This is a genomic window from Vibrio sp. 1F253 (genome assembly GCF_041439295.1).
GTDB lineage: Bacteria > Pseudomonadota > Gammaproteobacteria > Enterobacterales > Vibrionaceae > Vibrio > Vibrio tasmaniensis_A.
This window is the reverse complement of sequence record NZ_JBGONU010000040.1, coordinates 1-44,082: the sequence shown is the minus strand read 5'-3', so window position 1 is coordinate 44,082 and position 44,082 is coordinate 1. Positions and strand designations below refer to the sequence as shown.

General features: G+C 42.3%; 44 protein-coding genes and 5 pseudogenes. 34 read left to right on the top strand and 15 right to left on the bottom strand.

Annotated features, from left to right (window positions below):
• Nucleotides 1-659: 659 nt before the first annotated feature.
• Nucleotides 660-1,031 (bottom strand): hypothetical protein, encoded by a 372-nt coding sequence (locus ACED28_RS17525; protein ID WP_017097360.1) that lies wholly within the window; start codon nucleotides 1,029-1,031, stop codon nucleotides 660-662.
• Between the two features lie 174 nt (nucleotides 1,032-1,205).
• On the opposite strand from ACED28_RS17525, the pseudogene ACED28_RS17520 reads away from it, so the two are divergent.
• Nucleotides 1,206-1,697: pseudogene (locus tag ACED28_RS17520) on the top strand (winged helix-turn-helix domain-containing protein); the annotation flags it as partial.
• 12 nt (nucleotides 1,698-1,709) lie between these two features.
• Here the strand turns inward: ACED28_RS17520 and ACED28_RS17515 are convergent.
• Nucleotides 1,710-2,948, bottom strand: a complete 1,239-nt coding sequence (locus ACED28_RS17515) for an ISL3-like element ISVa7 family transposase (protein WP_032498467.1) — start codon at nucleotides 2,946-2,948, stop codon at nucleotides 1,710-1,712.
• Nucleotides 2,949-3,037: 89 nt separating this feature from the next.
• Between ACED28_RS17515 and ACED28_RS17510 the strand changes: the two are divergent.
• Nucleotides 3,038-3,603: pseudogene (locus ACED28_RS17510) on the top strand (IS630 family transposase); the annotation flags it as partial.
• Between the two features lie 198 nt (nucleotides 3,604-3,801).
• Here ACED28_RS17510 and ACED28_RS17505 read toward each other — a convergent pair.
• The 9 genes and pseudogenes from ACED28_RS17505 to sctN form a co-directional block, all read right to left on the bottom strand.
• Nucleotides 3,802-4,201, bottom strand: a pseudogene (locus ACED28_RS17505) (IS3 family transposase); the annotation flags it as partial.
• A 114-nt stretch (nucleotides 4,202-4,315) separates the two neighbouring features.
• Entirely contained in the window at nucleotides 4,316-5,368 is a 1,053-nt protein-coding gene (gene sctU, locus ACED28_RS17500; RefSeq protein ID WP_017096437.1) for a type III secretion system export apparatus subunit SctU, read from the bottom strand.
• 287 nt (nucleotides 5,369-5,655) lie between these two features.
• Nucleotides 5,656-6,438, bottom strand: coding sequence for a type III secretion system export apparatus subunit SctT (gene sctT, locus ACED28_RS17495; protein ID WP_029222875.1), 783 nt, complete (start codon nucleotides 6,436-6,438; stop codon nucleotides 5,656-5,658).
• Nucleotides 6,435-6,701 carry a type III secretion system export apparatus subunit SctS gene (gene sctS / locus ACED28_RS17490; protein ID WP_017096439.1) on the bottom strand — a complete coding sequence of 89 codons (267 nt, stop codon included), beginning with the start codon at nucleotides 6,699-6,701 and terminating at the stop codon, nucleotides 6,435-6,437. Before sctS ends, sctT begins: the two co-directional genes overlap by 4 nt.
• 13 nt (nucleotides 6,702-6,714) lie before the next feature.
• Nucleotides 6,715-7,365, bottom strand: coding sequence for a SctR family type III secretion system export apparatus subunit VscR (gene vscR, locus ACED28_RS17485; protein ID WP_017096440.1), 651 nt, complete (start codon nucleotides 7,363-7,365; stop codon nucleotides 6,715-6,717).
• Complete coding sequence (gene sctQ, locus ACED28_RS17480; protein WP_029223742.1) at nucleotides 7,362-8,327, bottom strand: type III secretion system cytoplasmic ring protein SctQ; 966 nt, start codon at nucleotides 8,325-8,327, stop codon at nucleotides 7,362-7,364. Before sctQ ends, vscR begins: the two co-directional genes overlap by 4 nt.
• A complete protein-coding gene (locus ACED28_RS17475; RefSeq protein WP_371710353.1) occupies nucleotides 8,327-9,292 on the bottom strand; it encodes a type III secretion system needle length determinant in 966 nt (321 codons plus the stop codon). The genes sctQ and ACED28_RS17475 overlap by 1 nt, the downstream gene beginning before the upstream one ends.
• 9 nt (nucleotides 9,293-9,301) lie before the next feature.
• Entirely contained in the window at nucleotides 9,302-9,763 is a 462-nt protein-coding gene (locus ACED28_RS17470) for a YscO family type III secretion system apparatus protein (protein WP_017096443.1), read from the bottom strand.
• Nucleotides 9,760-11,082, bottom strand: a complete 1,323-nt coding sequence (sctN, locus tag ACED28_RS17465; RefSeq protein WP_017100265.1) for a type III secretion system ATPase SctN — start codon at nucleotides 11,080-11,082, stop codon at nucleotides 9,760-9,762. Before sctN ends, ACED28_RS17470 begins: the two co-directional genes overlap by 4 nt.
• 186 nt (nucleotides 11,083-11,268) lie before the next feature.
• On the opposite strand from sctN, the gene sctW reads away from it, so the two are divergent.
• From sctW to vopD, 12 genes are read left to right on the top strand one after another with little or no spacing between them, the layout of a single operon-like run.
• Complete coding sequence (sctW, locus tag ACED28_RS17460; protein ID WP_017096445.1) at nucleotides 11,269-12,162, top strand: type III secretion system gatekeeper subunit SctW; 894 nt, start codon at nucleotides 11,269-11,271, stop codon at nucleotides 12,160-12,162.
• Nucleotides 12,143-12,427: a TyeA family type III secretion system gatekeeper subunit gene (locus ACED28_RS17455; RefSeq protein ID WP_017096446.1), complete on the top strand. Its 285-nt coding sequence runs from the start codon at nucleotides 12,143-12,145 to the stop codon at nucleotides 12,425-12,427. Before sctW ends, ACED28_RS17455 begins: the two co-directional genes overlap by 20 nt.
• Complete coding sequence (gene sycN, locus ACED28_RS17450; protein WP_017096447.1) at nucleotides 12,414-12,788, top strand: type III secretion chaperone SycN; 375 nt, start codon at nucleotides 12,414-12,416, stop codon at nucleotides 12,786-12,788. Before ACED28_RS17455 ends, sycN begins: the two co-directional genes overlap by 14 nt.
• Nucleotides 12,785-13,162 carry a type III secretion system protein VscX gene (gene vscX, locus ACED28_RS17445; protein ID WP_017096448.1) on the top strand — a complete coding sequence of 126 codons (378 nt, stop codon included), beginning with the start codon at nucleotides 12,785-12,787 and terminating at the stop codon, nucleotides 13,160-13,162. The genes sycN and vscX overlap by 4 nt, the downstream gene beginning before the upstream one ends.
• A 5-nt stretch (nucleotides 13,163-13,167) precedes the next feature.
• The gene (gene vscY / locus ACED28_RS17440; protein WP_017096449.1) at nucleotides 13,168-13,506 is read left to right on the top strand and encodes a type III secretion system chaperone VscY; all 339 of its coding nucleotides are present in this window, start codon (nucleotides 13,168-13,170) and stop codon (nucleotides 13,504-13,506) included.
• Entirely contained in the window at nucleotides 13,490-15,616 is a 2,127-nt protein-coding gene (gene sctV, locus ACED28_RS17435) for a type III secretion system export apparatus subunit SctV (protein WP_102249940.1), read from the top strand. Before vscY ends, sctV begins: the two co-directional genes overlap by 17 nt.
• Entirely contained in the window at nucleotides 15,616-16,050 is a 435-nt protein-coding gene (locus ACED28_RS17430; protein ID WP_017096451.1) for an LcrR family type III secretion system chaperone, read from the top strand. The genes sctV and ACED28_RS17430 overlap by 1 nt, the downstream gene beginning before the upstream one ends.
• A 40-nt stretch (nucleotides 16,051-16,090) precedes the next feature.
• The gene (locus ACED28_RS17425; protein ID WP_017096452.1) at nucleotides 16,091-16,381 is read left to right on the top strand and encodes an LcrG family type III secretion system chaperone; all 291 of its coding nucleotides are present in this window, start codon (nucleotides 16,091-16,093) and stop codon (nucleotides 16,379-16,381) included.
• A 10-nt stretch (nucleotides 16,382-16,391) separates the two neighbouring features.
• On the top strand, nucleotides 16,392-18,278 hold the full coding sequence (locus ACED28_RS17420; RefSeq protein WP_017096453.1) for a virulence-associated V antigen: 1,887 nt from the start codon (nucleotides 16,392-16,394) through the stop codon (nucleotides 18,276-18,278).
• A 12-nt stretch (nucleotides 18,279-18,290) separates the two neighbouring features.
• Nucleotides 18,291-18,782, top strand: a complete 492-nt coding sequence (locus tag ACED28_RS17415) for a SycD/LcrH family type III secretion system chaperone (RefSeq protein WP_017096454.1) — start codon at nucleotides 18,291-18,293, stop codon at nucleotides 18,780-18,782.
• A 3-nt stretch (nucleotides 18,783-18,785) separates the two neighbouring features.
• Nucleotides 18,786-19,985 (top strand): type III secretion system translocon subunit SctE, encoded by a 1,200-nt coding sequence (gene sctE, locus ACED28_RS17410; RefSeq protein ID WP_017096455.1) that lies wholly within the window; start codon nucleotides 18,786-18,788, stop codon nucleotides 19,983-19,985.
• A 9-nt stretch (nucleotides 19,986-19,994) separates the two neighbouring features.
• The gene (vopD, locus tag ACED28_RS17405; protein WP_017096456.1) at nucleotides 19,995-20,996 is read left to right on the top strand and encodes a type III secretion system translocon subunit VopD; all 1,002 of its coding nucleotides are present in this window, start codon (nucleotides 19,995-19,997) and stop codon (nucleotides 20,994-20,996) included.
• A 381-nt stretch (nucleotides 20,997-21,377) separates the two neighbouring features.
• Here the strand turns inward: vopD and ACED28_RS17400 are convergent.
• A pseudogene (locus tag ACED28_RS17400) lies at nucleotides 21,378-21,692 on the bottom strand (transposase); the annotation flags it as partial.
• 377 nt (nucleotides 21,693-22,069) lie between these two features.
• Here ACED28_RS17400 and ati1 point away from each other — a divergent pair.
• The 18 genes from ati1 to ACED28_RS17310 all read left to right on the top strand — a co-directional run bounded on the left by ati1 (nucleotide 22,070) and on the right by ACED28_RS17310 (nucleotide 37,097).
• Nucleotides 22,070-22,519, top strand: a complete 450-nt coding sequence (ati1, locus tag ACED28_RS17395; RefSeq protein ID WP_017096458.1) for an Ati1 family type III secretion system chaperone — start codon at nucleotides 22,070-22,072, stop codon at nucleotides 22,517-22,519.
• 30 nt (nucleotides 22,520-22,549) lie between these two features.
• Nucleotides 22,550-24,037: a VPA0450 family T3SS effector inositol phosphatase gene (locus tag ACED28_RS17390; RefSeq protein WP_017096459.1), complete on the top strand. Its 1,488-nt coding sequence runs from the start codon at nucleotides 22,550-22,552 to the stop codon at nucleotides 24,035-24,037.
• Nucleotides 24,038-24,846: 809 nt separating this feature from the next.
• Entirely contained in the window at nucleotides 24,847-25,341 is a 495-nt protein-coding gene (locus ACED28_RS17385) for a YscW family type III secretion system pilotin (RefSeq protein ID WP_017096461.1), read from the top strand.
• A 480-nt stretch (nucleotides 25,342-25,821) separates the two neighbouring features.
• Nucleotides 25,822-26,691: a helix-turn-helix transcriptional regulator gene (locus tag ACED28_RS17380; RefSeq protein ID WP_017100158.1), complete on the top strand. Its 870-nt coding sequence runs from the start codon at nucleotides 25,822-25,824 to the stop codon at nucleotides 26,689-26,691.
• 133 nt (nucleotides 26,692-26,824) lie between these two features.
• Nucleotides 26,825-27,805, top strand: coding sequence for a T3SS regulon anti-activator ExsD domain-containing protein (locus ACED28_RS17375; protein ID WP_371710352.1), 981 nt, complete (start codon nucleotides 26,825-26,827; stop codon nucleotides 27,803-27,805).
• 12 nt (nucleotides 27,806-27,817) lie between these two features.
• Complete coding sequence (locus ACED28_RS17370) at nucleotides 27,818-28,246, top strand: YscB family type III secretion system chaperone (RefSeq protein WP_017096464.1); 429 nt, start codon at nucleotides 27,818-27,820, stop codon at nucleotides 28,244-28,246.
• Complete coding sequence (gene sctC, locus ACED28_RS17365; protein WP_017100156.1) at nucleotides 28,246-30,117, top strand: type III secretion system outer membrane ring subunit SctC; 1,872 nt, start codon at nucleotides 28,246-28,248, stop codon at nucleotides 30,115-30,117. The genes ACED28_RS17370 and sctC overlap by 1 nt, the downstream gene beginning before the upstream one ends.
• A gap of 5 nt (nucleotides 30,118-30,122) precedes the next feature.
• Nucleotides 30,123-31,418: a type III secretion system inner membrane ring subunit SctD gene (sctD, locus tag ACED28_RS17360; RefSeq protein ID WP_017096466.1), complete on the top strand. Its 1,296-nt coding sequence runs from the start codon at nucleotides 30,123-30,125 to the stop codon at nucleotides 31,416-31,418.
• A complete protein-coding gene (locus ACED28_RS17355; RefSeq protein ID WP_017100155.1) occupies nucleotides 31,411-31,617 on the top strand; it encodes an EscE/YscE/SsaE family type III secretion system needle protein co-chaperone in 207 nt (68 codons plus the stop codon). Before sctD ends, ACED28_RS17355 begins: the two co-directional genes overlap by 8 nt.
• Before the next feature lie 15 nt (nucleotides 31,618-31,632).
• The gene (sctF, locus tag ACED28_RS17350; protein WP_017096468.1) at nucleotides 31,633-31,881 is read left to right on the top strand and encodes a type III secretion system needle filament subunit SctF; all 249 of its coding nucleotides are present in this window, start codon (nucleotides 31,633-31,635) and stop codon (nucleotides 31,879-31,881) included.
• A 3-nt stretch (nucleotides 31,882-31,884) separates the two neighbouring features.
• Nucleotides 31,885-32,241: a YscG family type III secretion system chaperone gene (locus ACED28_RS17345; protein WP_017096469.1), complete on the top strand. Its 357-nt coding sequence runs from the start codon at nucleotides 31,885-31,887 to the stop codon at nucleotides 32,239-32,241.
• A complete protein-coding gene (locus ACED28_RS17340; protein WP_017100154.1) occupies nucleotides 32,241-32,873 on the top strand; it encodes a YopR family T3SS polymerization control protein in 633 nt (210 codons plus the stop codon). Before ACED28_RS17345 ends, ACED28_RS17340 begins: the two co-directional genes overlap by 1 nt.
• 8 nt (nucleotides 32,874-32,881) lie before the next feature.
• Entirely contained in the window at nucleotides 32,882-33,226 is a 345-nt protein-coding gene (sctI, locus tag ACED28_RS17335; RefSeq protein WP_017096471.1) for a type III secretion system inner rod subunit SctI, read from the top strand.
• A 2-nt stretch (nucleotides 33,227-33,228) separates the two neighbouring features.
• Nucleotides 33,229-33,972 carry a type III secretion system inner membrane ring lipoprotein SctJ gene (gene sctJ / locus ACED28_RS17330; protein ID WP_029223148.1) on the top strand — a complete coding sequence of 248 codons (744 nt, stop codon included), beginning with the start codon at nucleotides 33,229-33,231 and terminating at the stop codon, nucleotides 33,970-33,972.
• The gene (gene vscK / locus ACED28_RS17325; protein ID WP_017096473.1) at nucleotides 33,956-34,630 is read left to right on the top strand and encodes a SctK family type III secretion system sorting platform protein VscK; all 675 of its coding nucleotides are present in this window, start codon (nucleotides 33,956-33,958) and stop codon (nucleotides 34,628-34,630) included. The genes sctJ and vscK overlap by 17 nt, the downstream gene beginning before the upstream one ends.
• Nucleotides 34,609-35,244: an HrpE/YscL family type III secretion apparatus protein gene (locus ACED28_RS17320; RefSeq protein WP_017096474.1), complete on the top strand. Its 636-nt coding sequence runs from the start codon at nucleotides 34,609-34,611 to the stop codon at nucleotides 35,242-35,244. Before vscK ends, ACED28_RS17320 begins: the two co-directional genes overlap by 22 nt.
• A 422-nt stretch (nucleotides 35,245-35,666) precedes the next feature.
• Nucleotides 35,667-36,107: a type III secretion system chaperone gene (locus ACED28_RS17315; protein ID WP_017096475.1), complete on the top strand. Its 441-nt coding sequence runs from the start codon at nucleotides 35,667-35,669 to the stop codon at nucleotides 36,105-36,107.
• Between the two features lie 12 nt (nucleotides 36,108-36,119).
• A complete protein-coding gene (locus ACED28_RS17310) occupies nucleotides 36,120-37,097 on the top strand; it encodes a hypothetical protein (protein ID WP_017096476.1) in 978 nt (325 codons plus the stop codon).
• 97 nt (nucleotides 37,098-37,194) lie between these two features.
• Here the strand turns inward: ACED28_RS17310 and ACED28_RS17305 are convergent.
• The 3 genes and pseudogenes from ACED28_RS17305 to ACED28_RS17295 all read right to left on the bottom strand — a co-directional run bounded on the left by ACED28_RS17305 (nucleotide 37,195) and on the right by ACED28_RS17295 (nucleotide 40,802).
• Nucleotides 37,195-38,224: pseudogene (locus ACED28_RS17305) on the bottom strand (IS630 family transposase).
• 638 nt (nucleotides 38,225-38,862) lie between these two features.
• Nucleotides 38,863-40,332: a hypothetical protein gene (locus tag ACED28_RS17300; protein ID WP_017096479.1), complete on the bottom strand. Its 1,470-nt coding sequence runs from the start codon at nucleotides 40,330-40,332 to the stop codon at nucleotides 38,863-38,865.
• Nucleotides 40,333-40,343: 11 nt separating this feature from the next.
• The gene (locus ACED28_RS17295; protein WP_017096480.1) at nucleotides 40,344-40,802 is read right to left on the bottom strand and encodes a CesT family type III secretion system chaperone; all 459 of its coding nucleotides are present in this window, start codon (nucleotides 40,800-40,802) and stop codon (nucleotides 40,344-40,346) included.
• Nucleotides 40,803-41,379: 577 nt separating this feature from the next.
• Between ACED28_RS17295 and ACED28_RS17290 the strand changes: the two genes are divergently transcribed.
• On the top strand, nucleotides 41,380-43,410 hold the full coding sequence (locus ACED28_RS17290; protein ID WP_017100925.1) for a hypothetical protein: 2,031 nt from the start codon (nucleotides 41,380-41,382) through the stop codon (nucleotides 43,408-43,410).
• Nucleotides 43,411-43,471: 61 nt separating this feature from the next.
• A complete protein-coding gene (locus ACED28_RS17285; RefSeq protein WP_017096482.1) occupies nucleotides 43,472-43,891 on the top strand; it encodes a type III secretion system chaperone in 420 nt (139 codons plus the stop codon).
• Nucleotides 43,892-44,082: the final 191 nt, after the last annotated feature.

The window sequence follows — 44,082 nt, the reverse complement described above, 5'->3', positions numbered from 1 at the left end:
GGTGGGTGAAACTTACGCGATGATAAAAGCGTTGAACAAGCTTACTGGGTTAGGTGTGCCTGAAACTTGTCGTATTGACTAAGAAATACGCGAAACGGGGTAGCTCTATCTCTAAATTTAATTACGCAACAAAGCCGCAAGGAGGCTACCTAATACTTACAAATGCAGAAAGGCCGCTAAGCGACCTTTCTACGATAATGTTACGGACATTACTCCGTATTATCTGGTGTTCTATAAATCTGCAACCAATGTCGCGCTGCAGTACTTGTTGGAGGCGCTATTTCATGATCACGGATAGTACAATACCGACCATATTTTACTACAACCGTATGATTTGTTGTATTAATTTTACACTCTTGAAAAGAGCCCCATCTCGCCCGACTTTATTACCAGGCGCTACATAGATAGCCATACAAAACCTTTAAACTAGTTTAACAGCAATATTGTTCATATTTGATGTAGTGATGAATCTAAGAAAAACAAGGTTATCCGTAAAAAGACATACGTTTTAAAAAACTCACTAAAAAAAATTATTGGTGTTCATTATTCCTATGTTCAATTGCGTGACTCCGTAACGCAGAACAGCTCCTAATAGGGAGCTGTTCTTGTGTCTAAATTTGGGCCACACTAAGTGCCGTTACGTTAAATAAATGAAACAACTAGTCTACCGAGCTAAACGTGTATCCCTCACGAGGGATAAACGGAGCTCGGAAATCGCCTTTTAAAAAGTAATAGATATCTTGTGAGTTATCATGGACAACCTCGTAGCAGCTTTCCCCACTACCAAAGTTTGAACAATATTTATTATTTTTAATGCGCCATGTGCCTTCGCTGGGTTTTACATCACCACTACTCATCCACCACGTTGTGCCTGAATCGGAAAAATATTGAACTGTTTTTTTCCCGTAATGAACACCATGAATAGTATTATTGCTAAGCAACAAATCTACTTCTGGTGAATTAACCGGCACTTCTTTAGCTAAGACAGAACATGTTACTCCTAGAAGTATTACTGCAATGATTTTTTTCATTTATATCTCCATTATATTTATAATTACGTTAAATCGCATATATAGAAACCCAATTCAGATTTAATATCAATTTAAATTTAATATCAATTCAAAAAATGAATAATTAGAGCAAATTTGATTGGTATTTATACCCGTGATCATTGAAGATGCTTGATTTTCTTTAGAATCAGGATCATGCTACGAGCCATGAAAATTGCACTGACTCCTCAACAGAAACTACAACTCGGACAAATGCACGACAATGAACGTGACAGTCGAGTTTGCGACCGTATTAAGGCTGTTTTGCTAGCTTCTGAAGACTGGAGTCAGACTATGATTTCACAAGCCCTTCGTATTAATGAATCGACCGTTGCACGTCACCTCAGTGACTACGTTCTTTCTGAAAAACTTAAGCCTGAAAATGGCGGAAGCCAAAGTAAACTTTCTGCTACTCAAACCATGCACCTAATCGAGCATTTGACTGAGAAAACCTATTCTCATACTCATCAAATTGTCGCCTATGTTAAAGAGACATTTGGACTTGATTATACGGTTTCAGGTATGAACAAATGGCTTCACCACAATGGCTTTAGCTACAAGCAGCCGAAAGGCGTTCCACACAAGTTTGATGAAGCAAAACAACAAGCCTTCATAGATGGTTATAAATCACTAAAGGCAAGCTGTGGGGCTCTTCTCCGCTTAGATGAGCTTGATTTCCGGATAAATGGTAGAGTGAGTTTCTAGGATTGAGGTTTGTCTAATCTTCAATTTAAAGTAATCAGTATCCCTTACTCCTCGGGCTCTCCGTCTAAGAAGACCTATCGATACATTCCCTGCTTCCACTCGGGCATTCGTCAGCTTATATTTTGCATAGTTGCAGATCCCAACTCTTCTCTCCCAAAGCGCGTCTGCAAAGTTGATGAGAGATAAGATCCTCGTCTTTTTAGCAAGCTGGCACCACGCATCAAGCGCTGCGATCATCAAGTCAAAATTACGTTCATCCCATAAGGCTTGAAGCTGCTCTTTGAGCATATAAATCGTACAAAGAGTCTTATTGCTTTCCAGTAAATCATCTAGCCTATCTGACTGCTTATCGCTTAATTTCGGCGCATTTTTGAGGAGTAAAAATAGCGTCCCTTTAAGCATTTTCTTCTCGTCATGTGTTCCTTTCCTAAACGCTTTATTACGCTCTTTCCTTATCAGAAGAGAGTAGTTCTGCATAACGTGAAACCGGTCAAAAACGATGTCTGCATTCGGAAGAGCGTTTCTCACTGCTGATTGGTAAGATTGCCCCATATCCATTGATACCGCTTGGATGCCGTCTCTCGTTTGCGGTGATAATTGTTCAAAAAAGTTGATGAGTACGTTTGAAGTCCGCCCATGGTCAACCCAAATAAGTTGTCCTGAAACGAGATCATAAACGACGGTCATATAATCATGGCCTTTAGCCCTGGCGACTTCATCAACGCCAATATGAACAAGGTTGGTCAACTTCTTAGGCTCTAAAGCAGGCAAGGTAGAGAGAAGGAATGCTTTATCGATATTTTTCACGGTTTCCCAGCGTATGTCTAAATGCTTCGACACTGCGTGGATGCTCATATAGCGGCACAGTCCACTAATAAAGTGACAGAACCTCTTTGTATAACGACTCCCCTTATCAACAAAATCAGCCTCTTCAATCAACCTTCGGCCGAGCCTATCCCTTGTCTGAGCCAATTCAATTTCTATAACGCAAGGGCGACCACTGACAGGTAAATCCGACAGGCGACGGTGAACGTAGTGGTCGACGGTGCGCGGAGCTCCAGTCTCAGGATCAACAACTTTACAGCGTCTATCTCGCTTGCACTTGACGAGTACTGAATGAGAGCTTTCTTCAAGCGTTACAGACTGTACGGATTGGCCTTTAAAGTTAAATAGAGCGGAAGATAATAACGACAAACTACAACACTGATATATAAGGTGGGAAGCGATTGTAAATCAATGTGTTAGCGGTTTTATTGTTAGTTTATAGACTCATCTAAGCGGAGAAGAGCCGCTGTGGTAAGGGTGAAACGATAGTTTTTATCGACGCTGTTCACCCAACCTTATCAACCAAAATATCTCATGGCTGGATACGTACTGGTCAGGATAAAGTGATTGAAACAACGGGTAATCGCAGCAGATTGAACATTATTGGTGCACTGAACCTGTCGGATATTGGTGCCACCATTGTTCACGATTACGAAAGCATTAACAGTGAAAGTATTGTTCGCTTTTTCTGTAAGTTAAGAGAGAGCTATCTGTTAGCCCATAAGCTTCATATCATCTTAGATGGTGCAGGATATCACCGCAGTGACTTAGTCAAAGATGCGGCGTTTGTCCTAAATATCGAACTGCATTATCTTCCACCTTATAGCCCAAACCTAAACCCAATAGAGCGGCTATGGAAAGTAATGAATGAGAAGTCGAGGAACAATGTTTACTTCAAAAGCAAACGGGACTTCAAGGCGGCAATAGGTCAATTTTTTACTGTGACTCTTCCAGAGATCGCAGGCTCTTTGACATCTCGAATTAATGATAAATTCAAGTTCTCAAGCCTGCATCTTCAAGTTGATTGGGTATATAGCCACTATCATTATGTTCAATCGTGTGAATCTGTTCTTGTAGGCGTTGTTGATCAAATCAGCTTGAGGTTCAACGACGCCATATTTGACTAATAGTTAGCTTCTAACAGGCATACCTAGCCCTATGACTTTGTTTATAGCTTTGACATTCGCCCTAATGATCTGCTCCAGTTAGACTGGAGAAGGTATTAAGCGACATATTGTTTTTCAAAGTTAATTGGGCTTAGATACCCAAGAGCCCTGTGCCTTCTTGTTCGATTATAAACAACTTCGATGTATTCAAAGAGTGCTTGAAGCATCTCTTCTCGCATCATTATCGGCTCGTCTTGGACAGCTTCTACTTTCATTGAGTGGAAAAAGCTTTCAAAACAGGCGTTCCAACAATTACCACGACGGCTCATGCTTTGAGTTATACGATATCGACAAACTCTCCGCTTGCCATCTGTCTTGCGTTTTTGACTTTCCATTCACCTTCGCCATCAACCATTGGCCAGTCGCATCAATGGCTAGGTGCTGTATTGCTTTTCTCGTTTTTGGCTTAAATGAGACCTCTACTTTCTTTGCTCTACGATTGAGCCTGGTGTAATGCACAACCAATAGCTTACGGAGAAATGGATCATTTTCATGTCTTAAAAATTGTATCTTCAAGTTGAGTGAGTCGAGTACTAGCGATATTTACCTTGAACCACATAGTTTTCTCGCTTATTGCTCTTCAGATTGCTCCAGAGACGCAACCCAGCGCAGGATCTCTGCGGTGGCTTCAATAAGATCGCCAGGAATGTATTGGTCTAACTGCCCATCCGCATATAACGCACGTGCGAGCGGTACTTTCTGCATCACCGGAACCCCTTCTTCTTTGGCAATCGCAATCATACGCTTTGCCATCGCATCAGTCTCTTTTAGGGTAATCACAGGCAGAGGTGTTTCGCCCTTTTTATAGTACAAACCGATGGCAATGTGTGTTGGGTTTGTAACCAGCACATTCGAGCGTTTAACGTTATCTCTTTGGTTAGAAGTTTGCATTTCTTGGTGCAGTTGACGACGTTGACTTTTTATTTCAGGGCTGCCTTCCATCTCTTTGTATTCACGTTTCACTTCATCTTTGGTCATCTTTAACTGTTTAGTGTGGTCGAACTTTTGGTAAGAAAAATCGGCTGCGGCAATCACAATAAAGCCTACCGCAGAGATAATCATCAATTGTTTGATTAATACGCCAGTGATGATCGGTACACACTCTAACCCACAGGTAGGTATCTGCAGTAACGTGTTTAAGTTACCTTTCAGCGTTATCCAAATAATGCATGAAAGTAACGAAACTTTGAGAATGGACTTAATAAACTCAATGATACTCTTTAACGAAAAAATTCGCTTTGCCCCTTCGACTGGATTGATCTTCTTGATGTCCGGTTTGACAGACTCGCCACTAAATAGAAAGCCGAACTGTCCCATGTTAGCCATGATGGCGACTAAGGTTGCAATCAAGAGGATCGGCGCAAGCAGATAAACCATTTCTTTGGCGATGGCGATAGCTACGTCGAGTAGTGCATCTTGAAAGCCCTGATATGCCAATTTGCTTGGCAGTAAAATTAGGGCAGATATGTGCGACATATAGTAATCGGCGAATGCAAACAACACGACAATCAAAGACAGAATCAATGAAGATGAAATGATTTCCTGACTTTTTGCAACTTGCCCTTTTTGGCGGGCATCCCTGAGTTTTTTTGGGGTGGGGAGTTCAGTTTTTTCTCCGCTCATTATTAGGACCTGTTTATTTATTTTGGTTGAATTTTGTTCGAGATAAAGCGTTTTAATCAGGTGAGAGGCGGACGGCTAATTCCTTTTCGCCGAATCGTTCTAAGTAAATCCCTCTCAACAAAGAGTAAAACGTTTTAGCTGAACTCTTTGGACGGCGTTTGTGGTTTCTTTCCACTGCATTATAGGTTTATCGAATAGAGTTACCACATTTCAAAGCATCTATTTTTGCAAGAACAATCTACAAGTCGCTGCAAAAATAAGTTCGAGAGATAAGCAGACTCTAGCGATTACCAAATAGTGTTTAGCTGCTCTGAGAACAGTGCGATTTCAGAGAAAAGTGCTTGAAAGTGGTTCATCATCAGAGCCAGATACACAATCAATAACACACTGGCGATGGCACTTTTGATCGGCATTGCCAAGAAGAAAACGTTGAGTTGTGGTGCGAATCGGCTGATGAGCGCAAGCCCAAACTCGGCAAGGAACATCGCCAGTACTATAGGCGCAGACATCAAAACTCCAAGCCACATTAATTGCTCAAATTGGTCGTAGAAAAAGCGTGCCCACCCTTCTGTTATGGTTGGAAAAAAACCTATCACAGGCCATGACGAGTAACTGGAAAATAGCGCATAAAGAAAAGTGACAAAGCCACCGCCCGAGAAGAACAAAGTGATCAGAGTTTGAGTCAACAATACCGCCGTTGGCGTCGATTGCGAACCGAGGGTGGGGTTAAACATGCTCGCCATGGCTGCGCCTCGCTGGTTATCCACGAGAAAGCCTGCCGCCTCGATTGCCCAAAAGGGGATCGCCGCAATAAAGCCAATGAGCAGACCCAATAACACCTCTTTCCCCAAGATAACCATTAACCAGATTCCATCCGTTTCTGCAGGTAAATTTTGTTGATTAATTATAGGAAATATAAAAAGTGCAAGAGAACACAAGATTCCATTTCTCACCATGGTGCCACCCAGCATTTGCTTGTTTAAGATCGGCAGGAATATAAAACAAGCCATTAACCTAGGAAGCGTTAAGCTGTACAGGAACAGTGCGTGGTGCAAATCATCGTAACTCATCGTATTTGCGGGATTTTATCTAAGGTCAATGTTGCAAACGAATGCAGCTCGGCGCCCAACCACTGTGCGGTAACAAACAAGGTAATTATGACGGCAATCAGTTTAACGACAAATCCCAACGTTTGTTCTTGAACTTGAGTCAGTGCTTGGATGAGTGAGACTAAGGTGCCAACAAACGCCGCAACCAGAATCGGTGGCAGCGACAAGAATAGAACAAGCGTTAAAGCCTGAGTGGCAAAGTGGATTATTTCGGCCGGATTCATATTTCTCTCCTCACTATCCGTAGCTGAGTACTAAGCCATGAGTTAGCTTGGTCCAACCGTCAAGTAACACAAAAAGCAGTAGTTTGAATGGTAGCGAAATTGTCATCGGCGATACCATCATCATCCCCATTGCCAGTAGGATGTTGGACACGATTAGGTCGACAGCGATGAAGGGCAGATACAACAAGAAACCAATCTCAAATGCCCTAGTTAGTTCACTGACCGTGAAGGCGGGGAGTAACAACAATAAGCTGTCTGACTCTAAGCGGTCGAAGTACTTCTGTGGCCACAAGGTTCTCGCAGCATCGGTAAAAAACACCGTTTCAGTTTCACGGATGTGTTTTTTCAAAAACTCTCGATATGGCTGCAGTCCGCTTTCAATCAGCCCTTCAACACTGTCGGAATCTTCTAGGGATATTTCATGTTGTGTAACGTAGTCGTAGGTTTCAAATCCTACTGGTGCCATAATGAAGATCGACAAAATTATCGCCAATCCGTACAGCGCCATATTGGGTGGTATTTGTTGTACACCCAGTGCGTTTCTCAATAGAGAGAACACCACAGCAAGCTTTACGAAAGAGGTCGCCATCATTGCAATGAAAGGAACCAAAGCAAGTAGGGCGAGCGTGACGATTAGGTTCAGTTCATCAGGTAACTGGATCATGCTGGCTCCTGACTACCGCCAAACAATTCGAGAACGCGAACACCTAAGCGTTCATTGATGCTCACAAGTTCACACTCACCAATAATTCTTCCGTTTGCTCGCATAGTGACCGGGTTTGAAATTGGCTGGTTAAGCTCAAAGGTAAAGCCAGGTTGTAGCGCGTTAAGTTGTTCTAAAGTTATGGTTTGCTGACCAACATCAAAAGTGAGTTCAATTGGCAGTTGCTTGTGGTCGGTAAGTACTTCAGAGCTATTGATATCGTTCATATTGGTTTCTTTATCTAGGATGTGGAGTATGGTTTCGTCGAGTTGGCATCGCCAAAGGTTTTGATTGGATATCTGAAAGAGCACTTGATGTTGTGCGATGTGGCAATCATCGAAAAACACCACATCCCCCAATTCCAGTTGCTCGAATTGGCTGACTGCCAAACGTGTTTTGCCAAAACTCAACCAGAATGGTAGTGCAATATTTTGACTTAGGTAAGATGGTGCTTGTGGCAACGCGCCAAGTAGCACATCTCGACCTTCATGCACCCAGAGGCTAAGAGATGCGTCATCACGGTTGATGGTGAGCATCAATACATTCTCTTGCTGAGTTTGCTGTTCAAGAGGTTGTAACTTGCTTAAGACAGGAAGCTGCCCAAAAAGACGTTTAATCACATCGGTGTATGGTTCAATCTGGCTATTGAGTAACGCCAATTGCAATGAGTTTGGTAGTGATTCAAAAGCCGTTGAGTCAAGCATGTCATGTAACCACAACTGTAATTGCGCACCACAAAAATCTATTTTGATCGTTTGCCCTCCAATGAATAACGCCAAACGATAGCCAGTAAATTGAGGTTTTGGCCCTAGCGTAACCGACAGGCTGTTGCTCAGGCTATCTTGAAAGTGGCATTGTTTCGCACATAGTTGATTGCTTAGCGAGATGCTTGATGCGTCGACTTTAGGGAAATTAAGTATCATCATTCGTCCTCAGGCTTCCATTCATCATAAATACTGCGTTGTTGTCGAGAACGTTGTTGATCTTGTTGTTGGTTCATTTGCTCGCTGATTGAGATTCGAATCGGTTGTTCAATCCCCAAGCGTTGTAAGCGCTCAACCAATTCTTGTTTAGCGTTTGGGTTGATTAGCGAAAGGGCATGCTCTTGTTTAATTAAGACGCTGTAACCAGAACTGTCGTGCTTAATGGAGATCTCACCACCTTTCAATTGACCTTCATTGAGAAACAGTCGGACCTCCTTCTCGTTCGCTGTTGGGAGAGAAACATAGATCTTTTCGACCAACTTACTAATCAGATCGTTCACGTTTCTTGCCGAGCTGCGAGGTGTTTGCGCTTCCATACTCTTTAGGATCACATCACCTTGAGTAGTCGGTTGGTTTATATTCGCCGCCGAGTGCAGTTTGGTGCCCACTTCAGAGGTTGAATGATGTAAATCAATGCGCTTTAAGGGTTTTAGCTTCTCTTCAAATGCGGACAACGTAGCTTTCGCTTCTGTGTTAATCTGCGCGTTACTTAAGGTTACCGCTTCTTTTACTGTCGTATCGGGCTTTAGTCGCTGACCATTCAAGACGTTTTGCACAGAGGTAGCGGCTTTACCATCAAACTGGATTGGCGCTGGTTGAGTATTCAAGCCTTTTGGGAAACCGTCAATAATGTCTTTGGGATCGAGATACAAGCCATCAAGAGATGCGCTTGAATCCGTTGAAACCGTTGAATCCGTTGAATCCGTTGAATCCGTTGAAACCGTTGAATCCGTTGAATCAGCTTGGTCTTTGGCACTCTTTTGCTGAAGATTGGCTGGCTGAGTTTTAGGCTTCAGAGCATTGTTAAAGATAGACTCAAGTTCTTCCGAGACGTTAGTCGCGGGACTCTGTCGAACCTTTTTGGGAAATCCTGCTGTGTCTGGGTGATCGTGTTTGACTCGCATTTTTACCTTCTATGAAACAATGGCACTACGAAACTCTTCTTGTTCGAGCTCTTCTTGGTACTGCACTTGACGTATTTGTTCAGCGATTTCTTGTTCGTTTAGCTGAATGAATTTTTCTTTGGTTTTATGAGCGGCGATTGCTTCTTTTTTTCTCTCTTTGAGCCGTTGAGCTTCTTGCTCCAATACTTTTTTGGCTTCAGCGGCTCGCTGCTTTAAATCGGCTTCTCTTTCCCTCAATAGTGCGATTTCTTGTCGCAATATCTCGAGTTCTTTTAGCACCACCATTTTCTGCTTCGCTTTGGTAAATCGTCGCTCTTCTTCTTCTTTTCGCCATTGGTGATAATCGACTACGGACTGCTCGGATTTTCGCCTTATAGAGAGGGCGTTGTTGACTCGGTACTCTTGCTGCTGAACTGCACTGTCAGCTCGCTCGGCACGAATCGTTTTGATCTCTAGTAACTGCTCGATCATAAGCCCGCGAGTCCTTGTAACTGAGTCACGGTTTCGTCGAGCTCACTTGTTTCGTGTGTGCCTTGACGTAAAAACGCTCGGATATCATCACTTTGATCAATGGCCATATCCGCGCGGTTATCAGCACCATGTTGGTATTCGCCAATTTTAATCAGCAGTTCAACTTCTTCATATTTTGCCAGCATTTCACGCATATGAGCTGCCGATGCTTGATGAGTTTTATCCACGATTTGGTTCATTACACGGCTTGCTGAACGAAGCACGTCAATGGCTGGGTAGTGGTTCATTGCGGCCAGTTTCCGAGAAAGAATAATGTGACCATCAAGTATTGATCGGGTCTCGTCGGCAACTGGTTCTGTCATATCGTCACCTTCTACAAGTACGGTGTACAGAGCGGTGATGGAGCCTTTGTCTGATTGGCCAGCACGTTCCATCAGTCTTGGCAATGCAGCAAAAACAGAAGGCGGATAACCTCGTCGTGTTGGTGGTTCACCTGCTGCCAAGCCGATTTCACGTTGAGCTCGGGCAAAGCGAGTGACAGAATCCATAAGCAGTAGGACGCGTTTACCTTGGTCACGGAAGTACTCTGCGATGGAGGTGGCCACAAACGCAGCTTTGGCACGTTCCATTGCAGGTCTATCTGAGGTTGCTACGACTAACACCGCCCTTGTCATGCCTTCTTCACCAAGGTCGTGTTCGATAAATTCTTTAACCTCACGCCCCCTTTCGCCGATAAGGGCGAGAACTGTGACATCAACGTCAGCGGAGCGGATGAACTTGGCGAGTAGGGTACTTTTACCACCACCAGCCGCGGCAAAAATACCCATCCTTTGTCCTTCGCCGCAGGTGAGTAATCCGTCTATCGAACGAACCCCCATGGAGATGGGATTTTCGATCAATTTTCGTTGCATCGGTGGCGGTGCATCTTTGTAAACTGGATACCAAGCACTCGGTTCTTTATTTTGGGTGCCATCAAACGGGCGACCCAGTCCATCCAGTACCTTACCTAACAAGTGGTTGCCAACGCCTACTTCATGCATTTTTCCAAGTGGACTCACTTCGGTGTTGGAGGAAATACCAAGCATGTTTCCAAGTGGAGTAAGTAACGCGTGATGTTGCTGAAAACCAACCACTTCCGCGAGAAGCGACAAGGTTTGATCAGGGTTGCGCAACTCACAAAGTTCCCCAACACGAACACCAGGAACCACGGCTTTGATGATGGTGCCAGTAACTTGAGTAACTCGGCCGCGGATTTGTATCAAACGAGTTTGTTTGATAGCAGATTGTTGCGTTTCGGTGATGTATGAGAAATCGTTCAATTTAGGAAATATGCGTAATAACTGGTAGTGATAGAGTAGAAAGGATGGGGCAGTATTTATAGTGACTATTGGTCGGGAGTTTTTAGAAAACTAAAAATGCCCTAAAAAAACACGTCTGATTTTGACAGCCTATTGCAAATACAACATTTACACTCAAGTCATATTGTACGAAAGGAGTGCAAATGAGTGAGTATTATCAACAATCAAATTGCAACGGGTAACAAGTTTGACACGCCAATTCGAAGCGGTCATGAGTACGTACGTTCTGGGGAGTCAATTGGTGGAAACTATCGAGGCGAGAGCGTCCGAGTACACAATGCTACTCAATCATTATTTGACGCAATGGAGGAGCTGACGTCATTAGGCTCAGAAAAAGCAGAAAAAGATCTAACCAAACGTAAAGTAAAAGATGGTGGTCTTCGGGTTAATGAAGCTCATGAGTTGGTGTCTGAATATTTAAGGAAAGTTCCTGATCTTGAGAAGAACCAAAAGATCAAAGACCTTGCTACCAAGATGGCGGGTGGCAACTTATCAACGATCGCGCAGCTACAAGCTTACCTTAATGGCTTTTCTGAAGAGAAGAGTCACCAGTACCTTGCATTAAAGGCGGTAAAAAAGTTTCTCGGAGCGAACCCAGAAAGTAAGAATCTGTTGGCGCTGATTGACCAAGCCCTTCTGAACTTTGAGCAAAATCCAGATTCTTGGTCTCAGATTGATACCGAGATTCGTGTGTCGAGCTTTGCTGATGAATATAGCAAAGAGCAAGACTTTAGCAGTTTGCACCAACTACGCGGTTTCTATCGTGACACAGTACACAGTTACCAAGGCTTAGGCTCGGCATACAAGGATGTGGTTGAGCGATTTGGTGAAAAAGAGGTGTCCACCGCCGTCGACTTTATGTTGCAAGGTATGAGTGCAGATTTAAGTGTTCAAGGCAGTAATATTGATTCGGTTAAGCTGCAGCTTTTGATGTCAGATATGCAAAAACTTAAGACGCTGAATACCCTTCAAGATCAAGTTAGTAATATCTATCAGATGTTTAAACCTCAGCAGGCAAGCCATGGCTTATCAAGTTACTGATTTAATGTCGGATGTCATCGACTTAGTTGAGCAGCGCTGGGTGGGAAGCGAAGAGATATGGAACTTAGTGAACGCCATGAAGTTGGGGGCCATTGAGCGACAAATTAGTTTTTTACGAGAACTGCACAACTTAGTTCGGCATATTTCCATTGATGTGTTTAACGACGAAGAACAGCGGCAAAACCTAATACAAGCAATACAAAAAGTGCTTGATGAAGCGATTGATTTAGAAGAAGAGGAAATTTGGAACGATGAATTGGATTGATGCGTCAGTGGATGATTTTTGCCGAGGAATGGGGCTTGAAGCCGTAAATTTCTCGTCGGCTGGACGTGTTCAGTTGAGCTTTGAACAAAGCGGCACCTTGTACCTTGAGAAATATCAGGATTGTTTGTTTCTTATGTTGGTAAAAGCGCTGCCATGGCATCAATCTAATGAGTCAATTAAAAAGGCACTGAGCTTTTGTCATTCAGGGCAAGGGTGGCCATTCACTATTAAAACTGGGCTGTTCGATGAACAAGCGTTAGTTTTCTCAGCGCAAATTGAAGGCGATGAAGTTACCTTACCAACCATAGAACAAGCATTCGCGTTGCTAGTTCGTTTGCATAACGACGTGGTGAACTCATGAATCGGATTAGTACATTAAACGTTGGTATTGAAAGTTTTGCTCATATCTCTCTTGAGCAAGTCGAAAGCGACTTTCCACAACGTTTTCAACTGCTACCTGACGGTCAAGCCATCGCGACGCACCTAGAGAAATTGTATGAACTTCGCCCTTCAGAGCAGTACTTGATGCCACTCGCTAAGCCAAAGATTACACATACAGACTTACTTCGCCCAGAAAAATACCGTCAGCAGTTTGATATAACTCTGCAAAGACTTCAAGACTTGGCGAAGAAAAATGGTTCTCATACGCTAACTCAAGCAGCGGAAACGTTGCAAACTACTCAATTAGATCAACGTTATCTCACCATGGCGTTGAATCTACTGATTCAGGTTTAACTCCCATGTTACAAGCAAAAGATGTGGAGCTATTGCTTATCCACGGGGCTCTCCAAGTTCAATATAAAAAACCTAAACAAGCAATTATGTTACTCGAAGCGCTGTTGGAAATCGAACCTCAGCATAAAGAAGCTCGCCAAACATTAGCGGTAGCATGCCTGGATTTAGGGCGGTACGCTCGTTCAATCGAACTGTGCGAAAGCTTGTTGGAAGCCAACAACTCTAATGAAGCTGGTTTATGGTTTTGTCTTAGCCAAGCCCGCTGGAAACAAGATGATGTTGAGGGCGCGCGCCGCGCTCATCGCTGTTATATAAAATCTCTAAATAGTGAACCAAATGAATAAGTTGATCGATATTATTAACAAGGTTGGGCAGCGTAAAGACATCATGCTTGCCGTGATGCTACTGGCAATCGTCTTTATGATGATCTTGCCTTTACCTACGACATTGGTGGATGTACTTATCGGTACCAACATGAGTATAGCGGTCGTCTTATTGATGATTGCTATCTACATTACATCCCCCCTAGAGTTCTCTGCATTCCCAGCGGTTCTGTTGATCACTACACTATTTCGCTTGTCACTTTCTATCACTACAACACGACTTATCCTGCTGCAAGGTGATGCTGGTCAAATCGTTTCTACCTTTGGTAACTTCGTCGTGGGTGGTAACCTGGTCGTGGGCATCGTAGTTTTCCTGATCATCACAATCGTTCAGTTTATGGTGATTACTAAAGGTTCAGAAAGGGTAGCGGAAGTCAGTGCTCGATTCTCCCTTGATGCGATGCCGGGTAAGCAAATGAGTATAGACGGCGATATGCGCGCCGGGGTAATCGATGTTCATGAGGCGCGTCATCGCCGTTCAGTGATTGAAAAAGAAAGCCAAATGTACGGCTCTATGGACGGGGCGATGAAGTTCGTAAAAGGAGACTCTATTGCTGGTCTGGTGATAATCGTGGTGAATATTCTTGGCGGTGTAACCATAGGTGTGACTCAAAAAGGCATGTCAGCGTCGGAAGCATTGGAGCTATTTGCTGTTTTGACCGTAGGTGATGGCCTGGTATCGCAAATTCCGGCTCTCTTTATCGCGATTACTGCCGGTATTATTGTGACGCGCGTTTCGAATGAAGAGTCCTCTGACCTAGGCTCAGATATCGGAGCACAGGTTACAGCACAACCAAGAGCTTTGTTGATTGGCGGTGTGTTGCTAGTGTTGTTTGCGCTTATTCCCGGTTTCCCGAAGGTTACCTTCTTTGTTCTTGCTATTGTAGTCGGTGGTGGCGGCTTTTTCTTACTCCATAACAAAAAACAACAAAGTAAATTAAGCAGTGCCGACTTACCAAGTTTTGTTGCCCAAGGCGCGGGCTCGCCAGCCGCCAAATCGAACAAAGCGGCACCTCAGCGCAACAGCAAAGGAAAACTAGGTGAACAAGAAGAGTTCGCTATGACGGTACCGCTGCTAATCGATTTGGATGCTCGCTTACAAGAGAGCTTAGAAGCCGTCGCTTTGAATGATGAGCTCGCACGAGTAAGACGAGCGTTGTACCTAGATCTCGGCGTGCCGTTCCCGGGGATTCACTTACGATTTAACGAAGGGATGAGCAACGGTGAATACTTGATTCAATTGCAAGAAGTGCCAGTTGCCCGCGGTCGGATTCAAAGCTTAAAACTGCTGGTGACAGAAGATAATGAGCAGATCGATTTGCTTGGTATACCTTACGAGAAAGATGACGATTTTCTACCGGGAATTTCGAGTATTTGGGTAGACCACAGTCATAAAGTAAAACTAGAAAACAGCCAAGTGGGCTTTTTAACTCCCGACCGTATTTTGACTTACCACCTATCTCATGTGCTAAAAGAGTACGCCCAAGATTTTATCGGTATCCAAGAGACTCGTTATTTGCTAGAGCAAATGGAAGGCAGTTATTCCGAATTAGTAAAAGAGACACAGCGTATTGTGCCTTTGCAAAAAATGACGGAAATCCTACAACGCCTTGTCTCTGAGGATATTTCTATTCGTAACTTACGAGTGATCTTAGAAGCAATGGTGGAGTGGGGACAAAAAGAAAAAGACGTGGTTCAGTTGACTGAATACATCCGTTCAAGTTTGAAACGCTATATTTGTTACAAGTACGCCAGCGGTCAAAATATGTTGCCAGCATACCTGTTAGATCAGAGCTTGGAAGATATGCTCCGTAACGGTATTCGTCAGACTTCGTCGGGCAGTTACTTAGCGCTTGACCCTTCCGTTACTCAACAGTTTGTCAGCGACGTTAAGCAAGCAGTTGGTGATTTGAGCCGTATGCCAAATAAACCAGTGTTAGTGGTGTCAATGGACGTACGCCGTTACGTGCGAAAATTGATTGAATCTGAATACTACGATCTGCCAGTGCTGTCTTTTCAAGAACTAACGCAACAAATTAATATTCAACCTTTAGGCAGGGTGGGAATGTAATGGCATGTGTACTCAGTCAGTCTTTAGTGACGTCAGGAATCAAAGTGAGGCCTTATTTCTGGCAGAAAAGCACTATCTTACTTGGCCATCGCTACGAATACGACGGTATGGAGCTCGTGTTCCGAGTAGACGATGGTGAAATTATCATCGTTTTGTTGCGAAGAATTACTCCAAACCAAGGTTTGAGCAATCCTTTCTCTGCACTGTTTTTACTCGCAGAACATGCTATCCGATTGTACCCACTCAACTGGATCATTCGTGGCAACGTTGACGTATTGCGTGGTAGCAATATGAGTAACCAAAGATTAGCGCAATTCTATTTGGGAGCCTGTGGTGCGAGTCACGATGAACAAGATGATTGGTACTACTTGCGCCTGAGTGACTACCGCCCACTTAAAAAGAGAAAGAAAGTAAAAACTCTCGACTGTTACTGACAGCATCTAATAGATGCTTCGCTTTAATATAGGTATCAAGATGAAGCAACCCTTTACCGAAACCATTGAAAAATCAGAACTTGCTATCCTTACTGCAGATGACAGAGCTGAAGTGTTCAATGAACTACTTGAAGGATTAGGTGTTGGTCCAGTAGCAGGAAATATTCTGCTTGATGGGTTAAACGCCGATCCCAAACTGATGAAACAAGCAGAACATGAATTGCTCGAGGAAGTACAACGCCGCAGACAACAACAACATCCGCTCCACGGCACTAATGCCGAAGGCTCTAGGCGCAAGCGGCCTGTGTTACTTCGTGGCATAGTAATTTAAAGGTTTTTAAATGACGGATATAAACAGAAGAAACCCAGTAGGTGGGGTAGGACCTCGACCAGAGCCGCAGACCTCATTTCAGGATCGTTTAGCTGATAAATTGGCTAATATTTTAGGGGAGCCAAATGCGGCTAAGTTGAAGGCGTTGATTAGTCAATTGCCTAAGGTGTTAGGGCGTAGTGAACAAGATAGCCTTGATCTTTATGCCAATTCATTGAGGAAACTACTAGAAAAACAAGCAGCATTTACTGGCACTGCTGCAGTTGATACTGCTGCTCATTGGATGAAATCGTTGCAAAATCAAGCGGTGAATGGTCAGATTTCACCTCAAGACTTGGTAAACGGAGTCAACAAAACACTTACTTACCAATTCCGAACTTGGTTCGAAAAGCAGTTAAGTGACAAGGTAGACAATTCGCTCCCTACAGACTTTATCAATCAGTTCCGCTTAGGAAGCCAGAGTACCCAAGAAGAACAAATAGCTAACTTAGATGCCGATGCACTTAAACAAGCTACTGCGAAGATCAGTGTGTTTATAAATTCACTTTCTCAGCAAATGAGCTCTAGTAAGGTTCGTGAGAACGCTATTTCTTTTTTGCGTAATGCATTTCGCAATCTAGGTTCGGTAGACATCAACGAGCTAAATAACTCGGATTATTTATTAACGAAAGAAAGCTTCAAAGCAGCAGTTTTAGCACAGCTTACTAGATCTTTAAATAATGCAGGTCTTACGCTAAGTGGCAGTGATGCACAACTTTTGGCAAATAAAATCACTTGGCTTCCAGGTATGTCTAAGCAGGAGCTTAGAGGAGGGCTGAACGATCTGGTGAACCAAGTAAAAGGTCAATACGCAAATGCTTATGGAGCAGGTTCGGTTAGTAAGCTGCAAATAGTACTTGATGCGGCAATTGCAAAGCTAAGGAGCTCATCTACGGATATAACGCTCTCTAGCTTATTCTCGAATATGGCTGTGAGTCTTATAAACACTCAAGTCGATGCCTTTTATAGCAGTCTTCACGAAGTGCAGAAGTTCCAAACTCCACAACAACAGGTTGACCAAATAAAACAGCATACAGCACGAGATATAAGATTTCAGTTTGAAAAAATGATGTTGAGGAAAGATGTTGGTATCGACTTTGCCACTCGTCATAAAAAAATGATGAGTAACCTAGCCGCTCTGAAAGCTCGTTTAAGTAAAATCACAGAAGATGAAAAGAAAATAACGGTAGGGACTGACGGTCAAAGGAAAGCAGATGTTAAAGCTGAGCACTCGTTAACCTCTCGTGATTTGTTATCTGTGATTGATTCGACTATTGGCGATCGTTTTGATGAGCGCGTGCTGTTTTCTTTAAATGAGCGTCGAGTGAACCGTCTTGAAAAGCGTAACGAGAAGAAAGAGGAACTCCAAGAGCTTACGACTAAACTAAAAATATTTGGTCAAGTCCAGACTACCATCAGTACAAAGTTATCGGAGATAATTAACTCAAGTACTGGTGGTGGGCATTATTATCCAGACAGGCAGCATTTTACTTATAAACATTTCGGATATGAGACTCAACAAAAGTTTGAAAAAGGTAAGGAGTTTAAGTATTTAGAAAAACATATCACTCCAAGGGTTGGTTCTGATGGAGTTAAATACTTTACTCACAAACAATTTTTAGAGCATGCAGGAGTGACTGTTAGTCGCGATGTATATTATAACAATACAGATAACAAATACCTTAGTAATTTTTCTAGCTCGGTTTCAAGTAAGTCGAAGCCAATTAACGATTCTGTACAGTTAAAAACTACTGCGTTAAGCGACATCAGTTCCCAATACAACGCAACTGTTGAAGCTATGAACAAATTTGTTCAAAAGTACCACAATATTTTGCAAGCAATCCTACGAGCGATTTAAGGATAAATAACCATGACTACACAAAACCCGGTAACTGACCCATCTCAAATGCAAGCAGAGGAACTCCTTTCGTTTCTTGAGGAAGGTGGAACGTTAAAAATGCTGCACGATGTATCAGCAGATACCATTGAGCACATTTACGCTGTTGGATTCAATTTTTTCCAATCAGGAAAAATAGAGCAAGCCGGTAAGATATTCCAACTGCTTAGCATGCTTGACCACTACCAAGCACGATTTTTTATTGGTTTAGGAGCTGCTCGTCAAGAACTGGGTGAGTACCTGCAGGCGATTGACGCCTACAGTTATGCAGCGCTTGTAGATATTAATGACCCACGCCCACCTTTCCACTCTGCAGAGTGTTACCTAAAACTTGAGCAATTAACAGAGGCAGAGAGTGGGTTTTACAGCGCGAAGGGGATGTCTGCCGGAAAACCAGAGTATGCAGATTTGCATCAACGCGCAGGCATCATGTTAGAAGCGGTGAAAAACAAAAGGAGTAACTAGAATATGAATTCTATCGCACTAGACCGCACTCAGAGTCAGGCATACTTACCGGATTCTGGTCAAACAATGTTAGATAAGGTTACTAAGACTGCATCTCACGTGTCAGCTTCAGTAACGGTTGAAAACGTAAAAGGTAAAAAATCTGAAGTACCGAACACTGGTAAAGTTAAAGTTCAGCTTGATGCACCGAACGCTGCAGTTAGCGATAAGGTCAATGAATTAACGCTGAAAGCCATGAATCAACTACAAAAAATCGTTGATTCGATTGCCAAGGTTTTACATGCGGTCGCCGACAACACGGGCTCACTAGCAGTGAAAATCCTGGCAGGGTCAGCCGATGACTTTGAGGTAGAGCTAGCTGCTATCACAGACAAACTGAAGAGCGTACAAAACAAGCTTAAGATCCAAGAAGTAAAAGTAGCGAAAGCGAAACACGAACAAGAAATAAAGGATAACGAACAAAAACTCAAAGAGTCTGAAGCTGCGGCTAAAGAAGCGAAAAAATCGGGTCTGGTTTCCAAGATATTTGGGTGGGTCAGTGCCGCAGTTTCGATTATAGTGGGCGCTGTAATGGTGGCAACTGGTGTTGGAGCAGCAGCTGGTGCACTAATGATTGCCGGTGGTGTATTGGGTGTAGTCAGTATGGCTATGCAAGAACCAGCTGTTCAAAATGCAATGAAAGAAGCTGGCATTAATGTCGATGCTCTCAGCAAAGTTATGATGGCTTTAGAGATTGCGGTTGCGGTTATTGGGGCTGTTGTGACGTTTGGCGGCGCGGCTGCGGGCGGTATTGCTAAATTGGCGGGGAAAAGTGCCAGTAAAGTAGCACAAAAAATCACTGATATTGCGACTAAAGCGGCAGCTAATATGGCAAAAGTTGCAGATATGGGTTCTAAAGCAGCCACGACGACAGCTAAAGGTATTCGATTTGCTGCAGAGTCATTAGATCTTCTTTCTAATGTTGGTAAAGGCTCTGCCGATAGTGTTCATTCCAATAATAAAGCTAAAGTGACAGAAATTAATGCGGATCTTACTCAGCAGAAAGCGGAGAAGGTGCTGACTCAATCGGTTATTGATAAGCTTAAAAAAGAAATCGCTAAGATGATGGAAGGTTTCCAAGAGTTGATGAATGTCATCATGCAGATGATTCAGGCGAAAAGCGAAACGATGGAAACGGTAATGAATCGTCCAGCGACGGTTTAAGGAGAATTTATGTTAGATAAAATTGGTAAGACTGGGAATGCAGATCTATACGGTTTGGGTGAGATAGATAAAACGACTAAGGTTGAAAAAGCCCCCGAGACAAAAACCGAAGCAGCGGTTCGTGGTAACGATGAGACGGCGGTGTCAGGTGCTAAACATTATCTTTTGGAAAGACCTAAAGCGCCGAAAAGTGGAGAACAAGCTCGCGTGGTTGAAAAGCTGATGACCGCTTTGGCACCAACAGCAAATCTGCTTATGAAAACCCTAGAAAAAGCACTTCATGGTCAATCTGGAACTCAATCATCGTCAAATACGGTTTCGGAATCTCTTGCTTTGATGACCTTACTGTACCAAGTTTCGAAGTTAAGCCGAGAACAACAAACACTTGAACGTGAAATCGCGGTTGAAGCGAATGTAGCGAGCCTTAAGAGTCAAGCACAAGAGCTAAATAAATCTGCTAAAGCGATGATCGCAATGGCTGTAGTTTCAGGAGTTCTAGCCGGTGTAACGGCAATTTTGGGCGGAATAGGTTCTGCTAAAGCTGGTAAACAAATTAAAGCGGAAGCATCGACTAATACATTACTGAAAACACAAAAAGCTGGTGTAGATAAGGCTAATGATTTGTTGAACAATGGTGGGTTATCGAAAACTCAACAGCAACAGTTAAAGCGTGTTCAGGATGTCGGGCAAGACCGTCTTGGTAATTTGACTGATAAATTGACAAAAGGGGGGCGAAAGTTTGACAAAGCTACCACCTCTAATCAAGCGCGAAATTCGATTCTTCAGTCTCTTAGTCAGATGGCAAACTCAGCATCAAATGTAGAGCAAACTAAAGCTCAGGCTCGCGGTAAAGAAGATGAAGTTCTAGCGACACGTGCACAAGCATTGAAACAGAAAGCTGACGAAAATATTGGTTTTCAAGATAGTATGCTTAAAGAGCTGCGGGATCTGTTTCGCTCAATTGCTGATAGCCAAAACCAAGCATGGCGAGCATCTGCTCCTACCGTTTAAAACCACTGCGGATTAGAGTCCCCTTCTTCTAAAGTAGGTTGGCAATTTTTAGTAAGTCAGTAATGCAAGTTACTGGCTTTTTTCATGCATTTTATTTGGCAAATTCACACCTAGACTGAAATGCCGCCTAATTTCGTTAGACGTATGTATCAACTCTTCAATAAGCGTTTTAACTCGTTAAGATTTTTGTCCTGAGTCAGCAAGAACTCTTCCTTGAGGAGATCATTGACACGCTTATCTACGCTTTGTTGCGATTATCAACCCAATAATAAAACCCACTCCTAGCATAAGTTCATAGCCATTTTACTTTAGATTTTCCGCGATGTATGGAATCCACTCATTCTCGGCGTTGTTGATCAAATCAGTTTGAGGTTCAACGACGCCAAAAACTTTGAGACCAGTCGAGTCAATCGCTATATGGCGAATAGCTCCTTTGGATTTATTGCGATATTTGACCTGAACTGTCTTCGAACGGTTGCTGATACAGGTGTAGTCAGGGGACGTCAGTGGAACATCCAATAGCTCAAAGATAGAATCAATAAAGCCTTGAAGAGCACGTAATGGCGGATAGAAGATCCCCTTAATCATCAAGGCAGTTTCAATCGCGGTATCAGAATACTGGAAACCTCTACCACGCTTGCACAGAGCCTTATTGTATTCCGCCCAGTTAGTTATCTTCTTTTCCGCTTTACCCATGTCACCACCGTTCTAACTACCATAAAGGATCAGATCACAAGACTTGGAAAAGGTTCAACTGATTTAAGCAACAATGCATTCATTCTCTGTTACTAGGAGGACGATGAGCTTAAGAAATTACAATGCACAGGTGGGTGAAACTTATGCGATGAGCAAAGCGTTGAACAAGCTTACTGGGTTATAAAACTTGTCGTATTGACTAAGAAGCACACGAAACGGTGCGACTCTGTCTCTAAACTAAATTAAGCATCAAAGCCTCTTAAAGTTCATTGAGTATAAAAACTTCCGCCCGTATTTAATATCTTGCCATTCCCTCATCTTTATAATTCTTCTCACTACGAATAAGAACCCTCAGAAAAATACACAGAAGGAACACAATGGATATTTATCAGGAAAGTATCAGTTTTTTAGGTAACGGCGTGGATTTTGATGAAAACGGATTATTTCAATGTGAGTTATCATCGGATACGAATAATCATGATGAAGCACTTTTCTTAACCGTATTTAAGAACGAAACCACCATTAGCTTACACATGTCTCTCACCAGCCCTGTGGAGTTGCCAACCCCTCTTCCAGAAACGATTGCTATCGCGATTGGTGAACATGCTCTGGAACCTTTCCGTGGTGGTTTCGGTATCGGTCTAATGCCCGATAGCCGAAGGTTAACGAGCTACAAGGTTATTTTTCTCTCAAACAAACCTCAAGATTATGTGCAGAACACTTTTCAGCAACTGTTAGAAAGAATGGAGCAATGGCACCATTTTATTGAACAAGCGGATAACGCAGAGACAATCCCAGAAACACTTCCTGCTGGGATCTTTGTTTAAGTTCCCTTATTTAAAATACGAGTTTAATGTATGTCTACAATTCAAATTAATAGCCAGCATCGAGGTAATTTAGACCTCGCAGATATTCAAAATATTAAAAGTAGCGCCAAAGAAGGCGATACCGTTAAATTTGGTTCTGTATTTGGTAAAGAGTACAGCGTAACTAAAAATAGCGATGGTGACGTTACTCTAAAACAAAAAGAAAACCGAAGCTTTTTTAATCGTTTCTTTAGTAAAGCCGATTCTTCAAAAAACGGTGATTTAAAGCTGAATCAGATGAATCAACAACTGCATAAAAAAGAAGGCAGCGGCAACGTTAAGGTCTTAACTTTGACCTATAACCAAGCAAACCAAAAGATGCCGGAAGACACAAAGAACTACTTCCAGAACCTGATTCAAAAAGGTGACTATGATGTGGTTTTGTTTGCGGAACAAGAGTCTAAATTGCTTGCTAACGATCTTGAACTTGATGGTATGAACCTTCTGAGTCAAAACAAAATGAAAGTTATGACGAAAGGTCTTGGTGAAGGTGTTAGCTACACTTCAATGTCCGTTTTTGCAAAAGACGGCGTCGATATTAACGTCAAAAAAGAGTCTGAATACCGTCATGGTATCGGTGGTCGAAACATGGAATTCTTCATGGGTATCACTGGTAACAAAGGTGGCGTAAAAACGGCTCTAGAGATCAATGGTCAAGCTCTAAACGTCATTTCTGCACACTTGGATTCTAACAAAGAAGTCAAACGTGAATTCGAAGGTAACAAGTTGATGGAAGGGAGCAAACCGCATGAAGAGGTTCTGATCACTGGTGATCTGAATGAGCGTGAAAAACGCACCGCTCAAGGTTCTGATGTGATGTACGATCCAGTCGCACATGATGATACGCATTTAGCCAAGCATGGCTTTAAGTTCAATCCTCTTAATAGTCACACTTACATGCAGCTTGATAAGCACACTGGTAATATTAAACAAAAAGAAGGTCGTGACCGACCTGACTTCGGTGAGCTCGATAATACTGGCTTAACAAATAAAACAGGCAACTTACAAAACCATGAAACCAGTGTTATCACTGAAGGGTTTGATAATGTCAGCGACCACAAGCCAGTACAGTCTACATTTGAAGTAAGAGGCTCCTCTCAAAAGCTGATTGAAAACGCACAAACACATACAGCAGAAGACTTCAAAAATGAAGCAGCGTACTTAAATCCTGGTACTGATCCGGCAAAAGCGACGTTTGATGATGTGACCTCAGCGAATCAAGCTCGCCTTGGTCTAGAAAACTTGAGTAGCGATGAACAAGCGTTTGTAAAAGAGAACTTCACTAGCTTTATCATCGGCAAAGATGCCATCTTTAGCCAGCTAACAAATGGCTTTATGGAAGAGATGCGTCAGCTTCACACTGCTAACCTGACCACCGGTCAACTACAGACTCAACAAATTGAATTGACCGAGAAATACGAACAGCTTAACCGCAAAGTAAACGCTCAGTTTAACCAGCAGTTCATTGCCAACCTTTAAGATAGACTCACCAGAATACCTATTTGTGAATCTATCTAGATGAATAGGAATGATGAATACAAAAGGTGATCGTAAGATTGCCTTTTCGTTCGATAGTAATCAACCTATATATACTCAAAAAGCGTTTGACGCATTTCGTTTCTTGTCATGATCTGCTCGCCTTGGCTCGCTTCAATTTTCGCTGGATAGAAGAAGTTTAAACTCAAGAATTTGTCGATATAAAGGATTAACGAGTGGTTAAAACTGAATTACGCAACAAAGTCGTCTGCTGTCAATAAATTATAATTTTGGATTGTTAACTTTAGCTAACAAGACCTGTTTACGACAGAAATGTATTCCCTTCGTTGTGAGTGATGGCGGGTAATAAGGATAAAACTAAGTGGTATCTAGGACTTTTTTTTTATTTGTTTGTTGTTAAATTATTGATTTTATTGATTTGTGTAAAAGTGATGCAATCGAGTTCATCCTTTATTTATAAAGATATTTCATTAGAATATAGATAGTTAGCAAGAACGGATAGGAAGCATGTTGCATATCGAGGGTTCAGCGCATTATATGATGAGGTCAGTTATGTTTTTGAGAAGCATGATTGCTTGATTTACTTTGGCGAACTGCCAAAGCAACGATTGCCCTTTTCTAAATGGTGCCAGTAAACGATGTATTTCATAAGTAGATAGTCGCGACCGTGCAAAGAGGCTATGCGTGCTCCATACGAAGGGGGGTCTCTGTATTGATGATACTAATTGCAGTGGTCAAATTGCTCCAGCCCTTGATAGATAACAACGGATAACCATAGCGAGTATAGCGAAATGCCCCTTATTACTGGATTAAACCGCTTTGATGCCATGGGTAACCATAACTTTGTCACTGACAATTTAGATGAATACTTGTCTCCTATGAAAAAGAACTCTTATTGCTTAATATTCCTTGCATTGATGCTAAGCGGTTGTGCAACCAAAAACCCAGTGTCAAATGGGTTTTCTAATCATCTTCAAGGAGCACTATTTGGTTGGATAACGTTTGATAATTACACCGCTCCAGTGAGTACATTTCTAAGCGTCGATGTGTGTCAGGTTTTAGATAGTCAGTGTTTTACTGTTTTACAACAAGAGTATCAAGGGGTTCAGTTACCCGTTCAATACTCGTTTGTTATTGCTCCGATTCAAGCTGGAAATGGCGAGATGAAAGTGCGCGCTATATTGCGTTATCAAGGTGAGATTATCGCAAAAAAGGAAGAGCGATATATCTTTACGCAAGGCAGTGTATATACCAACTTAAACCTAGAGGCTTATAATAATTACTAGGAAGTAATATTTTCCTTTATTATTATGTTTAATGCGTTGGAGGATATCCTAGTTCTAGGTATATTTAAAATAAGGTCATTGGGTTTTTTATTATGTAAGCATCAGTTCCTTTGAATATATATGGCTATCCCCAGGTGCTTTAATAAAGCATGTCGCACTTATTGGTTGGAATGTAAATCAAGCGAACTTTAAAAATACCACGTTCATGTGTTTAATGTAAAATTTCTTTTTGTATCACCAGTTGAAAATTAGAAAATACTAATTAACTATCAAAAATATGTCACGACGATATCAAAAATACTTTTTTGCCAGAATTATTTTTGCTATCGAAGTTAGCGCTTGGTTATTCGTTATTATTCGGGTTGGATGGTAGTGTTATGGACTATTTATTGGTAATCGGTCTGCATTTGCAATCGCACTGCTGGCTTCGACAGTTTCTCTTGTTTGAACTGGAGGAATTAAAATTATGAAGGGTAGAAAATGGATGTGTTAGGCCGACTAAACGCCGAAAGGGTCGACTCGCACTTGCGAAAAATTCATGGTGCGTGCTGCTATGAAAAATACGATGAAGTGTTTCATTCTAGCCAGTCTCATATTGTTATCGTTCACAATGGTCAATTGAGGGTGCAAACCGGGGGTTGTACGCTAGACGTGGTCGCTGGTCGAGGGGTTTATCTTTCTCAAGGGGATTACTTACTAGAATACACACCGATAGGCGGTCAATATGCGGCTTCGGTTATCGAATTTGACAATGAACTGGTGAGTCAACTATTGCAAAAGCATAGTGACCTTTTGATGTCGTTGCCAAAGGTTGAGGATGTACAGTCTGGATTATTCCCTTTTACTCTAAACTTATTGTTAGAACAGACGTTATTAGGGATTAATACTCTAGAAGAGCAATCTTTTCCTGATGCTATTATGCGCTTAAAGTATGAGGAAATGCTCATCTTGTTACTGCATGGTGACCAAGGTGAACACCTCTACGCGTTGTTATCACAACTGACAAATCGAACCTCAGAGAGACTCCGTCGCTTTATGGATCTTCATTATCTTAAAGAGTGGAAACTGACAGACTATGCTCAAGAGTTTGGTGCGAGTCTGACTACGTTTAAAGAGCTTTTTAACGAATATTATGGTATCTCCCCTAGAGCTTGGATCAGTGAACGTCGTTTATTACACGCTCACAAACTATTGCTCACAAGCAAGATGAACATTGTCGATGTTGCGATGGAAGCGGGGTTTTCAAGCCAGTCTTACTTTACACAAAGTTACCGTCGTCGCTTTGGAACGACACCAAGTAAGGTCCGTTCTGGAGATGATCCGGTAGTAATTGTTAAGCGAAATGTCTGACGACTAAAATTTTCTGACTAATTTTGAAAGGCATTAACGGGTGTAAACCCTATTATGCTCAGCGTAACGATGAGCAAAACTATTATCTCTACTTCCTTCTGGATTGCTCGAAGTAGATACGGAGAAGATTAAAATGAAAAAGCAGCATTGGCGACGCCGTTCGCTTTTTCCTAACAACATTGTGCTGCAGAGGAAGGTCACTGTATTGCAGCGAGGCGCAAGGTACGAGGGCTTACCTAAATCAACTCAAGAGCTTAACGTTGTTAATGTAAACCACAGACAGCTACTCAGTGAAGGTGTTCTGAGTTACGACCAATTGTCTTTACTGCAGCGCTTGCTTGATCGTAATGTTGTTGATTGTTTATGTGCAAGTCAGCTAATTAAAACATATCAAAAGCTTGGAACGTGTTTAGACCGCTCTGCTATGCGCCTTTTCTTAGAAGTGGGTGGGCAACTAAGTGACGAACGGGTGTTGAACTCTTTTGAACAAAGACTGGATTACATTAATCAGCGATTAGGTTACCGCTTCAATCTAGCGTCACCTAAGACACTAATTCTTTCGATGTATTTAACCTTAAATGAATGGTGCAATCAGCAAACGGATCAGAGGGCGCTACAAGACTCCATCAAGCTTGAACAGTTAATCAATCAACTGAGTATTCAGAAAGAGTATTGGATGAGATTGTCCGGAGAAGCGAGTAGCACATTTTTTGCTGAACAACAGTTGGATCTCATTGAGAATCAGCATAGTGAATTGCATGACCAACTTCGCGTTCTCAATGAGCAACAAAATCAAGTTATTGAATCTCATCGAGCACTAGTTGAAGAGTGGAAGCCAACTCTAGATAAACTCAAGGGCTTATATGAGTGCGGTAGAATATCAGATAAATTTATATCTGAATGGAAAATATGGTGTAGCCAGGCTCGAGTACAAGCTCCTGAGCTGAGCGATATTTGGGATGCATGTGAGCTTGTGTTTAGCGATCTAAATGCCGTCGCTAAAATTTGGCAATGGTTTCAAGATATGCAAACCGTTGGCAGAGTGGATCATTACTACGTTGATATTCAAAACAATGAGTGCGGGCAAGCTTGTAACAATCTCAGGCAGATTTAAATAGGACTAAATATGTTAGATAAAATGATGAAATCCCTAGCGGAAACGTTAAGGGAAGGGGATTTTATTGCCTCAAGTAATGGTTCCTATGATATCGAAGTTGACCAGATGCAGCTTAATATTAGCCAGCACTCATCATGGATCTTGTGGGAAACCGTGCTCCCATTTTATTTTGAATCGCACCTTGATTTTCAAAAAGAGCAGGCGCTAAAACATTGTATGCAGCTCTCCTTGAAAACGTTGCGAGATACACGCAGCACGTTGACGGTGAATGACAAAGAACAGTTGATTATGCAAGGGAAGATGATTATGGAAAGTGCAACGACAGAAGAGCTTTGCACGCAGCTTGCTCAGCACGTAAATTTAGTGGAGCAGTTCAATGATTTGCTCGAACATCAACGTGTTAATCATACTGTTAGTCACAGTGTTTGGATCCCATAATGCTTGCAGTTTTAAAGTCACAAATAAGCAGAATCGTGCTGTCAGTAGTGTACGTTTCAAGTTTGATAATAGCAGTTCCTTCACATACCTCTGAGCTTGATTGGGTCGATCAACCGTTTCGTTATTACGCGGACAATGATTCACTAAAAGAACTGCTGAATAACTTTGGCGCAAACTACCGTGTTTCAGTGTCGGTTAGCGACAAGGTAAATGACCGAGCCAGTGGTCGATTTTCACCAGAAGATCCAGCCGAGTTTCTCGATTATCTGGCACAGGTTTACAACTTGATGTGGTACTTCGACGGTGCAGTGCTGCATGTATACAAAGCGACAGAAACCCGTTCACAATTGTTGCAGCTCGAACTGTTAACAGCTCGCGAATTACGTAGCACCCTGATCTCGACAGGGATTTGGGATTCTCGTTACGGCTGGCGTGCAGCGGAAAATAAGGGGCTGGTTTACTTAGCTGGCCCACCGAGATACGTCGATTTAGTTGTGCAAACGGCAGAAGCACTGGAAAGCAGACTGGTACAGAAATCCAATTCAACAGATGAATTGTTTGTCGATATTATTCCCTTGAAGTATGCATCTGCGACAGATCGAGAGATCAGTTATCGTGACCAAGGTGTCACGGTTCCTGGGATTGCTTCGGTACTAAGCCGAGTGCTTTCAGGTGTTCAAACTCAGGTTAAAGTGGCGAAAAAGAACGAAGAAGTAATAACCAATACGCCTAAGAAAATTACTAATAATGTCTCTTTACATAGCGGTGCATCGGTTGAAGCAGAACCAGGTTTAAATGCAATCATTGTGCGTGATACAAAAGCTCGATTACCGCTGTATCACAAGTTGGTGGCGCAGTTAGATCAACCGCAGTCAAGGATCGAAGTCGCACTTTCTATCGTTGATATTAGTGCTAATGACTTAAGTCAGTTGGGTGTTGACTGGCGAGCTGGTCTTGCAGTGGGTAACAACAGTATTTTGGACCTCAAAACAACTGGTGACGTAGGTAATGGTGATGTCAAGCTTGGTAGTGGGCAAAATTTTAAGTCTCTGCTTGATGCGACGAACCTAAATTATTTATTGGCTCAAATTCGTTTGCTTGAATCTAGAGGTAGTGCGCAAGTGGTTTCCAGACCAACCTTGTTAACACAAGAAAATGTGGAAGCGGTCCTTAATAACAGCAGTACATTTTATGTCAAGTTGATAGGCAAAGAAACCGCAGCACTAGAGAAAGTGACTTATGGAACGTTATTGAAAATTGTACCTCGCATCGTTGGCGACCGTTTGGTTGAAAGACCTGAAATCAATTTGAGTCTGCATCTAGAAGATGGTGCGGAAATCCCCGATGGTGACATTGATGGTGTTCCTTCAATTCGTAAAACAGAAATTAGTACTTTGGCAACGGTAAAGCAGGGGCAAAGCTTGCTGATTGGTGGAGTATACCGTGATGAAATTAGCAACAAGCTTCGAAAAGTTCCTTTGTTAGGAGATATTCCATACCTCGGCGCTTTGTTTAGAAGCACGGAAAGCTCCACGAGAAGAACAGTACGTATGTTCATTATAGAACCAAGAATTGTTGTCGATGGTATCGGAGACAACGTACTTATCGGAAATGAATATGACTTAAGGCCAAAGATTGGCACGTTGAATAGTATTTCCAATAACAGTGCAGGCCTTAAATCAGCACTTGCTTTGTACAGCTGTACAAAGGAAGTACAAGCAGTACGTTATCAGCAAGATTTGTTGTCACAAGGAAAGTCATCGTTGTTAGCAGAATGTGAGCTTCCTACGGGGCAGAAAGGGTGGAGAGTACAAATTAAAGAGTGTAATGGCTCAGAGAATCATTGCGTTCGACCATTAGAGGAGCAGTAACCTCAATGCAACAATGGAAAATTCGTATTCTTTCCGGTGTTCATTCCGGAGTGGAAGTCACTTTACCCAACGATTCATTGGTATTGGGTAGTGATGACTTTACCGCTGATTTAGTCTTAACCGACTCTGGCATTAAAGCAAGTCACCTCGTTTTAGTTTGCGATGGTGAAACGGTTTCACTACGTGAGTGTGAAGAAGTCTCAGTCAATAACGAAATTATCGCCGTTGATGCCGGTGGCGTTGATTTGTCGCGAAAAGCCTTGGTTTCTGTGGGTCGTTTAACCTTTGCTGTTGGTTATTTGGAAGATGATTTAGTTATTGAGATGGCAAATGACGTAGCAAGCAAGCAAGCGAAACCAATTGGCCATAAACCATCATCGGGTTGGAAGAAAATGCTGCTCATCGGATTGATTTGTGGCCTGATCCCAAGCGTTATCTTTATAGGTATTTGGTACGACCAAGTGCATGCGAGCGACAAAGACGTAATCACAGAAGCGGAGCCGATAGTCTTGGTACGCAATATTCTTAGTGAACTCGAGTTGAACGATGTTCGCGTTGAATGGAATGCCAATGCTCTACAGGCTGTACTTGAAGGTTACGTAGAAGATAGAACGCAAAAGGTACAACTGCTTGGTCGAATTGATGCATTAGGTATCAACTACAAGAGTGACCTGAGAACGATGGAAGAGATACGTCGTGGTGTGCGTTTTATCTTACGAAACCTCGGTTATCACCAAGTAAAAGTAGAAAATGGTAACGAGACAGGTACGCTGCTGTTAACGGGTTACATTGATGATGCAAGTCGTTGGAACCAAGTTGAGCAGATCTTAGAACGAGATGTCCCAGGGCTTATCGCTTGGAAAGTAGAGCTACAAAGGGCGGGGGCATACATGGTTACTCTAAAAGAGTTGTTAGGAGAAGCGGAGCTCTTAAAGAAAGTTCAGCTTGTTACTAGCGGTGATCGTATTGAAGTTCGTGGCGAGCTTGATGATGTTGAAACAACTCGATTTTATGGTGTAACGAGAGATTTTCGAGAGCAGTATGGCGAGAAACCATATCTTGTCTTGAAATCTATTCCTAAAGTGAGCAAAGGAACAAACATCGATTTTCCGTTTCGTAGCGTGAATTTTGGCCTATTTCCTTATGTCATCCTCACTGACAATGTTCGTTACATGGTAGGAGCTCGCACTCCTCAAGGGTACCGTATTTCAAGCGTTACTCCGGCAGGAATTGAACTCGTAAAACGCGGGCGGGTAATCACTATTGATCTAGAGTATGAAGGTGAAAATAACAATGACTAATCTTGAGCAGTTATTACAAGGCGATTCAGGGCAGCAAGAAAAAGAGGTGATCATTTTTAAGTTCAAGCAAGCGCAATCAGCGATAAAGCGTCAGCTCCATCTTGGCTGTTCACCAAAAGAATACCAGTTGCTACACAAACAGCACGAGGCTTATCAAGCAGCATTAACGGTAATTGAAACATTTCTAGACAACAAATAAAAGAAGGCGATATATATGTCATTTTATGATTCGAGTAAAGGCGTTAACCTCGACGCAGTTAAAGCTAAATTGTTACAGCAATCAAAAACAGCGAATGAAGCGGTAAACACCGCGATCAAAAACTTAGAAACGAACGCAGACGATCCTTCAAAGCTTGCAGAGCTACAGCATACAATCAACAAATGGTCTGTGGTATATAACATCAATGCGACCACAACACGTGCAATCAAAGACGTGATGCAATCAATTCTGCAGAAGGTATAACCTATGGATAAAGGCATGTGTTTACTTCTGGCTGAGACAGCGTTGATGGCAACCGGTCTGCATCGTCATGAAGAGGCAAATACCATTGCGGAATGCCTTGAGTTGCAAGGTGATGCAGAAGAAGTCGTTGCTATGATTCGTTCAATGAGTTTGATGAATCGTGGCTTGTACGAGGACGCTCATCGTTTACTTGAACCGCTTTGCGTGACACGCCCAGACTTAATCGGTCTGGCTGCGCTAGCGGCAGGAAAAGCTGGGCTCTTAAGCAAAGCCGAATCGTGGTTAGATATGGCATTAAAAGGCAATGAAGAAAACCAAGCCTTTGCCATGAGTTTTTCTAAAGACATCAGGAACCTTTAATGAAGGTTGAAAGCAACGGAATCAACAACATGCTCAGTCAGGTGCCGAAAGCACCCCGGAATGATACACCTGATGCGAACAAGATGAACCGTTTGATGAGTGAGAACCCACCAGATAAGAACATACCGACTACGAAAAAAAATACGGATAGTGTCACGCGGTCTAAAGGTAGAACAGCAGCTATTAAAGAGTGGTACGAAGCACTAAAACGTTCTGGAGACTTCAGCGCAGCAGCGCTTAGCAGAACGCTTAAAGACGCGTTTATTTCGCCTAGTGAGAAAAAAAAAGCCTTATGGTATGCCTTTAGTCAGGAACAAAGCGCAAAAGGCACTGATAAAGCATCACCAGAATTGTTGGCATTATTTAAGCATGAGCTGTTGGGCAGTTTTTCAGGGCGCTTGCTAGCGACTCCCCCTAAAGACCGCCGAGAGTTGAAAGCGTTGCTTTCTGAACATTTCCCACTTGGTGCGCAAAAAGAACAAGCGCTTTGGCACTGTTGGGGTGAGTTGAAAGACATCCCTGCCCAAGCTCCAGTATTGGAGGTGGTCCGAAAAGAACTGAGCTTTGTTATACAAAAGAATGCCATGGTCAAGAACATGTTGAGTTACAGCCACAAACTAGACCTCTCATAGGAACGGATATGATTAATACGCAGTACACAGAAGTGATGCAAACCAACCTCGAGCAAGTGCAAGACGCACAAGCTGAAGCGGGACTTAGTGAGCGTTTCGAGCAAGCGATGCTATCGCCTGAGGGAAACCACGGTTTAGAAGGTGGCTTGTTAGAAAACATTAGCGAACTGAAAAACACCATCGACAATGCAAAAACTAACTTAACCGATAGCATGGCAATGGTTGGTGACGACCCTGCTCAGCTCTTGCAGATGCAATGGGCGTTGAGTCGAATTACCTTTCAAGAGGAGCTGATTGCCAAGACGGTAGGTAAAACGACACAGAATGTAGAAACATTGTTGAAGGCCCAATAGTCATGATGAAGACAATACGTGCCGTGTGCATGTTACTCGTGTTATTTTTAGCTGGCTGTCAGACGGAGCTATACACTGGAGTAAGCCAGAAAGAAGGCAATGAAATGCTGTCTATTCTGCTTTCTGAGGGGGTCGTGGCAACCAAAGAACCGGATAAAGACAACACCATAAAATTGATGGTAGATAACGCTCAAGTCGCATTTTCGGTTGATGCTCTGAAACGTAAAGGCTACCCGAAAGAGCAGTTCTCAACACTCAAAGAAGTGTTTCCGAAAGATGACCTGATTTCGTCTCCGATTGCAGAAAGGGCGAGGCTTATATACGCGAAATCGCAAGAACTATCATCAACGCTGTCACAAATTGATGGAGTGTTAGTGGCACGCGTTCACATTGTACTTGAAGATAAAAACCTTCGTCCAGGTGAACGTCCAACTCCTGCTTCTGCATCAGTGTTTATTAAACACGCAGCGGATGTGGCACTCGACTCTTATGTACCTCAAATTAAGCAGTTAGTGAACAATAGTATTGAAGGGCTTAACTACGAACGTATTAGCGTTGTCATAGTACCATCTTCGGAAGTTCGTGTGACGGCTCAAAGCAAGCAATTTGAAAGCATTTTGTCTATTCAAGTGACCAAGGACACGGCAAGTAACTTGATTGCTATCCTCGTTTTCTTGTTACTACTTATCATCGGTTCTAACGCAGCGACGTTTGCATGGTGTCGTAGGAATGCGCAACGTGGTTAATTCTGATACGCCAGTTTCTCAGATTTATCATCAGTTTAATTATTGTCCTTGCAGTTATATTGATGAGAGTTGGATAAGCAAGAAACAGCCTTGGTTATTACGAGTCCAAGACTGGAGACACCAGGCTGCGATCAATCAATGGTGTATTGAAGAATGGCAGCTATCAACGATTACTGATCATGTTTTTAATCATCCATTTAATAGTTTGGTGTTACTTCCAGTTGAAACGACTAACAAATTACTTTTGCTGATTGGTGGGGCAATGTATTGTGAATCGATGCGCCAAGTTGTCTTGAAACAACCAAAGCAGTGCCTCAATCATATTTTTGGTGTCGATGAAACGCGTTTTTTAATTCAACACGGGCCAATGATGATCTCAAATTGGCCAAACGGTTGGCAAAAAACATTGCCGGCGAGTTTAGATGAAGCCAGCTTTGAAAAGGCAGCCCGTGAACTTGGGTATCTATGGGTCACATTTTTACTGGAGAAATCACCATCAGAGCTTGTACAAAGGTGGCAGTTCAAGCTCGATTGTTCATTAACCCAAACAAAACTCAGTGCTGATTGGTTCGATGAAACGCATCGAGATCTTGCTTATCGACTTATAAAGAAAATCGCAAAACAGGTAATCCCTCAATGGTTTCATTTGTTGAAATAAAAACTGACAACTTGCAGTTGGCTACAGGTCTAAAGATTCTCAAAGCAAAGGATTATGTGAGTTATTTAGATTCGCAACACTTGGTTGAAGCTGCACACTCTAAAGCCGAGAGCATTATTACAAAAGCTGACGATGCTTATGAGTTAGAAAGACAGCGTGGTTACCAGGATGGTATCGATCAAGCGAAGATAGAGAGCGCAGAAACTATGATGTCAACGCTTGCACGATGTAATGAGTACTACTTGCAAGTCGAACAGAAAATCACTGGCGTAGTGCTTGATGCCGTAAGCAAAATTATCAGTAGTTTCGACGATGTGGAAACAACGGCAATAGTGGTGAGGGAAGCGCTTCAGCTGGTCAGTAATCAGAAACAAGTGATTCTGCACGTGCACCCCGAGCAAGTGACAGAGGTGCGAGATAAGGTTTCCTTAATACTCAGTGACTTCCCGGAGGTCGGCTATGTTGACGTTATTGCAGATGCGAGACTCAAAAATGGTGGGTGCATACTGGAAACTGAAGTCGGTATTATCGATGCCAGTATCGACGGGCAACTGCAAGCTCTTAAGCAGGTGATCACTAAGCAATTCAGTGAGCGCCAACAGATACAGTCTTGACGTGCTTATCTTTAACTCTCGAAAGCTCAGAAAAACGCTGGGCTTTTTGAGCTTTACTTTCTATTCACTGTACCTTTCTACCATTTCTCTAGTTTTATCTTAGCTTCCCATCCGATCTTTATAAACGGCTTAAAATGAAAAAAAGCCGACCATATCTGGCATATTCTGTGACTGTTATTGAGCACAATACTTACATCAACGGGAACTCTGATTATCTTAAAGGCTCTATTAACTATCGCCTCATAAGAGAGTAACGTTCGTTCAGAATACTGAATTTGTTTTTCTAAAAACGGTTAATCTAACAAAATTAACCAGCAACAATGGAAAATAAAATAATGTGATAGGTGTATTTAAATTCGAAATTTTATATCTTTTATTTTAAATAGATACATCAATATTAAATATCAGGATGGTAGGTGAGTATGGATAAGGTAAATACCTTACTAATTGAGCTTGGTAACACACTCGATATTGAACGGGTGACTGCATATGATTATCAAATGTGGACAGTATATATGTCTGCAGGCAAAGAGATTGAAGTTCAAGGCTTGGATGAGAGAGAAGAACTGTTACTTTCAATCAAGGTTTGCCAAGATGAAGAGTCATTTGAAATTAAAAAACTGAAAACACTTTTGGAATATAACTTCTTATACCGGGAGTCAGGTGGGGTACAGTTCTGTATAGACCCTAAAAACAATGAAGTACACATGCAGATAAGTATACCACTTACCTCAGAAGTGAGTCGTGTTTCTATCCTGATTACTCAGCTTATGGAGCTTTGTGAACTGTGGAAGCAATATCTAACGGCTCAGTTTCAATCGATTGAGCAACATAAAAAGCTGCATACTTTCATCTCTGTTTAAAAGGTTAGGGTTATGGTAAATATCAATACATCACATATGCATTCGCTGAGCGAACTCACTGCACAGTTATCTACACAAAACCAATCGGACGACAAAGAAGTTCGGGCTCACGGAGGCAAGGACATCTTTGTTAAAGAAGGTGCGCCGAAAAACACAAGCGTAAGCTCTCGTATCAATCACCAAAACAAAGCGAAATCGATCGTCGTTGATCTATTGGTTAAGCAAGGTCTGCCAAAAGGTGTCGCCAAAGCTATGATGCAAAACGTACTGAATGGTGAAAATAAGTTGACTCTTGGAAACCTTAAAGACCTAGAGCGATTATCGACAGGGCCTAGAGAGAATTGGCCAAGTGTTTCAAGCACTTCAAAACCATCCAGCGCAGGTAAAACCGCTCCAGCAGATGCCTTGATTAGAAAGCACCAAGCTACACTGCAAAAGTTGGGTGATTTCGCTTGTACTGACCTTAATACCTTCGGTGATAAGAGATCTGAGTTCTATCAAGCGAAAGCGAAGCCAAGACTAGAAGGCTTCTACGCAAATCCAGCAAGAGTTCAACAAGATAAAAAAGCGACCATGTCAGCAAACATGGTTCAAGTGGCGGCTCAAAGAGGCAATAGCCCTCAGATGGGGACACTTCAAAACATTGCGAAATCCGTTCAGGACGCAAAAGCCGGTTGCTGTACTACGTTTGCCTTTGCCGCGGCCGCTGAAATGATTCAAGGGATGCAGGGTGATGCGAATCAAAACACTAAGGTCGAAGTAGTGGCATTCAAGAAAGGACACTCAGGCACGCACTTGTATGTTTTGGTTGGTAGACAGGACGGTAGTGATATCAAAGACCCAAGCTCATGGAATAAAGATGTGAAAATTGTAGACCCTTGGGCAGCTTCAGCATTTGGTGCGAGAATGTTTGGTGATATTGCTCATCCACCGGTTTCCAACATGTTCCCACCATCTGAAGTGATTTTTTCTAGCCACAAACTGGACTAAAGATTCCATAATCGGTTGCTAATATTTACTACCAAAAAGGAGCAGTATTACTTTGCTCCTTTTATTTTTTTAATGTAAGTGATATTAATCTGGAAAATTAACTGCTCAAGTCTATCCATTCTCTAGCGCACATTTTCGATACCCTTTTCGGCACTTCAAGAAACCTATTCCACGCAACGCATACCTTGGAAACAATGTCCTCATAGTCTTCGAAGCTTTGGTTCGCTAAGTAGTGTTGTCGTAACCAACTCCATACTTGTTCTATCGGGTTAAGCTCTGTCGAATATGGGGAAAGTTTGATGATACTGACATTATCAAATTTGTGGGCGATATCATCGGTATGCCAACCTGCGCCATCCATTATTACTACAGCATGCCTTCCTTCCTTTGTCTGTGATATCGGATATTTGCTTTAAGTGTTAGATCATAATGTCTTTATTGACCCAAGGCACAACCATAGCTTCTCCAATCCCTCAGCTAGGACAAACAGAACCGAACAGGTAAGCGTACTCAAATTGCTGCTGTTTTGGCGCCCTTGGGCGCGTTCCTGTTTCAGCCCACAAGCGTGTCGTTGTGTTTTGTTGTCCGAATCTAGCTTCGTCTTGAAACCAGACATCAACACTCTCCAGCCCAATATGACCGAGGATCTTAAGGATCGTTTCTATTTTGAATTTTTTAAAATCGTCTTGGATTTGCTGTGATTGTTTGGATCGAGAAGTTATCCAAGAAAAGCCCATGTGGTCGAGAAGATAATAGATAGAATTAGGGTGGTAGTATTTATCAAAGTTTTCCACGATGTAATCATGTATATCGCTCCCGACAAGGCGCCCGCCAGAAGGGGACTCTGCTTCTGTCTTAATGAACGCGCTGAGTTGTTTTCGTTGCTCTACATTGAGATATGCAGGCCTGCCTGTGCGAGGTTTCTCTTGAAGTCCTTCCAATCCTTCTTCAAGAAATGTCTGGACCCATTTGTTTACACTAGTTCGACTGACTTTGAGGTATTTAGCAATTTGAGTGTGCTAGTGACCTTCTTTGAAGTGGGCAAGTGCTAGTAAACAAACCTTCATTTGAATGGTTTTTTGTTGGCTTGCTAGTTTTTTAAAATCTGTCTTATTAAGGCTATCCATAGCTATTTTCTGCAAGAGTTCGACGACCTCAATTAGATCATATTTTTACTTTAATGGGTGTTACTGATTGCCTGTTTGAAGTCCTTTTTGGCTCGTTATGTGCGGTGCGGGCGCAAAAGGCTGGTTTGATATTCGTGAATACATTATCGGACACCATTCATATGATCAGTGCTTATGCTTCATCAAATAAGCTCGTGTTGGGGCAGATAAAAACTGAGTACAAGCTAAGTGGCATTTGATTGCGAAGCCAATAGCGATTAACTATCGCGGGGCCCTTTCAATACCTCGTCTAGGCTCGGAATCATCGCTGATATCAAATTAACGGATAATAATAGGCTATTCGAATATCAAAGGTTGGCACACAATGAGGGACTATCCGTCAACGGCCAACCTTATATATGATTCTATTGAAACTGTTCTTCAGTTCAGCTTGAGTTGCTTATCCTCTTTCAAATCTATTGCCCGAGATACTTGGCTTGGCGAGAATGTCGGGTTTTGAAAGCGAGGCAACAATTTGTAGAGCCAATGCTTCTAAATCAAAAACTGTTAAACAAGGTATACAAACCAAGGGAACTCGTCCTTTGGGAGCGTGTAACGGAAAAATTTCATCGTCAATAACTTGGGTATGATATTGACGATTAAATCCAGCCTTCTGCTAAGTACATCAACCTTAGCTGACTTGGTGAACCAAGCTTTTCTAGCGCCGAGAGTTGGCCTTGATCGAGGTTCGGGCTTTTATCCAAGTATACTCGTCCGTTCGGTGTATCTAGAGGGAGCTTGTAAGTCAACGTCTTATTGATATCCTGTGCCTTTCCTTGGTCGATAGATCTTACTGCTGGCATTAGCCAGTCCCAATCTTCTTTGAGCAACTTCTTAAGTGCACTGTTGGCCTCTGACTCAGTTTGGCTCGGTGTATCTTCGATACTCAATTTATTCGTTGATCCAACATCTGGCACCAAGTTCTCACTTGCATCAGAGCCCAACATTTTCTTAAGCGTTAAGCGCGCCAATTCCATATCCTGAGCTTCTTTCGGTGCTTGAGGTGATGTCATAGATTTGTCTTCTTTTGGGCCTAGGTACGCAATCAAAGCACGTCCTGATGCAGCATCTTGCATACTAAAGGAGAACTTCCCTTTGCTGTTAGACACTTCAATTCGAGGTAACACACCAGACATAGGTTCTTGGTGAATTTGCTCTTGAACTTCGTTGTTCAGACAGTAGGAACTCGCTTGACCGGCTACAAACCCAGAACCAGTGATTAAGCCAGATGCTGCTACACTGCCTAGCGCTTCTTTTGCAACAACAAGGACACCAGTTGTGCCCACAGAGGTGACACCAAATGCACCAAGGCTTCCCGTCGCCATACCTAAGGTCGCTCCAACCGCACCTTCAGCAGATTGAGTGGCGTGCTCGTGCGCTAATGCTTGTTGTATCGGCAATGCCAACCTTTGGTCATGACCGGGCAACTGCGCAATCTGTTCTAGTTGGTGATAGTGCGCCTCAGCATCACCATTGACTGCCGACTTATGTAATTCACGCCCCGTGGCGATCAACAAACCAACACCTGGTAACGCCAAGTTAATTACTGCGTTGATACCAGTCCCTTTGATTGTTTCTTTTGCCATCTCAAGCAGTTCAGCACCTAAGCCGTCCATTTTGCCTGGGTATTGGTTTTCGATGCTGACTTGTAAGCGTGGGTCTTTGCTGATCGAATCGAACGTGCTTTTTAGATTTTTATAAGCTTTATCGTCAATCTTCACTTCATCTAATAGGCTTACGACTTCGAGGACCTTACGCGCAGTTAAAGGCTCGCCACGATACCCTGCTGTGCTCACAAGAGAGAATGCCAATAATGCCGTTTCTGGTTTTTCTTCTTTTAGCAGCGCCTGTTTTAAATCAAGGTGGGTCTTAATATTTTCTTGGTGGTACTTTTGATATGTAGATCGCAATATGGTGTCACTCACTGCCGTGAACTTTTGCCCTTTATGAAAGGTCGACGGCTCTTTGGCTTTACCGTGCTTACTGATCACCCGCTTATCTTTTTGTGCCGCGACAGTACGAAATTGATCCAAGCTCGGAATCTGGCTTTGGCTAGTTGAAATTACCATGGGTGAACTCCTTAAACTCTAAGTGTCTCAATGTGGGATTGTTCTGGATTGATAAATTGGGTTGGGTCTTGGTCTAACATTGCAAATCGAGCCTGCCAGAGTAGGGTTTGCTCATTTAGAAGGTGAAACCAAGTTGATAGGCTCGCTGCGTTTAAGTACTCAATCGGCTTTCTGCCCGCAAGAACCAATTGCCTACCATTTGGTGCAAGTGAAAGGGTCAAGCTCCCATCCGCGATACCGAAATAGTTAGCATGCGCAATGAGTTCAAGACCTTTCAGTCTCAGTTCACCGCTTTTTTCGAGACCGCCAAAAACCACCGATAAAACAAAATCGTTTTGATCTGCCTCACTAAAGTAAATAACGTAACGATCATCAACTAATAATTGGCAACGATTTTCTTCAGCAAAATAAAGTGGAGGTAGTTCATTTATTTCACAAAACTCTTTTATTAGAACTTGTAATGTGTTCATCGTTTATTCCTTCTGTTTTATCTTGCTAGTAAACAACAAATAGTATAATTACGATGTCGAAAGTGGCTTTTATTTTGTTGATTTTCTAAACTGTCGTGATGTGTAGCACAAAGAACAAATGAATTTAATCGTCTTTGTTACGCAATTAAGCTCTCTAGTGTGAGGTTCCCCGGAACAGTTCTTGATGCTCAAGAAGAGTTATGCTGTAAAGCTCTTTGCGAAGTGTTTGGATTCACCGCAGTGGGTAAACAAGGATCGGACTCTGTCGTCAGAGTCTGTGTTTACCCCCTGAAGTCTTCGAGAGCAGAGCTTAGTAACGGTTCTATTGGATTTAGTGAGTTGCCAGCTTGCAAGCATACTTACAGCAGGAGGGGGGGAGTATAGCAAACTGGCTAAATCACTGGTTCTTATAAATTATCGTTTTTACTTCATCTAGCTGTTCTTAGTCAAGGTAAGGAGGTAGCTCGCCCCCTTTCATTTCGATATATAAAAAAAATAGGCCAATACTGAGAGCCCCCCTTGGCACTCTTAACCTATACTACCCTCTCGGTGTTTATATAGGTTCTAAGAGGTCACAATGCCTACTATCTCAGCGATTCATCAACCGATGAACTCAACAGCAATAAAGAAAAGCAACCACGCAGAATCAACTCAAAGTATCGTAAAAAGTGTACATGCCTCATCAGCAAAACAAACCTCTATAGGTTCAAGCGTCGCAAGCCCAACGACTGGCAAGTCTCATTTCAATCACGCCTATACATCACCAAAAGGGACACAAGAATTCTACTCGCAAAACAAAATGTCTTTTTCACAAAAACTAGAAAACTTTTTATCCGAGTATTTGATAAGTAAACCTGGCAGTGAAAAGAAAAGAGTAAAAGAACTGTCAAACATTGCGAATGTAACGGTAAGCAAAGATTTCAACGTCACCTGCCCACTTCCAAGTAAAGTCGGGGGCTTTAAACAGTTACTTTCAGATATAACAAAAGGACACTCTCCAACTAAAGGTGAGTTCTACCCTAAATTTAAAGCTCTAGTCCAACAATCTTTCAGCGAGATTATTTCTCTAGCACCGAAGAAAGGCCATAAAGATACTATCGAACTCAAGTCGCCATCGGTCGTATCACCTTTAGTTGATAGGCCTGTGTCAGATACTAATGTGACATCAAAAACCGCGCCTACTTCACTAGGAGTAACATCAGAACCAAGCCTAGAGACATCTAAGGGCAGCATAAGCTCATCAGAAAAAACAACCATAGAAAAGAGCAAGCAAGCTGACAATCAAAAAAACGCGACTAAAGAGCAAGTAACAGACGTTAAGTTACAAAACTATTATGAGCATGAGAGCACTTCTATCAAGAAAGAATTTGAATCACTATTTAACGCATATGCTAGCTCAAGCACTAAACATGCTGAATACGCACAGAGCTATTCTTATGATTGGTCAATGACATACTCTAATGGGTGTTACCAACTTGAATCATTACCTAAAACGGCTGAAGAATTTGCAAGTAAGTTTTGTAAGCTAACTGAAGAGCACTCCCCTAATGGTTCCTTAGGGAAGTTAGTAAAAAAAGCGTTAACAAATAAGACAACATTAGGGCAGATGTTGAGAGTTAACAAGGCCTCTACGCTAGGTCCTATGTCTCAACTGTTGCCTACAACACTGAAGGTGGTATTAAAAAGCAACTTATCTACCGAAACCGCTGCAACCTTCCAAAAAGTAGTAAAACAGGAAGTGAGCGAACAAGAACAACTTAATGCACTAAAACAGAAACAATTACCGTCACAGCTACAAAAGCTTGAACTTCAAACTAACCTCTACCAGTCTAATGTAAAAGAGTTTCCAGAAGCAGATTTAAAATGTCGTAACTTCCAAAAAGCTTTAGTAAAAGCAGTGAACAGAACTAATTCTGTTGATAAAAATAACGAACTACAAAGAAAAACAGAATTTAGAGGGCAAGGAACAGTGTTTAAAGAACTAAGCCCTAGCATAGATTTACCTGTAAATGATCAAAGTAAACACACGCTATTCGATACGAACAAAACCTACGGTATTGGGGACTTTGATAACATTGTAAGCAGTAATTTTGTAATCAAAGAAAAGACAGACTCATTCGAGAATCACCTATCAAGGTTAAATCAGAACATTGGCTTCCATATCGAAAAACTTCCAAATGAAGCCGAAGTCGCCAATGTAAACACACTCGGCATTAACCCATTAAATATTGATGTAGATAGAATGATGGCAAAATTGACGAATCTAAAACCTCTATTGTTAGAGCCAAAACCAAGTTGGAGAAGCCGACTAATTCAGCTGTTTCACCCTAAAGGTGCCGAAAACGAAGCTGAACGTCTGTCTTATCAATATATGGATATTTCACACTTACAGGCACTGAAAGACGATATATCAACCAGTTCGGAGGCAATGAAATTAACCGACCTATCGAATAAACCTTGGATGCAATATTTAGTGGCAAAGCAAGTTGAATCACTAAAATCAGATTGCCAAAGTTATAAATTGGGGCCATTTACCATCGCCTCTCCAGCGAAAAAGCAACTAGATGCACTGCTAAGTTCGAACGAATGGCTACAGAGCAAAGCTTAAAAACAAAACTTGATGATCGCACGTGATCCCTTGTTTTCGCAAAGTAAATTATTGAGGTGTAATGTTGAAATTTGAAGCCGTATTATCAGAACTTGCTGAACTATGGGGAATTGAGATCCCCGTTGAATCCGATGCGATTGAAATAATCGATAATCAGGAAAGCCTTTGGGTTCTAGAATCGCCAAAGCAATCAGATTTATTTACCTTGTATACCCCTCTACATGTCATTGTAGACCAATATAAGATGAGTGATTGGTTAAGTTTAAATATGCAGCGGGACTTACTTGGAAGCTGCTGGATTGGACTAAACAACGAAGAACTATGTCTAGGCGTGTCCTTACCAAAGGATAAATTTGACCATAACGAGCTGAATAATATTTTTGAAAATATGCATTTAATTAAAGATAAGGTTCATGCTTTACATGATTGCAATGAAAATGTTCATATTGATCTGGCTTTAATTAATGTGAAATTTATGTAGCTAACGGGTAGATAAAGTTACAACTCATTTTATCTGAATCGCGAGGTGACAAGTTTGCGTGTCATCAGCACGGCTTTGTTGCGTAATTCAGTTAGAGACAGAGCAGCCCCATTTCGTGCGTTTCTTAGTCAATACAGCAAGTTTCAGGCATACCTAACCCAGTGAGCTTGTTCAACGCTTTTATCATCGCG

Coding starts and splice junctions, on each gene's coding strand:
- ACED28_RS17525 (WP_017097360.1), bottom strand. CDS start 1,031: ATGAAAAAAATCATTGCAGTAATACTTCTAGGAGTAACATGTTCTGTC.
- sctU (WP_017096437.1), bottom strand. CDS start 5,368: ATGAGCGGAGAAAAAACTGAACTCCCCACCCCAAAAAAACTCAGGGAT.
- sctT (WP_029222875.1), bottom strand. CDS start 6,438: ATGAGTTACGATGATTTGCACCACGCACTGTTCCTGTACAGCTTAACG.
- sctS (WP_017096439.1), bottom strand. CDS start 6,701: ATGAATCCGGCCGAAATAATCCACTTTGCCACTCAGGCTTTAACGCTT.
- vscR (WP_017096440.1), bottom strand. CDS start 7,365: ATGATCCAGTTACCTGATGAACTGAACCTAATCGTCACGCTCGCCCTA.
- sctQ (WP_029223742.1), bottom strand. CDS start 8,327: ATGATACTTAATTTCCCTAAAGTCGACGCATCAAGCATCTCGCTAAGC.
- ACED28_RS17475 (WP_371710353.1), bottom strand. CDS start 9,292: ATGCGAGTCAAACACGATCACCCAGACACAGCAGGATTTCCCAAAAAG.
- ACED28_RS17470 (WP_017096443.1), bottom strand. CDS start 9,763: ATGATCGAGCAGTTACTAGAGATCAAAACGATTCGTGCCGAGCGAGCT.
- ACED28_RS17455 (WP_017096446.1), top strand. CDS start 12,143: ATGGCTTATCAAGTTACTGATTTAATGTCGGATGTCATCGACTTAGTT.
- sycN (WP_017096447.1), top strand. CDS start 12,414: ATGAATTGGATTGATGCGTCAGTGGATGATTTTTGCCGAGGAATGGGG.
- vscX (WP_017096448.1), top strand. CDS start 12,785: ATGAATCGGATTAGTACATTAAACGTTGGTATTGAAAGTTTTGCTCAT.
- vscY (WP_017096449.1), top strand. CDS start 13,168: ATGTTACAAGCAAAAGATGTGGAGCTATTGCTTATCCACGGGGCTCTC.
- ACED28_RS17430 (WP_017096451.1), top strand. CDS start 15,616: ATGGCATGTGTACTCAGTCAGTCTTTAGTGACGTCAGGAATCAAAGTG.
- ACED28_RS17425 (WP_017096452.1), top strand. CDS start 16,091: ATGAAGCAACCCTTTACCGAAACCATTGAAAAATCAGAACTTGCTATC.
- ACED28_RS17420 (WP_017096453.1), top strand. CDS start 16,392: ATGACGGATATAAACAGAAGAAACCCAGTAGGTGGGGTAGGACCTCGA.
- ACED28_RS17415 (WP_017096454.1), top strand. CDS start 18,291: ATGACTACACAAAACCCGGTAACTGACCCATCTCAAATGCAAGCAGAG.
- sctE (WP_017096455.1), top strand. CDS start 18,786: ATGAATTCTATCGCACTAGACCGCACTCAGAGTCAGGCATACTTACCG.
- vopD (WP_017096456.1), top strand. CDS start 19,995: ATGTTAGATAAAATTGGTAAGACTGGGAATGCAGATCTATACGGTTTG.
- ati1 (WP_017096458.1), top strand. CDS start 22,070: ATGGATATTTATCAGGAAAGTATCAGTTTTTTAGGTAACGGCGTGGAT.
- ACED28_RS17390 (WP_017096459.1), top strand. CDS start 22,550: ATGTCTACAATTCAAATTAATAGCCAGCATCGAGGTAATTTAGACCTC.
- ACED28_RS17385 (WP_017096461.1), top strand. CDS start 24,847: ATGCCCCTTATTACTGGATTAAACCGCTTTGATGCCATGGGTAACCAT.
- ACED28_RS17380 (WP_017100158.1), top strand. CDS start 25,822: ATGGATGTGTTAGGCCGACTAAACGCCGAAAGGGTCGACTCGCACTTG.
- ACED28_RS17375 (WP_371710352.1), top strand. CDS start 26,825: ATGAAAAAGCAGCATTGGCGACGCCGTTCGCTTTTTCCTAACAACATT.
- ACED28_RS17370 (WP_017096464.1), top strand. CDS start 27,818: ATGTTAGATAAAATGATGAAATCCCTAGCGGAAACGTTAAGGGAAGGG.
- sctC (WP_017100156.1), top strand. CDS start 28,246: ATGCTTGCAGTTTTAAAGTCACAAATAAGCAGAATCGTGCTGTCAGTA.
- sctD (WP_017096466.1), top strand. CDS start 30,123: ATGCAACAATGGAAAATTCGTATTCTTTCCGGTGTTCATTCCGGAGTG.
- ACED28_RS17355 (WP_017100155.1), top strand. CDS start 31,411: ATGACTAATCTTGAGCAGTTATTACAAGGCGATTCAGGGCAGCAAGAA.
- sctF (WP_017096468.1), top strand. CDS start 31,633: ATGTCATTTTATGATTCGAGTAAAGGCGTTAACCTCGACGCAGTTAAA.
- ACED28_RS17345 (WP_017096469.1), top strand. CDS start 31,885: ATGGATAAAGGCATGTGTTTACTTCTGGCTGAGACAGCGTTGATGGCA.
- ACED28_RS17340 (WP_017100154.1), top strand. CDS start 32,241: ATGAAGGTTGAAAGCAACGGAATCAACAACATGCTCAGTCAGGTGCCG.
- sctI (WP_017096471.1), top strand. CDS start 32,882: ATGATTAATACGCAGTACACAGAAGTGATGCAAACCAACCTCGAGCAA.
- sctJ (WP_029223148.1), top strand. CDS start 33,229: ATGATGAAGACAATACGTGCCGTGTGCATGTTACTCGTGTTATTTTTA.
- vscK (WP_017096473.1), top strand. CDS start 33,956: ATGCGCAACGTGGTTAATTCTGATACGCCAGTTTCTCAGATTTATCAT.
- ACED28_RS17320 (WP_017096474.1), top strand. CDS start 34,609: ATGGTTTCATTTGTTGAAATAAAAACTGACAACTTGCAGTTGGCTACA.
- ACED28_RS17315 (WP_017096475.1), top strand. CDS start 35,667: ATGGATAAGGTAAATACCTTACTAATTGAGCTTGGTAACACACTCGAT.
- ACED28_RS17310 (WP_017096476.1), top strand. CDS start 36,120: ATGGTAAATATCAATACATCACATATGCATTCGCTGAGCGAACTCACT.
- ACED28_RS17300 (WP_017096479.1), bottom strand. CDS start 40,332: ATGGTAATTTCAACTAGCCAAAGCCAGATTCCGAGCTTGGATCAATTT.
- ACED28_RS17295 (WP_017096480.1), bottom strand. CDS start 40,802: ATGAACACATTACAAGTTCTAATAAAAGAGTTTTGTGAAATAAATGAA.
- ACED28_RS17290 (WP_017100925.1), top strand. CDS start 41,380: ATGCCTACTATCTCAGCGATTCATCAACCGATGAACTCAACAGCAATA.
- ACED28_RS17285 (WP_017096482.1), top strand. CDS start 43,472: ATGTTGAAATTTGAAGCCGTATTATCAGAACTTGCTGAACTATGGGGA.